This is a genomic window from Nonomuraea sp. NPDC004354 (genome assembly GCF_053602555.1).
Map to the genome: position 1 here is coordinate 50,817 of NZ_JBSGDV010000026.1, position 42,134 is coordinate 92,950.

Below are 42,134 nucleotides of genomic sequence, written 5' to 3' on the forward strand. Positions count from 1 at the left end.
ACCGTACCCGCCAACCACTCCAACACAGGCCCGCACTCGTACCCGCCAACCACTCCAACGCAGGCCGACCCCGCACCCGTACCCGCCAACCACTCCAACACAGGCCCGCACTCGTACCCGCCAACCACTCCAACGCAGGCCGACCCCGCACCCGTACCCGCCAACCACTCCGACGCGGCCCGCACGGGGCCGACGGACTCCCGGGGGGAGATCAGCCCGCATCTTGGACGAGCCTTCGGACCCTCGGGCACGCAACCCTGCGGCGGCACGGAACGTGTGCCGATGAGCCAGGACAGCAAGCACGCTGATCGACGACCGCTCGAGCGGCGAGACCACCGGTGGAGAGATGGGCCGTCCGGTCGTTCGCCCGGTCAGGCCCCGATCTCGCGCTCGTAGGCCAGGAGGGTGTCGATGAACATCCTGCGCTGCTCCGGTGTGAGCGGCTCCAGCGCCTTCCGCCACGCGCCCGCCCCTCGCCCCAGCCACTCCTCGATCGAGGTCTGGTGCGCCGCGGCGATGCTGACGATCGTCCGGCGCCGGTCGGCGTCGTCCTCGCGCCGCTCCAGCACGCCTTTGCGGCTCAGGTCCCCGACCATGAGGCTTACGGTCGCGGGCGCCACCTCCAGCCGGGCCGCCAGGTCGTTCACCGTGGTGGGACCGTCGAACAGCAGGTACGCCAGCAGCGACAGGTGACGCGGCGCCAGCGACAGCGACTGCAGCTCTTCCGGAATCTTGATCCGCTTCACGCGCCCGACCATGCGCGGCATCAGCAGCAGCAGCGTGCGGATCCCTTCATCGACGCTCAGGCCCTCCGTTGACATCGGCCCACTCCTCGAAATACCTTGCCTATGAAATTAGCTTTGCTTGCAAAGCAAATCATCTTGACCATCTAAGGATATCGAATGGCCGAGGACTTCAATCAGCAGGTCATCGAGGAGTTCAGGGCGAACGGGGGCACCGTCGGCGGCATGTTCGAGGGCGCCCCGCTCGTCCTGCTCACGACGGTGGGCGCCAGGAGCGGCGCGGTGAAGACCAACCCGGCCGTCTACCTGCGGGACGGCGAGCGGATCCTGGTGTTCGGCTCCAACGCGGGACAGGACAGGCACCCTGCCTGGTATCACAACCTGCTGGCCAACCCGGACGTCGTGGTGGAGCTGGGGTCGGAGCGGTTCGCCGCGAGAGCGGTGCCGTTGGCGGGCGAGGAGCGGGACCGGATGTACGAGCGGCAGGCCGCCATCGACCCGGCCTTCGCCGCCTACCAGGCGAACACGTCGCGGGTCATCCCGGTCGTCGCCCTCCACCGCCTCGACCGACCGGCGACCCGCGACGACACTGTCCCCCGCGAGTCCCCCGCCCCCGAGATGCCCATGACCAGCGCGAACACGCCCAAGACACAAGTGCCCGAGACAAGGGCCACCGCGACGGAGGTGACCGACACCGGGCCGACCGGGCCGACCGCGACACAGGAGACCGAGACGAGTGTGACGGGGACGAAGGTGGCTCAGACGGGGGTGACCGCCCAGGCGGGGGTGACCGCCCAGGCGGGGGTGACCGCTCAGACGGGGGTGACCGCCCAGGCGGGGGTGACCGCTCAGACGGGGGTGACCGCCCAGGCGGGGGTGACCGCTCAGACGGGGGTGACCGGGACACAGGTGACCGAGACAGGGGTGACCGGGGCAGGGGCGACCGGGGCAGGGGCGGCCGAGACAGGGGTGACCGGGGCAGGGGCGACCGGGGCAGGGGCAGCCGCGGAGGGCGGCGCCGGGACAGTGACGCGCGGGACCGGCGCGGCCCGGTCAGACGGAGGCGCGGGACAGGGAAGCCCGGGGGCGGAGTCGGCGGCGCGGGTGCGGGCGTTCGGGGACGAACTGGCGCGGGTGCACGGCTGGCTGCGTGACGAGCTGGCGAAGGTCAGGAAGGGGGCGGCGCAGGGGCAGGGCTTGAGTGCGGAACTGCGCGCCCACTGCCTGACCTTCTGCGACGCGCTGCACTTCCACCACGGTGCCGAGGACAACGTCGCCTTCCCGCATCTGGAGGAGACGCACCCCGAGCTCGCCGATGCGCTCGCTCGGCTGCGGCGGGAGCACACCGTCGTGGCCCGGCTGATCAGGAGGCTGCGCGAGCTGCTCGACGAGGGCGGGGACGCGGCCGGCGAGGTCGAGAGGCTGGCGGCCGAGCTGGAAGCGCACTTCGACTACGAGGAGGAACAGCTGGTCCCCGTGCTCAACGCGATGACGTCAGTCCCGTGGGGAGCGCCTGGAGGTGCCGCGTAACGGCGGCCGGCCACGCACGCCGGCCGGCCGTCTCCCTGGACGGACGCCAGCCCCGTGCCCGGGGTGGGCTCGAGCGGGCTTGCCGTAGAGGGAGCAGGGGAGAACGCGGAAGGCCGCCGAGAGGAACGGCGGCCTGCCGCGAGACCAGCACAAACACCAACCGAACCAACCCAGGCCGCCGAGAGGAACGGCGGCCTGCCGCGAGACCGGCACAAACACCAACCGAACCAACCCAGGCCGCCGAGAGGAACGGCGGCCTGCCGCGAGACCAGCACAAACACCAACCCAACGAACCCGGGCCACCGAGAGGAACGGCGGCCTGCCGCGAGTCCGGGACAAACACCAACCCCGGAGCCGGAGGAGGTCAGGCCGGGGCGCCGTAGGTGGCGCGGACGCGGACGACGTGTTCCACCAGGGAGATCAGCGTCGCCTTGACCGACTCGCGGTTGCGGGCGTCGGTCCGCACGATCGGGATGTGCGGGGCGAGCGCCAGCGCCTCCCGCACCTCGTCCTCCGAGTGCAGGAACTGCCCGTCCCATCCGTTGATGCCCACGACGAAGGGCAGCTTGGCCTCTTCGAAGTAGTCGATCGCGGGGAAGGAGTCGGCGAGCCTGCGGGTGTCGAGCAGGACGACGGCGCCGATGGCGCCGCGGACCAGGTCGTCCCACATGAACCAGAACCGGTGCTGGCCGGGCGTGCCGAACAGGTACAGGATGAGGTCCCTGTCGAGCGAGAGCCTGCCGAAGTCCATGGCCACGGTGGTGGTCTGCTTGTTCGGGGTCAGGCCGAGGTCGTCGATGCCGGCTGAGGCATCGGTCATGACCGCTTCCGTCGTCAGCGGGAGAATTTCGGACACCGCACCCACGAACGTCGTCTTGCCGACGCCGAACCCGCCCGCGACGACGATCTTCGTCGAGGTGAGTCCGCCGCTGCTAGAGCCTGCGAAGTCCACTGAGCACCCTTTCGAGCATGTTCATGTCTGGCTGTCCCTGGTCGAGACGCGGCTGGTGCAGGCGCACGAGGCCTTCGTCCGCCATGTCGGCGACGACGACCCTGGCCACGCCGAGCGGGACCCGCAGCAACGCGGAGATCTCGGCGACGGACCGGAACGACCTGCACAGCGTCATGATGGCCTCCTGCTCGGGGGTGAGCAGCGCCATCTCGTCATCCGGGATCGACATCGAGGAGATCAGCGTCTCCATCGCCAAGTGGTAGCGGGGTTCCGACCTGCCGCCGGTGACTGCGTACGGACGGAACAGAGGCTCTTCGTCCCCTGCCCCATCGCTCCCGTACACCATCACATCACCGGGTCCTGGCAGCCTGGAGTTCCGCACGGAGAGCCGGGGTCAGCGCCTGACCGGCGCGGTCCACCAGCAGGGTCATCTGGTAGGCCACCAGACCCATGTCGCAGTCGGGCGAGGCCAGGACGGTCAGGACCGAACCGTCGCTGATGGCCATCACCAGGAGCAGGCCACGCTGCATCTCCACGACCGTCTGGGTCACGGGGCCGCCCTCGAAGACGCGCGATGCGCCGACGGTGAGGCTGAGCAGGCCCGCGGACACGGCCGCCAACTGGTCGGCCCGGTCCGGCGGGAAGCCCTCGGAGCTGGCCAGGCACAGGCCGTCGGCCGACACGACGACGGCGTGGGCCACTCCGGGGGTGTTCCTGACGAAGTCAGTGATCAGCCAGTCGAACCTATGGGCCTCGTGGCTCAAGGTCGTCACGCCAAGTCCTCCTTATCCAACCCGTTCGGGGCGGACTCATCGTTCACTTCCGCGCGTCCCCGGCGGATGCCCTGCTGGAAGCTGGACATCCGGTTTCTGATCCGGTCCGCCGAGACCGGCGGCATCGGGGTCATCTGCTGGGGCGCCTGACCCGCCGTGCCGGGGACCAGGTTCGCCTTCGGGGTGCGCTTGGGGAGACCGGCGGCGGTGATGCCGCCGAGGCTCGGGTCACTGGCCGCGGCCGCCGCCCGCCACCCCGCGTCGGCGGGGGTCCGCCACTGGTCACCATCAGAGGGTACGGCCTGGGCGGGCCGCTGCGCCTCCGGCAGGTGGTACTTGGGCTCCCGCCCGGGCGCCGCCGCAGACCCTGCCGCAGCCCCCGCCGGAGTTCCGGCCGAAGACGCCGCCGGGTTCCCGGTGGCGGGGCTGGTGGAGGGGGCGCTGGTGGGGCCGCTGGAGGGGCCGGTGGCGGGACCCGCGGAGGCGGACGGTCGCGCGGCCTCCTCTGGCCGCCTGAACCACGCCGACTCCACCGCGGCGAAGATCGGCAGGAACTCCTCCTGCTCGGGCTCCAGGGGCGAGCTGCCGACCGCGGGCATGGCGGCGGTGTGCTCCTCCCACCCGTACGGCTCGGCCGGCGGGTAGGACGGCGACGCGGTCGCGGGCGGCGACGTGAAGGCGCCGGTGTTGCCGCTGTCGGCGCGGGGGCCGCGGCGCGGCAGCCCGCTGTCGACGCTCGGGAAGGACGGTGACCGCCCGTTCTTCTCCGTGCCGGGGAGCGACGGGTACTGACCGTTCTGCTCCCTGCTCGGGAAGGACGGTGACCGCCCGTTCTTCTCCGTGCCGGGGAGCGACGGGTACTGACCGTTCTGCTCCCTGCTCGGGAACGACGGGTGCCCGTTCTGCTCGGCGCCCGGGAGCGACGGGTACTGACCGTTCTGCTCCCTGCTCGGGAACGACGGGTGCCCGTTCTGCTCGGCGCCGGGGAAGGACGGGTGCTGGCCGGCCTGGTCGAGGCTGGGGAAGGACGGGTGCGAGTGGCCCGGGTGCGGCGCGGTCTGGTCGAGGTTCGGCATCGCGCTCAGGTCGATGCTCGGGAACGACGGGTTGCGCTCGCCCTGGGGCTGCTGGCGGAAGAAGCCGCTGTCGCCGCCCGTGTCGGCGGTGAAGGTGCCGAAGGCCTGCCGGGTGCCCTGTCCGTTCGCGGTGGAGTCGTAGGACTCGAACGCGGTGAAGGCGCCGTTCTGCGCGGGCGCGCCGAAGGCGGGCGCGGAGGACGCGCTGCCGCCGAAGGCGGGCCGCGGGGGCGGCGGCGGCTGGTTGCCGTCGGCCAGCAGGGGCGGCGGCAGCAGGACCATCGCGAGGAGCCCGGTGCCCTCGCCCTTGCGCAGCTGCACGCGGATGCCGTGGCGCAGCGCGAGGCGGCCGACCACGAACAGGCCCATGCGGCGCGAGACCGACACGTCCACGACGGGCGGCTCGGCCAGGCGGCGGTTGGCCTCGGCGAGCTCCTCCTCGGTCATGGAGATGCCCTGGTCGCTCACCGACAGCAGCGCTCCGCCACCTTCGATGATGCTGCTGGAGACGTGGACCTGGCTGTTCTTGGGCGAGAACTGGATGGCGTTCTCGACCAGCTCGGCCACCAGGTGGACCAGGTCGTTGGCGGCGCTGCCGACGACCGCGGTCGCGCGGTGCACCTTGACCTGGACGCGCTCGTAGTCCTCGACCTCCGACAGGGCGGCGCGGACGACGTCGACGAGCTTGGCGGGCTGGCTGCGCCTGCGGGTGGGCTCGTGGCCGGCGAGGACCAGGAGGTTCTCCGAGTTGCGGCGCATGCGCGTGGCCAGGTGGTCGAGGCGGAACAGGTCGGCGAGGCGGCCGCCGTCCTGCTCGCCCTTCTCCAGGCCGTCGATCAGCGAGATCTGCCGTTCCACCAGCGTCTGCGTGCGCCGGGAGAGGTTGACGAACATCGAGCTGATGTTGCTGCGCAGCTCGGACTCCTCGGCGGCCAGCCGTACGGCCTGGCGGTGGACCTCGTCGAAGGCCTGCGCCACTTCACCGATCTCGTCCTTGCCTTCGACGTCGATGGGCGCGACCTCCGGCGCGGTGGCGTTGCCCGAGACGCGCAGGTTGCGCACCACGTCGGGCAGCCGGGAGCCGGCGATCTCGAGCGCCTCGCTGCGCAGGCGGCGCAGCGGGGTGACCATCGAGCGGGCGATGAGGACGGTGAAGAGCAGCACCAGGAGCAGCAGAAGCAGGATGGCGCCACCGATGACGAGGGCGGTGCGCAGTTCGGCGCTCCGCAGCTCCTCGGCCCTGTTGGTCACGGCCTGGGCGAGACCCAGGTTCTTGGGGTCGGTGTTCGACTCGACCTTCTGCATGACCGTGATGGCCTTGGCGTTGTCCTCGAACCACTGGGTGGGGTCGACGAGCAGCGCCCTGGCCTGGAAGGCCGGGCCGTCGTTGGTCAGCCGGATGGCGCGGGCCTTGGACAGCTCGGCCCTGACCACGTCGCTGTCGTTCTTGAGTCCGGTGGCGAGGGCCGTGGCCCTGGTGGCGCCGGCGTCGGCGGCGAAGCTGTTGACCAGCTGCCACTGCTCGGCGCCCGCGGCGATGAAGTCGGTCACCCGCTGCGCGTCGACCTTGGAGGTGCCGTAGTAGGACTCCAGCAGCATGATCCGCTGCCTGGAGACGGCCTCCTTGGCCTTCATCAGCACGGTCAGCGCGCGGAAGTCACCGAGGATCTGCGGGTCGTTGTTGAGGAGGCTCAGCTCCTCGTGCACGCGGACGAGCTGCTCGACGAGGTAGCGGTAGGCGCCGGAGTCGGGCCTGGCGCGCTGCTGCGACCGGATGGCCGGCAGCGACTTCAGCTGGGAGGCGGCGACCTTGGCGGCCTGCTGGACGCGGGGGCCGTAGGCGGCGTCCATGGCGGCGAGGTCGGCCAGGACGGCCTTGACCTGCTTGTCGACGGCGTCCTTGCTGTCCTCGTAGGGCTCTTTGAGCTGCCTGCGCTGCTTGGTCGCGTAGAACCAGCCGCCAGTGTCACGCTCCATTCCGAGCGCCTGGACCAGATCGCGGATGTGGGTCGCCTGCCCGGCGATGACCACGGTGCGGTCGTAGACGCCGATGCTGTCGACGGAGGAGACGACCCTCGCTCCGCCGAGGACCACACCCGCGATGGTGGGTACCAGGATGAGCGCGGTGAGACGAGATCTCACGCGCCAGTTACGCAGTCCCATTCGTGGCATCGACCGCTTCCCGCGGTCCCGCCTGGCGGTACTTCCGCCGTCGGATGTCACCGTCGTCACAGCCGTCGTTACCCCTCAACCCTGTCCGCAACAGGAATCATAAAGACCGTAATTCGCCCCACAACGTATCCGCCACAACTCGCGTACCAGGCAAAACGGACACAATCGTTACAAAGGTGACCGCAGACCGTTGCCGTTGGTTACCGGAGCGCGGCGAGCACGTGATCGCGGACTTGGGTCCGCTGCGCGTCGTCGCTGAGGGGGCGCCCGGCGCGGTCCACTACGTAGAAGACGTCAACCGCCTCCGCGCCGAGAGTCTCCACGCGAGCGGCTTTCACGTCAAGCCCGCACTCACCGAAAGCTCTGCCGATGCGCCACAGAAGGCCCGGGCGGTCGTGGGCGCGGACCTCCACCACGGTGGCCGTGGCGGAGGCGTCCTCGATCAGGGTGACGCGGGGTGGGGCGACCGGCACCCTGGCGGGTCGCACCGACCGGGCGCGGCGAGCCAGCCGCTGCTCGATGTCCAGGCGTCCGGCCAGGACCAGGCGCAGGTCGGCCTCGAGGGTCGCCGGGTCGGGGGGCGTGCCGTACTCGGGCACGACGGAGAACTCGATCACGGCCGTGGCGCTCGCGGAGGCGGCCGAGGCGGAGCGGACGATCATCCGGTGGGCGGCCAGAACGCCGGCCGCGCGCCACAGCAGGCCGGGACGGTCGGGGGCGACGACTGTGACGTTTGTCCCATTCACTCGGATCGCGCCGCCGCCGTGCCTGGCGAGGGCGGCCTGGGCGGGCGAGAGGGTGGGCACGGGAGGCAGCGGCGAGCCCGACAGCGCGCTGCGCACCCTGCGGACGAGGTCGTCGACGAGCGCGGCCTTCCACGAGTTCCACGCGGCGGGCCCCGTCGCGTGGCCGTCGGCGACGGCGAGCGCGGCCAGCAGGTCGAGCACCTCGCGCGAGCCGACCGCGCCGGCGACCTTCTCGATCGTCACGGGGTCGTCGAGGTCGCGCCTGGTCGCGGTCTCCGGCAGCAGCAGGTGGTGGCGGACGACGCTGGCGAGGATCTCGACGTCCTGCGGCGGCAGCCCGACGCGGGCGCCGATGTCGCGCACGACCACCTCGCCGGTGGCCGAGTGGTCGCCCGGCCAGCCCTTGCCGACGTCGTGCAGGAGAGCGGCGATCAGCAGCAGGTCGGGGCGGGCGACCTCGCGGGTGTGGGCGGCGGCGTTGGCCGCGGCCTCGATGAGGTGCCGGTCGACGGTGAAGCGGTGGATGGGGTTGCGCTGCGGGCGGTGCCGTACGCGCTCCCAGTCGGGCAGCAGCTTCACCAGGATCCCGGCCTGGTCGAGCTCCTCCCACACCGGTACGGCGGCGCGCCCGGCGCCGAGCAGGGCCACCAGCGCGTCGCGCGCCTCGTCGGGCCACGGCACCGGCATGGGCGCCGACTGGGCGGCCAGCACGGAGACGGTGGCGGGGGCCAGCGGCAGCCCCGACTCGGCGGCAGCGGCGGCGGCGCGCAGCACGAGCACCGGGTCGGTGCGGGGCGTGGCGCCGCGGGCCAGCACGACCTCGCCGGCGTGCTCGACCACGCCGTCGGCCAGCGGCCTGCGGCCGCGGGGGATCGGGCCGGACAGCAGCCGGTCGACGGTACGCCAGGTGGCGTCGAAGGCGTGCGAGACGGTCCTGCCCGCCTCGGCGAGCCTGCGCATCAACGCCTCGGCGTCGAGCAGGCCGAGCGTTCCCGCCACCGCGTCCTGCTCCTGCAGCACCAGCCGGTCGGCGCCGCGGGCGGTGACGACGTGGAGCGCGTGCCTGACGTCGAGAACCAGCTCGTAGGCCTCGCGGACGCGCGGGCCGGGGGCGGAGGCCACCCAGGCGGCGGCGACCGCCTGCATGGCCTGGACGTCGCGCAGCCCGCCGCGGCCGTCCTTGAGGTCGGGCTCGAGGCGGAAGGCCAGCTCGCCGCTGCTCCGGGCGCGCCTGTCGGCCGCCTCGCGCAGCTCGGCGAGCCGGCGGCGGGAGTCGGCACGCCAGTCGGCGAGCACGGTCTCCCGCGCCTTCCTGGTCAGCTCGGGGTCGCCTGCCACGTGCCTGGCCTGGATGAGGCCGAGCACGACCTTCAGGTCCTCGCGGGCGACCTTCACGGCCTCCTCGACCGTGCGGACGGAGTGGTCGAGGCCGACGCCGGAGTCCCAGATCGGGTACCAGATCCGGTCGGCGATCCTGGCGACGTCCTCGCCGCCGTCGTGCAGCATGACCAGGTCGAGGTCGCTGCCGGGGGCCAGCTCTCCCCTGCCGAGGGAGCCGACGGCGACGAGCGCGACGCCCTCGCCGCCGGGATGGGCCGTGCGCAGGAGGTCCTTCAGCCAGCGGTCGGTGTCCGCGGCCCGCTCCTTGCGGGTCGCGGCGAACGAGCGGGCGTCTGCTCTCACCGTGTCCTCCGGCCGGGCTCCTCGCCGCGCCTCGGCTCCGTCATGGTCACCGCGCTTCCGTGGTCACAGGGCTTCGGGACCGCGCTCTCCGGTGCGCACCCGGATCACGGTGTCGACGGGTACGGACCACACCTTGCCGTCGCCGATCTTGCCGGTCTGGGCCGCCTTGACGATGACGTCGATGACGTCGTCGGCGTCGTCCTCCTCGGCCAGCACCTCCAGGCGGACCTTGGGGACCAGGTCGACCTGGTACTCGGCGCCGCGGTACACCTCGGTGTGCCCGCGCTGGCGGCCGTAGCCGCTGGCCTCGCTGACCGTCATGCCCTTGATGCCGAACTGCTCGAGGGCGGCCTTCACGTCGTCGAGCTTGAAGGGCTTGATGACCGCGGTGATGAGCCTCATGCGTCCACCTTCTTCGAGGTCGTCGTGGCGAGCGCCGTCGACGGGCTCACGCCTGAGGCGTACACGGTGCCCAGGTCGTAGCCGGTCTCGGCGTGCATGGTGATGTCGACGCCGGCGAGCTCCTGGTCGGCGTCGACCCTGAAGCCCATTGTCCTGTCGATCACCTTGGCGGCGACCCACGACACCACGAAGGAGTAGCCGCCGACCGCGACGGGACCGAGGATCTGCAGGCCGAGCTGGCTGATCGGGCCGCCGTAGAGCAGGCCCTCGTTCTGCTGCTCGAGGAAGGGGTAGGCGGCGAAGAAGCCCAGGGAGACCGCGCCGACGACGCCGCCGACCAGGTGCACGCCGACCACGTCGAGCGAGTCGTCGAAGCCCAGGCGGTACTTCAGGCCGACCGCGTAGGCGCAGGCCACGCCCGCCAGCAGGCCGATGACGAGGGCCGCCCACGGGTCGACGAAGCCGCACGCGGGCGTGATGGCGACCAGACCGGCGACGGCGCCCGAGGCGACGCCGAGCGTGGTGGCGTGGCCGTCGCGCAGCTTCTCGACGACGAGCCAGGCGCCGGCCGCGACGGCGGTGGCGATCTGCGTGTTCATGAAGGCCAGACCCGCGGTCTGGTCGGGGGCGAGCTCGGAGCCGGCGTTGAAGCCGAACCAGCCGAACCACAGCAGGCCGGTGCCGAGCAGGACCAGCGTCAGGTTGTGCGGGCGCATCGGCTCCTTGCGCCAGCCCTGGCGCCTGCCGAGCACGAGCGCGAGCGCGAGGGCCGCGGCTCCGGCGTTGATGTGGACCACGGTGCCGCCCGCGAAGTCCTCGATGCCGAGCTGCCCGAGCCAGCCGCCGCCCCACACCCAGTGGGCCACGGGGAAGTACACGACCGTCGCCCACACCAGGGAGAACAGCACCCAGGCGCCGAACTTGGCGCGGTCGGCGATGGCGCCGCTGATCAGAGCGACCGTAATGATCGCGAACGTGAGCTGGAAGGCGGAGAAGACCATCATCGGGAAGTTGTCGGCCGCCGCCGCCTCGGCCGTCACCTGACCGCCCTGGACGATCAGACCCTCGTACACCGCGTTGAAGACGCCGGCCAGGCCGAGATTGTCCAGGCCGCCGACGACGAAGTTCAGCGTGTCGCTGCCCGAGGCGTCGAACGCCAGCGAGTAGCCGTAAAGGACCCAGGCGATCGTCACCACGATGATGCTGACGAACGACATCATCATCATGTTGAGGACGCTCTTGGCCCTGGTCATGCCCCCATAGAAGAACGCGAGGCCCGGAGTCATCAGCAGCACCAGGGCGGTGCATACCAGCATCCAGGCGGTAGTGCCGCTATCGATCATCGACGCGACCCTCCTTCACTTTCGGCCTGTACGTGTCGCAGTGGATGCCCCCAGCAGCGCACTGACGTGTCGCCTCAGCGTCTTCTTCCGCCGTTTCGTGGTTTGACGCCGCATGTTTCGCATGCGTGAAACTCCGCACCCCGGTGTTTCGCGGGTGTTTCGGACAGACCGGTACTACACTTAGGGTTGCCTAACCTAAGCGATCAAGGAAACTGTGATGACGTTCCGTCTGGCCGGGCTCACGGCCGCCCTGCTGTCCGCCCTCGCGCTCACCGCGTGCGGCACCTCCACCCCCGAAGGGACGGCCACGGGGCCCACCCGGGCGATCAAGCACGCGATGGGGGAGACGAAGGTCCCCCAGACGCCCAAGCGGGTCGTCGTCCTCGACACCGACAAGCTGGACACCATGGTGTCGCTCGGCCTGACGCCCGTCGGCGCCGCGCAGGCGGCCGAGAACCAGAAGTGGCCCGCCTACCTGGGCTCCGCGCTGTCGGCCACCACGTCGGTCGGCACCCTCCAGCAGCCCAACCTGGAGGCGATCACCGCGCTGAAGCCCGACCTCATCCTCGGCACCAAGTTCCGCCAGGCCGCCTTCTACGACAAGCTCAGCAGGATCGCGCCCACCGTCTTCACCGAGAAGGTCGGCGTCACCTGGAAGGAGAACTTCCTCCTCGACGCCGACGCGCTCGGCAGGAAGGCCGAGGCCGAGAAGCTGCTGTCGGCCTACGAGGGTCGCGCCGAGCAGGTCGGCGCGAAGTTCGCGAAGCTGAAGGTGAGCATCGTGCGATTCATGCCGACCGAGATCAGGATGTACGGCCCCGAGTCCTTCAGCGGCATCGTGCTCGGCGACGCGGGCGTCCAGCGCCCGGAGGCGCAGCTGCTCGCCGACCAGGACGACAAGCGCTTCGGCAAGCTGAGCCAGGAGAACATCGCGAAGGCCGACGGCGACGCCCTGTTCTACAGCGCGTACGGCGACGCCGCCGCCAAGAGCCAGGCAGAGGTCACGGGCGGCCCGCTGTGGAAGAACCTCGGCGCGGTGACCTCCGGCCACGCCCACGACGTGGACGACGAGGTGTGGATGCTCGGCATCGGCGTCACGGCGGCCGGCAAGATCCTCGACGACCTGGACACCTACCTGACCCCGCTGGCCCGATAGCCACGGGCGGGCCCTCAGGGCCGCCGTGGCGGCGTACGCCGGCGGCCGCAACCGCCTCTGTGGCCCGCGCGCCGCAACCGTCATGGAGCGGCGGGGTGGCCGGGGCGGCCCGCGCGAGCGGGCCCCGGCCGCGCCCACCGGCCGGATCCCGCGGGGCGCGGCCACGCGCGGCGAAGGGGCCGGCGAAGCGCCCGGAGAATCGGCCGGAGAAGGGCTCGGTCAGGCGGCGGCCGAGGCCATCTTGCGGAGCCTGGCCAGGGCGTCGCGCTCGATGCGGCGGGCGCGGTCGCGGCCGATGCCGTAGCGCTCCCCCACCTCCGTCAGCGTGTGCTCGCGCCCGTCGAGCAGGCCGTAGCGCCAGCGCAGCATCTCGCTGGTCGGGCCCTCCAGCCCGGTCAGCCACTCGTCGAGACGCTCGCGCTCCAGGATGTCGATCGCCTGCTGCTCGGGATCGGCCCACGTCTCGTCGGCGATCATGTCGCCCAGTTCGGTCTCGTCCTCGTCACCCACGCCGAGCTGGAGCGAGACCGGGTCGGAGGCCCAGCGGCGCAGCTCGCGCACCCGCTCGATCGGCAGGTCGAGCACCCGGGCGAGGTCGTCGTCGGTCGGCTCGGCGTCGAACTCGGCCAGCATGTCGCGCCGGACCCGCATGAGCCTGGTCATCTGCTCGCCCGCGTGAGTGGGCAGCCGCACCGGCCTGGCCTGCTCGTGGATGGCGCGCCCCACCGACTGCCTGATCCACCAGGTGGCGTAGGTCGAGAACTTGTACCCCCGCCGGTAGTCGAACTTCTCCACCGCCCGTACCAGGCCCAGGTTGCCCTCCTGGACCAGGTCGATCAGCGGCATGCCCCGCCCCGAGTACTTCCGTCCGACAGCCACCACCAGGCGCAGGTTGGCCTGGATGAACTCGTCCTTGGCGCGCCGTCCCGAAACCGCCAGGCGCTCGAGCTCCTCGTCGGCCGCGTCCCCGATACGCGGCTCGGAGCCCCCGCTGTCGAGCAGCTGCTCGGCGAACAGCCCCGCCTCGATCCGCTTGGCGAGCTCGACCTCCTCCTCCGCGGTGAGCAGCGGAACCCTGCCGATCTCGGCCAGATAGGTCCCGAGCAGGTCGCGATCGGCGACCTCCTGCGTGCGATTCCCCGTAGGCCTTGCCATCCCCAGGCACCTCGTTCCCGCAGCTGCGTTCTATATCCCGGCAACGTCCGGCCCGAAGCAAAGATTCCCAAAAGAACTACGACCACAGGACGGTTCTGCACCTCCTTCTCAGGGATGAGAAATTCTTTTCCTGGCGCGCGAAACAAGGCGGGGGCGGCGCCGATACGCCGCCCCCGCCGCAGCTCGCCGCGCGTCGCGGCTACGACCAGAGGATGACCCGCGGGACTCAATGCCCGCGGGATTCCGAGAAATGCCCGCCGGATTCAGGCGACCCGCTCGCCCGCCCGCCACACCTGCCGCACGAGCGGCACCCCTGGCCGGTAGGCCAGGTGCACGAACGACGGCGCGTCCAGCACGACGAGGTCGGCCCGCGCGCCCACGCGCAGCTGCCCGACGTCGTCACGGCGCAGCGCCCTGGCCCCGCCGTAGGTCGCGGCCCTGACCGCCTCCATGGGCGTCATCCGCATCTCCCGTACGGCCAGCGCCACGCAGAACGGCATCGACGAGGTGAACGACGACCCGGGGTTGCAGTCGGTGGCGATCGCCACGGTGACGCCGGCGTCGATGAGCCGCCGCGCGTCGGGATAGGGCGAGCGGGTGGAGAACTCCGCTCCCGGCAGCAGCGTGGCCACCGTGTCGGAGGAGGCCAGCGCGTCGACGTCGGCGTCGCTCAGGTGCGTGCAGTGGTCGGCGGAGGCCGCGTCCAGCTCGACCGCGATGCGCACGCCGGGACCCTCGGTGAGCTGGTTGGCGTGCACCCGCGGCAGCAGGCCCGCCTTGATGCCCGCCTGGAGGATCTCGCGCGTCTGGTCGCCGTCGAAGGCCCCCCGCTCGCAGAAGACGTCCACCCACTTGGCGTATGGCGCGCACGCCCGCAGCATCTCGCCCGTGACGGTCCTGACGTAGTCGTCGGCGTCGGTCCCGGCGGGCACCACGTGCGCGCCGAGGAAGGTGGTCTCGTCGGTGAGCGAGGTGGCGATCTCCAGCGAGCGCCGCTCGTCCTCCACGGTCAGCCCGTAACCGCTCTTGATCTCCACGGTGGTCGTGCCCTGCGCGGTCATCTCGGCGACCAGCGCCGCCGCGCGCGTGGCCAGCTCGGCCTCGCCCGCCGCCCTGGTGGCGGTCACCGTGGTGCGGATGCCGCCCGCGGTGTAGCTCTGGCCCGACATGCGGGCGTTGAACTCGAAGGTGCGGTCTCCGGCGAAGACCAGGTGCGCGTGGCTGTCGACGAAGCCGGGGATGACGCACCTCCTGCCGGCGTCGTGACGCTCGTCGCACGCGGGCGCCTGGCTGGAGGGACCGACCCACGCGATCCGCTCGCCCTCGATCACCAGCGCGGCGTCCAGGTGCTCGACGTGGCCGTCGAACAGCATCCCGATCCCGTCGATGAGGGTACTCACCTGATCGCTCCCATCGCCTCGTTCAGCATCCGCCCGACGTCTCCCAGCTCGTGCCGGCCGTCGGTGACGATCCTGCGACCGCCCGACACCACACTGTGCACGTCCGCGGCCGTCGCCGCGAACACGATCGTCTCCAGGGCGCTCTCGCGTGTCGCGCCCGCCGTACGGACCGAGTCGAGGCGGACCGAGACCAGGTCGGCCCACGCGCCGGGAACCAGCCCTCCGGCGTCGGGGAAGCCCAGCGACGCGTGGCCGGCGACGGTGGCGGCGGCCATCAGCTCGGCGGCGGTCCAGTGGCCGCGCTTCTCGCTGGCCAGGCGCTCGTTCAGCTCGACCGCCCTGGCCTCCTCGAACAGGTCGACGACGGCGTGGCTGTCGGATCCGAGCGTGATCGGCGAGCCCCTGTCGAACAGCGCCCTGGCCGGGCCGATGCCGTCGGCGAGGTCGCGTTCGGTGGTCGGGCACATGCAGATGTGGGTGCGGGAGTGGCCGAGCAGTTCGAGGTCGACCTCGGCCAGGTGGGTGGCGTGGACGGCGGTGGACCGCGGGCCGAGCGCGCCGTGCTCGTGCAGCACCTGGACCGGGGTGGCGGCGTAGCGCTCGACGCAGGCGGCGTTCTCGGCCCGCTGCTCGGAGACATGCGCGTGCAGCGGGGCGGCGTGCTTGCGGGAGAACTCGGCGACCGTCGGCATCTGCTCGGGCGGCACGGCCCTGACGGAATGGATGGCCGCGCCGATCTCCACGTCGTGCCGGCCCTCGTAGGCGGCGGCCAGCTCCTGCGCCCTGACCGCCCACGCCTCGCTGGTGCCGTCGCCGAAGCGCAGCTGCGGGCCGGTCAGCGCGGTGCCGACCCCGCCGGTCAGGTAGCAGGTGTCGAGCAGCGCGATGCGCAGACCGGCCTCGCGCGCGGCCTGGATGAGCGCGTGCCCCATCTCGTTCGGATCGTCGTACGGCACGCCGTCCGGCCCGTGGTGCAGGTAGTGGAACTCGCCCACGCAGGTGACGCCCGCCAGGGCCATCTCGGCGTAGGCGGCCCTGGCCAGCCTGAGGTAGGAGTCGGGGTCGAGCGCGCCCGCCACCTCGTACATCTGCTCGCGCCAGGTCCAGAAGTCGCCCTTGCCCGTCTGGGTGGCGCCGCGCAGCGCCCGGTGGAAGGCGTGGGAGTGCGCGTTGGCCATGCCCGGGAGCGTCAGCCCCGCGAGGGTGATCCCCTGCCGGTCGCCCCTGTCGATCGAGACGATCCGCTGGTCCTCGACCTCGATCACCACGCTGTCGGTGACGCCCTCGGGCAGCAGGGCGAGCTCGCACCAGTAGACGGTCATCGGGCCAGCTCCTCGAGCACGCCGGCGAGGGCGGTGACCCCGTGCGCGCAGTCGCCGGGTTCGGCGTGCTCCCGCGGCGAGTGGGAGACGCCCGTGGGGTTGCGGACGAACAGCATCGCGGCCGGCACGCCCGCCGCCGCCAGGATGCCCGCGTCGTGGCCCGCGCCCGTCGGCAGCACGGGAGCCGGGCCCTGCCCTGCCGTCCTGACTTCGGCGAGCGCCGCACCGACGGCGCGGGCGAGGCGGTCGCGCAGCGGCACCTCGAAGTCGACGACGGGGGTCCAGGACTCCTCGCGCACGTCCCTGCCCTCGGACAGCTCCCGCACCAGCGCCCTGACCGCCCCCTCGGTGGCGCCCCTCGCGTCCAGCCACGCCGAGACCAGGCCGGGGATGGCGTTGGCGTTGTTCGGCGAGACCCGCACCTTGCCGAACGTCGCCACGATCCCGTGCTTCTCTGCCGCGTCGCGCGCCTGGAGCACCGCGCGGGCGTAGTCGAGCATCGGGTCGTGCCTGTCCTCCAGCCGCGTCGTGCCCGCGTGGTTGGCCTCGCCGGAGAAGTCGAAGCGCCACCTGCCGTGCGGCCAGATCGCGCCGGCCACCCCGACGGGCTCGTCCAGGTCGGCCAGGCCGCGTCCCTGCTCCACGTGCAGCTCGACGAACACGCCGATCCTGGCGCGCGTCTCGTCGTCCCTGCCCAGCTCCTCGGGACGGCGTCCGGCCCTGCGCAGCACCTCGTCCATCGAGGCGCCCTCGTCGTCGGTCAGCGACCTGGCCCTGGCCGGGTCGAGCACGCCGGTCAGCAGCCGCGAGCCCATGCACGGCACGCCGAACCTGGCGCCCTCCTCGTCGGTGAAGCAGGCGACACCGATCGGCCTGGCCGGGGTGAAGCCCCTGGCCTTCAGCAGGTCGAGCGCCTGGAAGGCGGACACGACGCCGAGGGGACCGTCGTAGGCGCCGCCCTGCCGTACGGAGTCGAGGTGGCTGCCCGTGACCACGCCGGGTGCGCGGTCGGGGTCGCCCCACCAGGCCCACAGGTTGCCGTTGCGGTCGTCGTGCAGGCCGAGGCCGCGGCGTTCGGCCTCCTGCCGGAACCACTCCCGCAGCTCCATGTCCGCGGGCGACCACGCGTCCCGCACATAGCCGTTGGTCGCGGGATCCCGTCCTATACGCGAGAGTTCATCCAGCATGCCCTCACTCTAGTGAATGAATCCATTCAGCCACACCCGGCACCCCGGACTTCCGCCGGGCAGTGGGCCCGGCGGCGCTCGCCCGGCGTCAGGAGACGGGCCCCTCGCTGGGCCGGAGGGTCAGCTCGGTCAGGTGGGCGTCGGGGCCGGCGTTGATCGCCGCCAGGACGGCCCTGGCCACGGTGTCCGGCTCCAGGTACTTCTCCGGCTCGAAGGCCCCGCCCTCCTGCGCCCGCACGCCACGCTGCATGTCGGTGGCGACGCGGCCGGGGTAGACGGTCGTGACCCGCAGCGCGGGCTCCTCCAGCCGCAGTCCGTCGGCGAGGGCGCGCAGGGCGAACTTGCTGGCCGCGTAGGAGCCCCAACCGGGGTTGGCGCGCAACCCGGCGCCCGAGTTGATCAGGACCACGTGCCCGCCCGCCGCCCGCAGGGCCGGGAGCAGCAGCCTGGTCAGCTCGGCGACGGCGACCACGTTGATCTCCATGGTCCGCCGCCAGACCTCGGCGGGGGTGTCGGCGATCCGGCCCAGCGTGACCACCCCGGCACTGTGCACGAGCACGTCGAGCCGGTCGACGTCCTCGACGTCCGCGGCGGTGACCTCGGCGAGCTCGACCGGCCACGCGCGGGCGTCGGGGAGCTCGGCGGCCAGCGCGTCGAGGGCGGCCCGGTCGCGGCCGCCGAGGATCAGCCGGTGGGTGGGCGCCAGCGCGCGGGCGACGGCCTCGCCCACGCCCCTCGACGCCCCTGTGATCAGTGCGGTTCTCATGGTCGCCAGCCTAAGGGCCGCAGCTCGCCGGTCCCCGGCGTGACCAGCTCGAGGGAGTGCTCGCGTCCCGGATAGCCCGGATCGGTCGGCCGGACGCGCACCCGCGCGAGGTCGGCCTCCTGCAGCACGCAGGTGTACCACTCGCCTTCCCAGTGGAACTCCCAGCGGCCTGCGAGCCGGTCGAGCCCCTCCCGCCTGACCACCTCCTCGGCCGTGTCCGCGTCCGCCGCGGGGCCCAGGGGGTAGCCGAAGACGGTCAGCGGCCGCCAGCCGCCCTCCACCTGCCCGACGTAGCCGAGCAGGGCGCCGTCGTCCTCTCTCACGATCTCTCTCACGGTTGACACCATACTCAAGTTTGTATTCAAATTTGAAGGGTGAATACGACGCGCGTTCTCATCCTCGGCACGCTGCTCGACGAGCCGATGAACGGCTACCAGGTGCGGCGCCGCCTGGAGACGATGGGCGCCGACCAGTGGGCCAACGTCGCCTTCGGCTCGATCTACCACGGCCTCGGCAAGATGGCCGACGAGGGGCTGCTCGACATCGTCGAGAGCGGCAAGGGCGGCAAGACCGTCTACGCGATCACGGAGGCGGGCCGGTTCGAGTTCCACCGGCTGCTCATGCTGCTCTGGTACGAGATCAGGCCGATCATCGACCCCTTCCAGGTGGCCATGACGTTCATGGACCGGCTGGACAGGCCGCTGCTCAAGGACGCGCTACGGGTCAGATCCGACGAGCTCAGCCGGGCGGTCGCGATGATGCAGCGGGCGCTGGGCAGCAAACAGGCCTTCGGCGCCCCCCGGCACGTCGACGAGAACCTGCGGCTGAACATCGGCATGGTCAACGCCCAGCTCGACTGGGTACGTGAAGCCATCCAGAAGGTCGAAGAAGGAGACCTCCCCTGATGATCATCGATGCGCAAGGCTTAAGGAAGACCTTCGTCACCAAGAGCAGGAAGGGCACCCAGACCGTCGAAGCGGTCAAGAGCGTCGACCTCGAGGTGAAGGACGGCGAGATCTACGGCGTGCTCGGGCCGAACGGCGCGGGCAAGACCACCACGATCAGGATGCTGGCCACCCTCATCCTCCCCGACGGGGGAACCGCCAGGATCGCCGGACACGACCTGGTCAAGGAGCCGGGCGCGATCCGGCGCAAGCTCGGCTACGTCAGCCAGGCCGGCGGGGTGGAGGAGCAGAACACCCCCCGCGCGCAGGTCGTGTTCGCCGCCAAGATCTACGGCGTGCCCGACCCGGCGGGGGCGGCCGACGAGATCCTGAGGAAGATGGACCTCGCCGAGATCGCCGACCGGCCCGGCCGTACCCTCTCCGGGGGCCAGAAGCGCCGCGTCGCCATCGCCCTCGGGCTGGTCCACAGCCCTCCGCTGCTGTTCCTCGACGAGCCGACCACCGGCCTCGACCCGCAGAACCGCGCCAACCTCTGGGACCGGATCAGGGAACTGCGCGAGCGGGGCACCAGCGTCCTGCTGAGCACGCACTACCTGGAGGAGGCCGACGCCCTGTGCGACCGCCTCGCGATCGTGGACCACGGCGTCGTGGTGGCCGAGGGCACCCCTGCCGAGCTGAAGCGGTCGGTGTCCGGCGACGTGGTCACCCTCAGGCTCGACGAACTGGACGAGGCCGCCCGGGTGCTGGGCCCGCTGGCCAAGCAGACCCGCGTCGACGAGGACATGCTGCGCGTCTACGTCGACGACGGCGAGCACGCGCTGCCGGCGCTGCTGCGCACGCTGGAGGCCGAGGGCCTCTCCCTGCGCTCGATCGCGCTCGAGCGGGCCACGCTCGACGACGTCTTCCTGGCCAAGACCGGCCGGTCCCTGCGCGACACCGGAGCCGCCGCATGATCCGCGACACGTCCCTGTTCTTCGGCCACGAGGTCAGGAACACCCTGCGCAACCCCGTCTGGCCGCTGTTCGGCATCATCCAGCCGGTGATGTACCTGCTGCTGTTCGCGCCGCTCTACGCGGGCATGGCCTTCCAGGGCGACATGGGCCGGGCGCTGACCTCCTTCGCGCCCGGCATGCTGGTGATCACCGCGCTGTTCGGCTCGATGGGCGTCGCCTACGGCACCATCTACGAGATCCGCAGCGGCGTGCTGGAGCGGATCGCGGTCAGCCCCGCGTGGCGGCCCGCGATCGTGCTCGGCCGGATGCTGCGCGACGTGGTCGCCCTCATGATCCAGTCGCTGGCGGTGATCCTCATCGCGCTGCTGATGGGGCTGCGCATCGGCCCGCTAGGGCTGGTCCTCATGCTGCTGCTGCTCGGCGTCACCGGCCTGTTCGCCTCCGGCGTCGCCTACGGCCTGGCGCTCGGCCTGCGCGACGAGAACGCGATGGGGCAGATCATGCAGTTCTTCGCCCTGCCGCTGATGCTGCTGTCGGGCGCGCTGCTGCCCATGGCGCTCGGCCCCGACTGGCTGGAGAAGATCGCCTGGTTCACGCCCTTCTACCACCCCGTCGAAGCGGGACGCGCGCTGTTCGCCGGCACGCTGACCGACCTGTCGATCCCCCTGGCGTTCGGCATCATGCTCGCCCTCGCCGCGGTGACCGTCACCTGGTCGGTCCGCTCCCTACGCAGACTCGCCGGCTGACAGGAACGTGCCCGTCTCCTCCGTCATCCGCTCGTACTCCTCGAGCCTGGCCTGCGTCCGCAGCGGCGCGGCGTCGGCCATCGCCTCCACCAGCGCCATGGCCAGGGCGAGCGGGGCCGCGTGGGAGTCGAACACCAGGCGCTCCCCGACCGGCGCGTCCAGCACGACGTCGGCGGGGAAGCCCGGCCGGTCGGTGATCACCGCCGTCCTGAGCCCGAGCTTGGTCGCGTACTCCAGCGCGTGCACGGTTTCGGCCGGATACCGCGGCAGGACCACCGCGAACACCCATTCGGCGCCCGCCCTGCGGGCCGCGTGCAGCCCGTCGACCAGCTCGGAGCCGCCGTGGACGAGCAGGCGGACGTCGGGGTGGACGCGCCTGGCGAAGTAGGCGAACGTGGTCGCGAGCCCGGAGGAGACGCGCAGCCCGAGCACCGGCAGCGGTTCGGCGGCGGCCAGCGACTCGCCCAGCTCCTTGAGCGGCAGGCCGTTCAGGCGGTCGCGGATCAGCGTGAGGTTGCGGATCTCGTCGTCGATCGCGCCCCTGAGCAGGCTGCCGCCCTCGGGCCTGCCGCCGAGCACGAGAGGCCGCAGGGCCTGCCGCAGCTCGGGGTAGCCGCCGAAGCCCAGCACCATCGCGAACCTGGTCACCGAGGGCTGGCTCACGCCCGCCCGCTCGGCCAGCTCCACGCTGGACAGGAAGATCGCCTCGTCCAGGTGGTCGGACAGGTAGTGCGCGATCCGCCGCTGCACGGGCGACAGGCGCCTGCCGTCCAGCAGCCCCTCAAGTCCGTCCCTCACGCCACCTCCAACACACCGACCTGCCCAACCCCTTCCCGTCACCCGGGTACGGGCACCCTGTCCCCGACGCCCCGGCTCGGCCCCGCAGGAAGTCCGCCGGGGCGTCCTACGGGGTGAGCGGCGGCGCTCTCCGGGAGGACGCGGGCCGGTGGCCGGCGGCGCCGTTCTCATGGACGACGTCCGCCCGTGACCACCGGCTCCCGCGCCGGCGGGCCGTCAGGACTCGCGCATCGGGATGCGGACGCCGCGCTCGTCGGCCACCGTCACCGCCTCGTCGTAGCCCGCGTCCACGTGCCGCATGACGCCCGTGCCCGGGTCGTTGGTGAGCACCCTGTTGAGCTTCTCCCCCGCCAGGGCCGACCCGTCGGCGACGGTCACCTGCCCCGCGTGGATCGAGCGCCCGATGCCCACCCCGCCGCCGTGGTGGATGGACACCCAGGCGGCGCCCGACGCCGTGTTCAGCATCGCGTTCAGCAGCGGCCAGTCCGCGATCGCGTCCGAGCCGTCCGCCATGGCCTCCGTCTCCCTGTACGGCGAGGCCACCGACCCGCAGTCGAGGTGGTCACGCCCGATGACGACCGGCGCCTGGAGCTCGCCCGAGGCCACCATGTCGTTGAAGCGCTCGCCGGCCAGGTGGCGCTCGCCGTACCCGAGCCAGCAGATCCGCGCGGGCAGGCCCTGGAAGTGGACCTTCTCCCCCGCCATCCTGATCCACCGGGACAGCCCCTCGTTCTCGGGGAAGAGCTCGAGGATCGCCCTGTCGGTCGCCGCGATGTCGGCGGGGTCGCCGGACAGGGCCGCCCAGCGGAACGGGCCCTTGCCCTCGCAGAACAGCGGCCTGATGTAGGCGGGCACGAAGCCGGGGAAGTCGAAGGCCCTGGCGTAGCCCGCCAGCTGCGCCTCGCCGCGGATGGAGTTGCCGTAGTCGAAGACCTCCGCGCCCGCGTCCTTGAACCCGACCATGGCCTCGACGTGCCTGGCCATCGACTCGCGCGCCCTGGTGGTGAACCCGGCGGGGTCCTTGTCGCGCTCGGCGGCCATGTCGTCGAAGGCGACGCCGATCGGCAGGTACATCAGCGGGTCGTGGGCCGAGGTCTGGTCGGTCACGATGTCGATCTCGGCGCCGCGGGCCAGCAGCTCGGGCACGGCCTCGGCGGCGTTGGCCACGACGCCGATGGACAGCGGCCTGCGCTGGTCGCGGGCCTCGTAGGCCAGGCGGAGCGCCTCGTCGAGGGTGGCGGCCTCGACGTCGAGGTAGCGGTGCTCGATGCGGCGGGTGACGCTGCGCGGGTCGCAGTCGATGCAGATGGCCACGCCGCCGTTCATGGTGACGGCCAGCGGCTGGGCGCCGCCCATGCCGCCGAGCCCGGCGGTCAGGGTGATCGTCCCGGCCAGCGAGCCGCCGAAGCGCTTGGCGGCCACCGCGGCGAAGGTCTCGTAGGTGCCCTGGAGGATGCCCTGCGTGCCGATGTAGATCCAGGAGCCCGCCGTCATCTGGCCGTACATGGTCAGGCCGGCGGCCTCGAGGCGGCGGAACTCCTCCCAGTTGGCCCAGTCGGGAACGAGGTTGGAGTTGGCGATGAGGACGCGTGGCGCCCATTCGTGGGTGCGGAAGACGCCCACGGGGCGACCCGACTGCACCAGCAGCGTCTCGTCACCTTCCAGGGTGGTGAGCGTGCGGGTCAGGGCCTCGAACGAGGGCCAGTCGCGCGCGGCCTTGCCCGAGCCTCCGTAGACGACGAGCTGCTCGGGGTGCTCGGCGACTTCCGGGTCCAGATTGTTCTGGAGCATCCGGAGCGCGGCCTCCTGCGGCCAGCCCTTGGCGGTGAGCGTGGTGCCTCGCGGCGCGCGCACGGTACGGCTCATGCCTCTTCCCTCCTGAATGAACATATTCATCTATGTCACTCGAAGGGTACAACGCCTGCTCCCGTCGACAACCCCGCGACCCCGTGTCAGGGCCGGTCCGGGTACTGCCACCGCTCCGTGCGCTCGTCCCAGCGGGAGCCGGGGGGCGGCACGTCGTCGCGGCGGTCCGCCGGATGGCTCTCCATCAGCCACTGCCACCAGATCCAGCCCGCCAGCGCCGGCAGGCCCACCAGGACCAGCGAGAACTTCCAGCCGCCCGGCACGAAGACGGCCACCACCAGCGCGACGAAGAGCACCACCACGGCCGCCACCAGCGCGATACCGATCTTCTTCCAGAACGACATGCGACCTCCTGGGTCAGGTCAGCGGGTGCCACGCAACAGCGCGTCGCCCGATTCGGTGATCTGGTGCAGCATCAGGTTGGCGTGCCGGGTACTGACGATCAAGCCCGCCTGCCGGAGCACTCTGGCGTGCTCGCTGGCGCTGGAGGTGGGCACCCCCGCCCGCCGGGCCAGCTCGGTCGTGCTGCATCCGGGGGCGAGCCCGACGCACCGCAGCACCGCCGCCCTGGTCTTGCCCAGCAGTTCGGCCAGCGCGTCCCCGCCCGTCTTCCGTCCGGCGACGCCGGTGCGCGCCACCGGGTAGACCAGCACGGGCGGCAGGCCGGGGTCGGCCAGCGTCACGGGCGCGGTCCTGCAGAAGTAGCTGGGGATGAACGTCAGCCCGCGCCCGCGCAGGCGCAGTTCCCTGTCTCCCGCTGGGTAGTCGACCTCCAGGACGGGGGCGCGCCACCGGACCTTGGGCGACAGCTGGGTGAACATGCCCTCGACGCCGCCGTCGGCCAGGTGCCTGACCCTGGTGCCGCGGTCCTGGCTGACGGCCCGCTCCACCTCGCCCCAGTGCTCGCCGAGCGCCGTCTGGAAGTACCCGGCCGCGACCGCGGCCAGCCTGCGCATGGCCGGGCCATCGTCGGGGAGCGACTCCAGGTGGGCCGGCAGCCCGTGCCGTGCGCGCAGCAGGTCGAGCTCGCGCCGCACCCTGGCGGGCGGCGTGTCGAGGATGGCCTGGATGCCCTCCTCGAGGCCCTGCTGCGCCTCGATCGGGGTGAGGAAGTCGGGGAAGTAGGCCGCGCGGGGCGCCAGCGGCACCAGCATCCTGCGCACGTCCTGCAGCAAGCCGGTCTCGGCGAGCTTGGCGCGCGCCCGCCGCCGCCATTCGGCCATGGCGGCGCCGCCGTCGCCGGCCTGGAAGCGGTGCAGGCTGGCCACCGTCTCCCACAGCGGATCGGCCCGTGAGGCGATCCGTACGCGTGCGAGGTCGTCGCCGGTGAAAATGATGCGCAATATGCCGCCCGCCATGCGTCGCAGTCTCGCGGGGGGCGCTTGCAAAAGCCTGAAAGTTAAATTGCTGACCCGAAATATACCGACATAGCTGGGTTATTCGGGTGAGCCTGAAACTGCATGACACTTCGCTGCGCGAAGTGCTGGACTTGATCTCGCCTGAGGGGGCATTCGGCTGGTCCACAACGACGGTTTCTGGAGGCGATACAGGGGAGTCTCCAGCAGCCGTACGGCCCGCGCGGGCGCGCGAGCCGTACGCGATCATCAGCAAGGGAAGCCTGGCATCACCCTGACGGCTTCGTCGCCACCGACCCGGATGACGGCCGCCCCTGCGAACAGCGGCCCTCGCCCTTCGTGGATCATGAAACGAGGAACTGAGTGGCGGCCAGCTCCCGGTAGAGCTCGTCGGAGCCCACCAGCTCGTCGTGGGTGCCGACCGCCCGCACACCGCCCGACTCCATCACCACGATGCGATCGGCGTTGGTGACGGTGGACAGCCGGTGCGCGATCACCAGCACCGTCGTCTCTCTCGCCACCTCGGCGATCACCTCACGCAGGCGGAGCTCGTTGACCGCGTCGAGCTGCGAGGTGGCCTCGTCCATCAGCAGCAGCCGCGGCCTGCGCAGCAGCGCCCGCGCGATGGCGACCCGCTGGCGTTCGCCGCCGGACAGCAGCACGCCGCGGTGGCCGACCGGCGTCTCGAGACCGTCGGGCAGCCTGGCGACCAGGTCGTCGAGCCTGGTGCGGGTCAGCGCCCTGCGCAGCTCGTCCTCGGTCGCGTCCGGCGCGGCGAACAGCAGGTTCTCCCTGAGCGTGCCGGCCAGCACAGGGGCGTCCTGCTCGACGTAGCCGAGCGCGGCGCGCAGCCGCTCCAGCGGCCAGTCACGGATGTCCACGCCGCCGACCTCGATCAGCCCGTCCTGGTGCTCGTAGAAGCGCTCGACCAGCGCGAACACCGTGGACTTGCCCGCGCCCGACGGTCCGACCAGCGCGGTCAGCCCTCCCGGCGGCACGTCGAAGGTCACGCCGTGGTGGACGGGCGCCCGGTCATCGCCGTAGCTGAACACCACGTCCTCGAAGCGCACCCCGACGGGCTCGTCGCCGCCGGGGGCCACGCGGGTGTCCTGGCCGGCCGGTTCGCCCGGCAGGTCCTCGATCTCACGGATGCGCTTGAGCGCGGCCAGGCCGTTCTGCAGCTGCACCGCGCCCTCGACCAGCTGGCCGATCGGGGCGACCAGGTAGAACAGGTACAGCAGGAAGGCGATCAGCGCCGAGACCTCCAGCGTGCCGGCGGCGACGCGGGCGCCGCCGACGGCCAGCACACACAGGAAGGCGACCTGCACCGCCATCCACGTCGAGACCCCGGCCAGCGAGGTCCAGCCGGCCACCTGCAGCCCCTTGGCCTTGGCGCGTTCGGCGGCCGCCCCGATCACGGCGACCTCGCGCTCCTCCGCGCCGCTCGCCTTGACCGTGCGGTAGGCCTGCAGTGCCCGGTCGAGCACCGCTCCCATCTCGCCGACGGCCTCCTGGGCCTGGTGCTGCGCCCGCTGGATGCGCGGCATGACCAGCGCGGTCATGCCGCCGATCAGCACCACGACCAGCAGCGTGACCAGCAGGAGCACGCCGTCCATCAGCGCCATCATGACGATCGCGCCGATCAGCATGAAGACCGCGGCGATCGAGTCCACGATGCCGTTGGTGAGCACCGAACGCAGCAGGGTGGTGTCGCCGGTGACCCTCGACAGCAGGTCGCCCGGCTTGAGCCGGTCGACGTCGGCGACCTTCAGCCGCAGCATCCTGTCGACGAGCCTGCGCCTGGCGCCCAGCACGATGCCCTCGCCGGTGCGTTCCATCAGGTAGTTGCCGCCGGCCGAGACCACCGCGCCGATGACGACGGCGACCGTCAGCGCGATCAGCGGGCCGGTCATCGACCGTTCCGCGCCGAAGGCGTCGACCACGTACTTGGCCAGCAGCGGCATCGCCAGTCCCGCGGCCGAGCCGACCAGGCCGAGCAGCCCGCCGGCGACTAAGATCTTCCGGTGCGGCCCGAGGTAGGCCAGCAGGAGCCTGAAGGGTGGCTTCTCCCCCTCGGCGGCCTGCGCTGTCTCGCGGTTGTCGCCGCTCACGTTTCTCCGTCCCCGTCACATACGTCCACAGACATTCTGGGTCGCGGCACGGCCGCGCGCGCTCAGGGAAATCACCCACCTTTCCCTGATTGCCGCGGTACGCGCATGCGTCAACTTAGATTGACGCATGGGCGGAAGTCAAGCGAAGTTGACGCGCCTTCAGTCGATCTCGGGGACGTCGGGGACGTCGTGGTCCGCGTCGCCGTCGTCGGCGCGGCGAAGCTTGATGTCCTCGGCCCACGCGTAGGCGAAGCGCCTGATCTCGTGCAGCCGCTCCTCGTCGACGCCGTAGGCCATGAACGCCTCGTCGGCCAGCAGGTCGACGCTTTCCAGGCGCTGGATCAGGTCGTCGAGCAGCCAGTCCTCCTCGAAGGCGGCGCCCAGGCGCTCGAGCTCGCGGAAGGAGTAGCGGGTGGCCGCCGCGGCGACGTCGACGAAGTCCTTGGGCAGGCCCCGCCCGTGCAGCGCCCGCACCTTGAGGCCCACCGCGTCGTCCTGGCCGACCACCCGGTAGCCCTCCAGTGCCAGCGGCCGGTCCCTGAGCGGCTCCCTGAGCAGGCTGACCGTGCACCGCTCGCCGCCGGCCTCGTCGCGCACGACCATCCGCGCCACCCGCTCGGTCGCGTCGGCCGGCGTCACCGCCAGGCCGTGCCGCCGCAGCTCGGCGGCCAGCTCCGCGGCGACCTCCGGCAGCGGGACACCCCGGTCGGTGGCCAGCACGAGGTCGTCGCCCGGCCGCTCGGTGAGCCCGTGGGCGGTCATCGCGTGACCGCCGGCCAGCAGCAGGCCGTGGCGCTCGCGGACGTCCAGAGCGGCCTCGATCAGCCGCGCGTGGAACGCGGGAACTCTCACGGTGACCACATGCCCTCACTCATGCGCGCGCCTCTTGCGGGTCGATGGAAGGTCGTGCCGTCCTGAGACGAACTCCTGAACCGCGATCTTGACCTTGATCACCGGCCGGCGCCAGCGCTCCTCGCGGCGCAGCGCCGTGGCCATCTTGCGGGGCGACCTGACCGCGAAGAACCAGTGCGCCCAGGGCGAGCCGGGCCTGGCCAGCCGCAGCGCGCCCACCACCAGCAGCGGAGGTAGGAACAAGCCCACCAGTCCCGTCCAGATCTTGCCCTTGAGCAGCGTGATCACGGCGAGCGCCAGGTTGGCGAGCAGCAGCCACCAGGGGGCGACGCGGCCGACCTCCCAGGTCAGCGGGCGCAGCCCGATCAGCAGCAGCCCGGTGACCGCGACCGCGACGAAGACGGCGTCGACGGAGGTGCGGCCCTCCTCCTCCCAGTACACGTCGTGCAGGTGGAGGATGAGCGCGAACTCGTCCAGCACCAGCGCCGCGCCGACGCCGAAGACCGCGGCCGCCACCGCCGACCCCGCGGCGACCAGCCCGCTGACGCCGCCGACCAGCATGAGGACCACGCCGAAGACGACGTGGTGGATGTGCATCTCGCCGACGCTGACGTTGCGGAACCAGCCGATCTTGGCGCGGATGAGCCTGACGTTGATCCGGGTGGCGACGAAGGCCACGATGAGCGCGACGAAGAAGCAGAACAGCGGCAGCCGTCCTGTGTCAACGATGCGTTCCCTGATCCAGTCCCCCATGTACCTGTAAGTCAGGCTACCCAGCGCGGGCCCGCAGCGCCTTGCGATATTCCTCGGCGACCAGGGCCTGGCGCACGTTGTCGCGGACCCTCTCGAACGGCGGGGCGTCCTGACCCGCCATCAGCCGGTACTGCTCGCGCAGCCGCCGCTCGGACAGCTCGAGCGTGGCGGCGTGGACCTTGCTGAGCGCCGAGTCGAGCTCGGCGGCGCGCACCCCGGCATAGGTGTGCTCGTCGTAGGACGGCACCCCGGGCAGCGGCCGTCCCTCGCGGGCGGCCCGCGCGCGGCGCGCGTTCTCCTCGGCCAGCTCGCGCTGGAACCCCTGCTCGCTGACATCGGCGAGCAGCCCCGCCTCCCGCGCCCACACCCGCCTGACCTTGTCGAGGACGGCCGCGCGCACCGCCCTGTCGCGCAGCGCCCTGCGCGGCGTGACCCCGGCGTGCGCCCGGTCCCAGAAGCCGGGACCGAGCGCGAGGCCGTACCGGGTGTACTCGGAGAGCACCTCGGCGCGGGCGGTCTCGGCCGCCCTCAACACCTCGGCCCCCACCACAGGCTCGCCCTCGACCAGGGTGACCCGGTCGCCGGGCCGCAGGCCGAGCACCTCGGAGACGGTCGCGGAGGCGGCCAGGCCCCGCGGTGGGGGCGCGCCGCCTCCGCCCCGGGTGAGCGCCACGACCAGGGCGACCAGGACGGCGACGCCCACGACCGACGCGGCGGCCGCCCTGCCGAGCGGGAGGGCACGGCGCCCGGTCCCCGGCGTGGCGCTCCTCATGACCTCAGCTCGCGATCTTCATGTCGAAGACGTGGAAGCCGGCGTCGGCCAGCGGGCTGCCCTGCGGGAACGTCACGGTGGCGACGGTCTTGGCGGGGTCGAGCGGCACCGCGTAGCCGAACACCGACACGCCCGACTCGGTGGTCTGCCCGGTGGCCGGGTTCCGGTAGCTGGTCTGGGTCCTGTTGTGGTAGGTCGCGCGGGCCACGACGACGCCGCCCTCGGGCGCTGTCGCGTCCCACTGGTCGCCGAAGCGCACGGTCTTCTCCTCGACGCTGCCGTCGGTGTAGGTCACCGTGAAGACGCCCTCGCGCACCTTGAACGCCCCGGCGCCGAGCAGCACCAGCCGGTCGCCGCGGCCCTCGAGCCTGACGGTCTGCCCGGCCGCCTTCACGTTGTCGGTCCAGCCGTAGGGGCGGGGGTGCCAGACGAAGTCCGCGCCCAGCACGCTGACGGTCGACCCGGGGACCAGGCCCGCCTTCTCCAGGCCCTGACCCGAGTAGCTGCGGCCGCTGGTGGAGAAGCCGCCGGTGTTGGGGTTGTGGTCGGAGCTGACGCCGACGTTGTTGTAGGCCTTCTCGACGGACTCGTGGACCACCGCCGGTACGGCGGCGCCGTTGTAGGCCCCGCGCGAGACGCTCCCCTCGACCGGGTTGCCGAAGTAGTCACGCCCGCCCACACCCTCGACGAGGGAGCCGGAACCGAGCGCCGGGGAGCCGGCGAGCAGCCTGTAGCCGTCCACGTCGCCGTAGCCGGTGGCGGTGCCGGGGGCGGCCAGCCCGGGGTCGGCGGTGATCGCCTTGGCGTCCGAGGCGGGCGCGGCCACGCCGCCGTAGTAGACGTTGGCGTCGTAGGTGATGCCGGGCGCCGCCGGCAGCGTGCCCGACGGGGCGTAGATGATGTTGTTGGCGATCCTGGAGTTCCCGGTGGGCACCGCCCAGTCCACCTTCTGCGAGGAGCAGAAGAAGGTGTTGTTGTGGATCCACAGCGGGCTGCGGTTGTCGCCCGCGGCGTTGCCGGCGATCCTGCAGTCGTCCTGGGCGATGTTGAAGCGCAGGATGGCGGTCGCCTGGTAGTTCGGGAACTCGGTGCAGCTCTGGCAGCCGAGGTAGAAGCCGCCCGCGTTGTCGTGGGAGTAGTTGTACTGGTAGACGCAGGAGCCCTTGATGCCGCCGTCGCAGTCCCACGCGGTGGAGTCGAAGATCGTGGGCCGCTGCCTGGTGACCTCGTTGTACTGGAAGACGGGGTCGATCGAGTTGATCGGCCACATGCCGGCGAAGTTGCCGTCGACGTACGGGTACTTGCCCGCGCCGCCCTCGTCGAACAGGTTGTGCTCGATCAGCGGCTTGTCGGAGGCGTGCACGACGATGCCGTCGCCGCCGACCGCGCGGATGGTGTTGCGGGCGAGGTAGACGTTCTTGTGGTAGTCCGTGCCCTTGCGGCTGATCTTGATGCCACCGCCGCCGGTGTCGTGGATGTAGTTGCCCGTGATCGTGATGCCGTCGAGGTAGCCGACCTTGCCCTCGGGCAGCGCCTGGATGCTGATGCCCGCCGAGTAGGCGAACCAGGAGGAGTTGGCGCCCGTCTTGTCGCCCCAGCCGGCGACGTCGGAGATCTCCAGGTCACGCAGGACCAGCCCGGCCTTCGGCTCGGGGGTCGTCGAGTTGTACTGGATGCCGGTCCGCTTGGCGGTGGTGGGGGCCGGGTTGGTGATGTGCAGCTTCTCGATGGTGACGTGGCTGTTGTCGACCAGGTGGACGGCCCACTCACCGCCGTCGCCCTGGATGATCGGCTTGGGGCCCTCGCCGTAGGAGGTGAACACGATCGGGTGGTCGGCGCTGCCCGAGCCCTTCGGCTCCAGGCGGCCGGCACACACGGTCCCGGCCCGGAACTTGACCTTCGTCTTGGGGCCGAGCTCCAGCGCGTTGACGGCGGCCAGGTCGTTGATCGGGGAGGCGGCGTCGCTGCCGGAGCCGCCGTCGGGGGCCTGACAGTCGACGAAGACGTTGCGGGCCGGCGCGGCCGCCGCCGGGGTGGCGGCCAGGCCGGTCGCGGCGACGGCGAGCGCCGTCGCCGCGGCCCATCTGAGGGACAGGCGCATGCGGGTCCTTTCTCGGGGGGTCTCGAGGGTCTCGAGGGGTTCTCTCGGGGATCTCGAGGGGTTCTCGGGGGGGTTCTCGGGGGGTTCTCGGGGGGTTCTCGAAGGGTCGGTCTTGGGGGGTTCTCGCGGGGTCAGTACAGCTGGAGGAAGGGGGCGGCGCCGGGGGTCTCCCTGTCGCCGATCCCGACCGCGAGGGTCCTGTCCGGGGCGGACAGCGCGTAGCCGCCGCCGAGGTGGCCCGTGACGTCGACGGAGTACCAGGCGGGGGTCTTGCCCGTGACGGTCACGGTGCCGATCGGCCGGCCGAGGGCGGGCCTGTCGTTCCAGGTCAGCGTCGCCTCGTCCCAGCCCGAAGCGGGAGCCTCGTAGAGGGTGAGCGTGGTGGAGTCGCCGTCGGCGTCCTGGACGGCGGCGCGGATCCAGAGGGTGGCCGGCCCCGTCGTGGCGGGCGGCGGGTCGAAGCGCAGGTAGCTGATCCTGGTGTAGCCCGGGTCCGCCGACACGGTCTTGACCACGAGGCCCTTGCCGTTGAAGGAGGTGCCCGCGTGGACGCCGCCGCGCACGTAGGTGTCGGCGGCGGCGACCTGCCTGGCCTGCTCGCAGGAGGGCCCGGTCAGCGCCGGTCTGGCGGTCGGCCTGACCTTGACCTTCAGCTTGACGCCGGCGCCGAGCGCATCGGCCGCATCGACGGTGAACCTGATCGTCGGCGAAGTGGTCAGCACGGTGACGCGCGGGTCGGCGGCGAGCACCTCGCGGCCTTCGCGGGCCACCTCGAACAGCATCCGGCCCTGCTTCCACGTCGGATCGGCGACCGCCAGGTCGAGCGTGGCGCCCTCCTGGTGCAGGGTGACGGCGGCCGGGCCGTACGCGCGGACGGTGTCCTGGGTGGTGGCGCAGCTCCAGAAGGTGGCCGCCAGCCGCGTGTTGACGCCGTCGGCCGTGACCACCGACTGCACCGCGGCGGTGTTGTCGCCGATGCGGACGTTCATCCGCCTGGCCGCCTCGGCGGTCTCGGCCGCGCTCCTGCCCGGCAGCAGGTAGTAGGCGTAGGAGGCCGCGCGCGGGTCGCTCCCGTGGTCGAACCAGAGGGTGGTGTAGTCGCGGGTGAGCGGTTCGCGCCCACCGGTGCCGATGTCGGACCACGCGCCCGTCCTGCTCTCGCGCAGCGTCTTCGGCAGGCCGTCCGGGAACAGGTAGCCGCCGACGCCCTCCAGGTGCATCCAGTTCTCGCCCTGGGTGAGCCGCCCCGCGCCCATCCGGTTCTCGACCGTCGTCTGCGCGGCGACGCCCGCCGCGGTGATGTCGGAGCCGAGCGCCACGATGGTGTCGCCGACGGTGAACCACGACTTGCGGGCCTTCAGGTCGATGGGCTGCTTGCTGTGGTAGTCGCGCTCGGCGATGAGGCGCATCCCGAAGGCCGACAGGTCGCCCATGGCCACGCCGCCGGTGTGCGGGTCGCTCTGGCGGAAGCCGTACCAGTTGGTGTCCCTGGCGGTGCGCGGGTAGGTCTCGGCGGTGGCGTTGGTGACGCCCGGCAGGCGGTAGGGGTCGACGGTCGGCCAGAAGCCGTCGCTGTACTGCGGGCGGTCGTTGTAGATCGACGTCATGCCGTCGCCGGTGTACCAGCCCTTGAGGTTCTCCCCGTTGCCCGCCTCGTAGGCGCCGACCCTGCTGCCGCGCGCCGAGACGGAGAAGGCGTGACCCGGCCGGTGGTGGACGAGGCGGTCCATGCCGGCGAACACCTTGGTGAGCGTCAGGTCGCCCCGCGGGGCGACGCCCTCGACCAGGCCGCGGACGAGGGAGACCTGCGCGACGGTCGCGTGGTCGTAGAAGGGGGCGGCGCTCACGTGCTCGGCGACGACGCCGGCGATGCGCTGCCGCACCTCCGCCGGGGCGCCGTGGGCGAGCATCGCCATCGCGGCCACGACCGCCCGGCCCTCGGCGAAGTCGTCGCTCGCCGGGCGGGAGATGCCGCGCCCCCGCACGTTGGCGAACATCTGGCCGCGGAACAGCACCGGCTCGAAGCCGTCGAACACCCAGGTGGTGACGTTGGTGTCGGGGTCGGTGACCTGCCACGGCGTGCCGGCCAGCAGGGTGAGGACCCTGGCGACGCCGTCGAGCAGGACGGTGCCGTAGCCGCCGGTGTAGGCGAAGTAGAAGTGCTGGATGAGCGAGCCGTCGGGATACCAGCCGTCGCCGCTCGCCGTCAGGTCGAAGACCGGGCTGAGCTTGTCGCGGGCCATCGACAGGACGGCCGGGTCGCGGGCCAGCAGGCCGCGCCGTACCGTGATCGAGACCTTGTCCACCAGGTTGGCGCCGACCTCGGGCACGCCCGAGATCTTGCGCCTGGCCGGGTCGGGCACGAAGTGCGCGACCGTCGCCAGCACCCCCGCCCGCAGGTCCTCCGGTACGGCGTCGCCGAGCAGCATGAGCGAGTCGAGCAGGTGGTTGGGGCCGCCGATCTCCCAGAACCACCAGTTGCCCAGCTCCTGCGCGCCGGGCCGGTAGCGGTTGTCGTGCAGCCAGCGCAGGGCCGCGACGGCCGCGTCCGCGGCGGCCGGGTCGCCGTGGTACCGCGATCCCGCGGTGGCGTAGGCGAGCGCGATGTCCTTGATCCTGGCGGCGGCCGTGCCGACGGTGGCGCCGTCGGCGCTGGTGGCGTCGGGCCAGCGGCCGTCGGCGAGGGTGGCCAGGTTGGCCGCGGCCTTGTCGTCCATGGCGGCCAGCGGTTTGGCGTAGACGGGGTCGGCGGGGGTGACGGCCGCTCCGCCGGTGACCAGGTCGCGCCACCGCTGGACGGGCGCCCCGAAGTCGTCCGCGGCGGGCGCCGCCGCGGGGTCGGCGCTCCCGGTGTCCGCCGGTGCGGGCAGTGGGGCGGCGCTTCCGGTGGGGGCCGGGGTGGGTAACGGGTCGGCGAGGGAGGGGGCGGCGGACAGCGTGAGGGAGGAGGTGACGGTGGCGACCAGCAGGGTCGCCGGCAGGGCACGTCGGAGCATGGGGGGTGCCTCCCGGGAAGGGGTTCAGGCGGAGCGGGACAGGCTCGCAGGCTCCACCGCGTACTCGAAGGGCAGGCCGCGGGCGTATCGGGCCAGCTCGTCGAGCGCGAGGTCGGCCATGCGGGCCAGCTCCCCGCCGAGCGAACCGGCGATGTGCGGGGTGACGAGAACGTTGTCCAGGTCGTAGAGGGGCGAGGACTCGGGCAGGAACTCCGGTTCGGTGTGGTCGAGGACGGCGTGGAGCCGCCCGGACAGCAGCTCGGCGGTCAGCGCGTCCTGGTCGACGAGCGCCGCCCTGGCGGTGTTGATCAGGGTCGCGCCGTCGCGCATCCGCGCCAGCCGGGCCTTGTCGATCATGTGGCGGGTCTCCGGCAGGTCGGGCGCGTGCACGCTGACCACGTCGCTGCGGCTGACCAGCTCGTCCAGGCCGACGTGCGCGACGCCCAGGTCCTCGGTCAGGTAGGGGTCGCTGACCAGCACCTCCAGGTCGAAGGGACGCAGCAGCTCGATCACCCTGCGGCCGATCCTGGAGGCGCCGATGACGCCGACGGTCCTGCGGTAGTTGCCGAAGCCGGGGTAGCGGGTGTCCCAGTCGTCGTGGCTCCGGTCCCTGCGGTAACGGCGGGCGATGTCGATGACCCGCTTGTTGGCGAACAGGATCGCGGCGAGCGTGAACTCCGCGACCGGCTCGGCGTTGGCCGCCGCGGCCGAGGAGACGGCGATGCCGCGCTGCCAGACCGCGTCGGTGACGTGGTGCTTGACCGATCCGGCGGCGTGCACGACGGCGCCCAGCCTGGGGGCGCGCGCCAGCACCTCGGCGGTGAGCGGCGGACAGCCCCAGGAGGTGTACAGGACCTCCACCTGCGACAGGTCGGCCCGCGCGAAGTCCTGGACGACCAGGTCCACGTCGACGTCTGCGAGCATCGCCAGGCGGCTCCTGACCGGGCCCCTGACGAGGCGTTCGGCGACGTGGGCGCTCATGGCGACGAGAGTCTTCGGCCTTTTCACGTTCTCCCCCGAGAAGTCGTTCACTTGACGCTGCCCGCCGTCATCCCGGCCTTCCAGAAGCGCTGCAGCGACATGAACACCAGCAGCAGCGGGACCACCGACAGCAGCGATCCGGTGATCACCAGGCTGTGGAACTCGGGGAAGGCGTTGCCCTGCTTCTCCCAGCTGAACAGGCCCAGGCTGAGCGGGTAGAGGTTCTGGTCGTTGAGCATCACCAGCGGCAGGAAGAAGTTGTTCCAGATGGCGGTGAACTGGAACAGGAAGATCGTCACGTAGGCCGGCATCAGCATCGGCAGCGCCACCCTGGTGAAGGTCCTGATCTCACCGGCGCCGTCCGACCTGGCCGCCTCGAGCACCTCGCCCGGCACGTAGCCCGACGACAGCACGCGCGCCAGGTAGACGCCGAACGGGTGCACCAGCACCGGGATGAACACCGCCCAGAAGGTGTTGACCAGGCCCACCTGGGAGGCCAGCAGGTACAGCGGCAGCGCCGTCGCCGTGGTGGGCACCAGCACGCCGAGCAGCACCAGGCCGAACAGCTTCTCCTTGCCGAACCACGAGTACTTGTCGAAGGCGTAGCCGCACATGACGGTGATGAAGGAGCTCACCGCCGCGCCGACGCCCGCGTACAGGACGCTGTTGAGGTACCAGCGGAAGAAGATGCCGCCGTTCTCCTCGCTGACCGCCCGGATGTTGGCGATGAGGTTGAAGTCGCCGAAGGCGAAGCCCGGCGTCGAGTACAGGTCCGACAGCGACTTGGTCGAGGCGAACAGCAGCCAGGTCAGCGGCAGCAGCGTGTAGAGCGTGGCGACGATCAGCAGGACGTTGACCGTCGCGCGGGACATCCACTTCATCGACGGTTACCCCACCTGGTGACGACGTAGGAGAGCACGGCGGCCAGCAGCGCGAGGATGATCGAGGCGGCGCCCGCCTGGCCGTAGTCGTTGTTGCCGAAGGCCTCGTTGTAGGCGTACATGTTCGGGGTCCAGGTGCTGACGATGCCGTCGCTGACGTTGTCGAGCACCATGGGCTCGGTGAACAGCTGCAGCGAGCCGATGATCGTGAACAGCACCGTGGTGATGACGGCGCCGCGGATCAGCGGCACCTTCACCGACAGGGCGGTCCTGACCGCGCCCGCGCCGTCCATCCTGGCCGCCTCGAGCACCTCGGCGGGGATGGCCTGGAGCGCGGCGAAATAGATGATCATGTTGTAGCCGATCCACTCCCACAGCGCGATGTTGACCACCGAGCCGAGCACCTGGTCGCCGCCGAGGAAGTTGACCCCGCCGAGCAGGTCCACGATGGGGCTGATGCCGGGCAGGTAGAGGTAGAGCCAGATGAGGCCCGCGATCACCCCCGGCACGATGTGCGGCATGAACAGGGCGAGCTGGAAGAACTTCTTCGCCCTGGCCAGGCCGGAGTCGAGCAGCAGCGCGAGGGCGAGCGCGCCGCCGATCATCAGCGGGATGTACAGGACGCAGTAGCCGAGGATCACCAGGAAGCCGTCGGTGAAGGCCTGGTCCCTGAGCGTGTCGAGGTAGTTGCCGAGCCCGACGAAGACCGTCTCGGCGCCGCCGAAGCCGAGGCCGGACGACTTCTCGCTGAACAGGCTCAGGTAGACCGCGTACGCCAGCGGGGCCACGATGACCGCGGCGAACAGCGCGAAGAACGGGCCGACGAAGAGCAGGATCGCCCCCCGCCTGCGCCACGCCTCACCCGGGCCGCGCGCCGGTGTCTCTGGTGTGCCGGTCGTCATCTCCACCTCTTCTTCGCTGTCTGGTACGGCACGGCCGTCCGCCGCTCCCACGCCGCCTGGACCGACCGCCGTCTCATGGCCCCTCGCCGCCCGCGCGCGAGGGTTCCTTGAAGGGGGGCGGGTTCCGCCGGGTGGGTGCCGGGGGGCGGCCACCCGGCGGACAGGAGCCAGGCAGGCGTGCCGTACGGGTTACTGCTGGGCGGCGACGTTGAGGCCGCGGCCCTTGATCTCCGTGACGGTCGCGGTCTGGACGCTCTCCAGCACGTCGGGGATCGTCGTCTCGCCGGTGCTCACCTTGCCGAGCGCGTCCTTGAAGGAGGTCAGCGTCTGCACCATGCTCGGCCCCCACGCCCAGCCGGGCTGGATGGTGCTGTAGGCCTCGGTGAACAGCGCGTAGATGTCCTGCCCGCCGTAGAAGGAGGCGTCGAAGCTCTTGGCCGCCACCGGCACCAGGTCGGCGATCGCGGGGAAGCCGCTGGAGGTGCCGGAGGACAGGCGGGCCGTCCACGCCTCGGGGGAGCCGGTCAGCCACTTGATGACCTCGACGGCGGCCTTGGTGTTCGCGCTGTTCTTGGCGACGGCGAAGGTGGTGCCGCCGAGCATGCCGCTGGCGGGCGTGCCCCAGTGCGGGACGGGCGCGATGGCCCACTTGCCGGACTGCCCGGCGTGGTTGCCCTTCATGACGCCGGCGCCCCAGTTGGCGCCGACGTAGCCCCACAGGCTGTCGTCCTCGAAGGCGGCGTTCCACTCCTGGCTGAAGGACGGCTGCACCTTGACGAGCTCGTCCTTGACCAGGCCCTGCCAGTAGCCGGCGACCTTCTTGGTGGCCTCGTCGTTGATGGAGACCTTCCACGCGTCGCCCTCGGTGCCGAACCACTTGGCGCCCGCCTGCCACGACAGGGCGGCCAGGACGCTCGGGTCGTCGGGGAAGAAGGTGGCGATGCGTGCCTTGCCGTCGGCCTTCTTGACCTTCTCGGCGGCGGCCCTGAAGTCGTCCCAGGTCTTCGGGACCTCGATCTTGTTCTTCTCGAACAGGTCCTTGCGGTAGAAGAACACCTGCGGGGCCGCGTCCATGGGCACCGACCAGGTCTTGCCGCCGAGCTCGACGAGGCTGAAGACGCTGGGCGGGTACTTGCCCTTGAGGTCGGCGACGTCGGCGGTGATGTCCTGGAGCGCGCCCTGGTTGACGAAGTCGGGAAGCTGCGGGTACTCGACGGACATCACGTCGGGGGCGTTGCCCGCCTTCACCGCGTTGGAGAACTTGGCGTAGCCGCCCGCGTTGCCCGAGGGGATCTCCTCGAACGTGATCTGGATGTCCTTGTGCGACTTGTTGAAGGCGTCGACGACCTGCTGCGTGCCCTTGGCCCAGCCCCAGAAGGTGACCTGGGTGGGCTTGCCCGCCTCGCCGGACGCGGGCGCGGATCCGCCGCTGCCGCCACCGCAGGCCGCGAGAAGGGTCATACCGGCCAGCATTCCGGCGATGCCGGCGGCGGCGCGCTTGCGTTCCATGATTGCTCCTAATCGCTTCCGATCGCTAGAGCATCATTCGCTCACAAACGAAGACTTGTCTAGATATCGATCAGTAACGAAATGAACGCGAAACATCAACCGCGCGGAGCGGTCGATTCGCGCACCCGGAGTTCCGGCAGCAGCGCCACGTGCTGGCCCGGCAGGTCCGCGCCGTGCTCGATGCGACGAACCAGCAGGTCGACGGCATTACGGCCGACCGCGGACTTGGGCGGGGCGACGGCGGTCAGCGGCGGGTCGCTGAGCGCGGCCACCTCGTCGTCGTAGGCCACGATCGACACGTCGTGCGGGATCCGCACGCCCGCGACCCTGAGGTGCTGCACCAGCAGCAGCGCGTCCTCGTCGTTGTGCACGAGCAGCCCCGTCACCCCTGCCTCGCGGACCGCCGCCACCACCTGGGCGACCTGCTCCTCCGACGGCCCTTCCTGCTCGACCCCGAACTCGCCGGGCGTCTCCAGGCCCAGGTCGCGCACCGCGGCCAGGAACCCCTGGCGCACCCTCGGCGCGGTGGGGCTGCTGCGGCTGACCATGGCCACCCGGCGATGTCCCAGCTCGGCCAGGTGCCGAACGCCCACGAAGGCGCCGTGAGCGTGGTGGGAGGCCGCCGCGTCGAGGAAGGAGGCCGGGCCGCCCAGCTCCGCCACCCTCTCCACCAGGACGGCGGGCACGCCCAGCCCGGCGAGCCACTCGACGTGCGAGGCGTCCGGCTGCCTGCTCAGCGTGAGCAGCAAGCCCTCCGCGCCGCCGCCGATCAACTGGCCGACCTGCTTGCGGTCCTCCTCGTCGTCGTAGCGGGAGACGCCGAGCACCAGCCGCGCGCCCAGGTCCTGGGCCCGGTCGCGGGCGGCCTTGATCACGCTCGGGTAGTAGTACGTGGCCGACGGCACCAGCATCCCGATCGTGAGCGCCCGGTCGTTCACCGGCCGGAAGGCCGGCGCTCCCGCGAGCGTCCCCTCGGCGACCGGCCTGGCCGGCTCCTGGGGCAGCGTGATGCCGCCGTGCACCCTGGTGACCAGCCCCCGGCCCGCCAGGTGCTCGACGTCCCTGCGCAGGGTGACCATGGACACCTGCAGCCGCTCGACCAGGTCGGCCAGCCGGACCGAGCCGCGCTCGCGCACCTCGCGAAGGATGAACTCATGGCGTTGCTCGACGAACAAGGGGGGCTCCTAACACTCGACGGGTCCGATCCTAGCGAGGTAGCTTTCGTTCGTGAACGTATTGTTTCGTTCGATCAGTTCCCGGAGGCCGCGTGCTCACCCTTCCTGATGCCGACCGATCGCTCAGCCCCATCACGGGATGGACGCGCGCCCACTGGGAGGCGGCGGCCGACGGCCTGCTCGCGGCCGTCGAACCGTACCGCTCCCATGATCGCGCGTTGGTCGACCTGCCGGGCCGGGCCAGCTGGTCGCGGTGCGACGGGCTCGAGGGATACGCCAGGACGTTCCTGCTGGCCGCCTTCCGCGTCGCCGGCGGCGGCGACGCGGCGGTGCTGGAGCCGTACGCGGAAGGGCTGGCCGCGGGCCCCGGCGGCGCGTGGCAGCCGATCGCCGACCACAGCCAGCCGATGGTCGAGGCCGCCTCGATCGCCATCGGGCTGCGGCTGACCCGCGCCCACCTGTGGGACCGCCTGCCCGCCGCCGTCCAGGAGCGCGCCCTCGACTGGCTGGGCGACGCGCTGATCCGCGAACACGTCGACAACAACTGGCACCTGTTCCCCGTCGCCGTCGCCGGACTCTTCGGCGACCTCGGCCTCGACGACCGCGGCGCCACCGAGCGCGGGCTGGCCAGGATCGAGGCCTGGTACGAGGGCGACGGCTGGTACCGCGACGGCGACGGGCGCAACTTCGACCACTACAACGGCTGGGCGATGCACCTGTACCCGGTGATCCACGCCTACCTCGGCGGGCCCGCCGAGCCGTACGCCTCGCGGCTGCGCGCCTTCCTGACCAACTACGGCGCCGCCTTCGACACCAACGGCTCGCCCGTCTACCACGGCCGATCCGTCATCTACCGCTTCGCCGCCGCGGCGCCGGTGTGGGCGGGCGAGCTGCTCGGCGTCTCGCCCTACTCCCCCGGCACCGCCCGGCGCCTGGCCAGCGGCGCGGCCGCCCACTTCCTCACCGGCGGCCGGGCGCTGTCGCGCGAAGGACTCCTCACGCTCGGCTGGTACGGCCCGCACGAGCCGTCCCTGCAGGCGTACTCGGGGCCGGCCTCGCCGTACTGGGCGGCGAAGGGGTTCCTCGGGCTCCTGCTGCCGCCCGACCACCCCGTCTGGACCGCGGTGGAGGAGCCAGGACCCGTCGAACGCGCCGACCAGGCGATCGGCCTGCCGGGGCCGGGGCTGCTGATCCACTCGACGGCCGCCGACGGGCTGGTCAGGCTGGTCAACCACGGCAGCGACAAGCAGCCGCCCGGCGGCGCCCCCGACGACCCGCTCTACCAGCGCATGGCCTACTCGACCCGCACCGGCCCCACCACGCCCGCGCCCGCCGTACCCGCCGCCGCACAGGACGCGCCCGCATCCCCCCAGGACACGCCCGCATCCTGCGAGGACGCGCCCGCCGACAACCACGTCGGCCTGGTGCTCGGCGGGGAGGTCACCCCGCGCGGCCCGATCACCCCGCGCGGCGCCGGACCGGGATGGGCCGCCTCCTCCTGCCGCCCGACACCCTCGACGCTGATCGAGTCCGTGAGCGTGGTCCACGGCCCGCACGAGGTCCGCGTCCACCGGGTGACCGCCCCGGCCGGCACCCTCGTCCGCCAGACGGGCTGGGCCCTGCCCGCCGCCGGCGCGCGGACCGTGACCGGCGCGGACGAGCCGACCGGCGCGGACGAGCTGAACGGCGCGGGCGAGCTGACCAGTGCCCTCCTGCCCCTGCACGGGTTCACGGCGGCCACCGAGCTGAAGGCCCCCGGCGGCACGGTCTTCGGCCCCGACGCGGTCGTCCCCGCCCTGGACGGCACCGTCCCCGAGCCGGGAGCCGTCTTCGCGTGCGTCGTCACCCTCTCGGCGGCCCCCGTCACCTCGGCGCCACCGGCGTTCCGGCTGGCGGGCGGCAGGATCACCCTCACCTGGCCGGACGGCACCACCCACGAGCTCGGCACCGAGGAGGGGCTTACCCTCGTCTAGCCCACTAGGAGCTGTTTCTTAGATCTCCTGACGGTGAGCGCTGGTCTTGTCACTCTTGGCATATGGGTCGTGGTGATCTGACGAACGCCGAGTGGGAAC

35 protein-coding genes are annotated in these 42,134 nt (G+C 71.7%); 6 read left to right on the forward strand and 29 right to left on the reverse strand.

The features are described 5' to 3' along the window. Positions 1-371 precede the first annotated feature (371 nt). Positions 372-821, reverse strand: coding sequence for a MarR family transcriptional regulator (locus ACWENQ_RS41530; protein ID WP_452419230.1), 450 nt, complete (start codon positions 819-821; stop codon positions 372-374). A gap of 81 nt (positions 822-902) precedes the next feature. On the opposite strand from ACWENQ_RS41530, the gene ACWENQ_RS41535 reads away from it, so the two are divergent. Further along, complete coding sequence (locus ACWENQ_RS41535; protein WP_452419232.1) at positions 903-2,273, forward strand: nitroreductase/quinone reductase family protein; 1,371 nt, start codon at positions 903-905, stop codon at positions 2,271-2,273. Between the two features lie 364 nt (positions 2,274-2,637). Here the strand turns inward: ACWENQ_RS41535 and ACWENQ_RS41540 are convergent, their stop codons facing one another. From ACWENQ_RS41540 to ACWENQ_RS41570, 7 genes are all read right to left on the reverse strand, one after another. Further along, positions 2,638-3,225 (reverse strand): GTP-binding protein, encoded by a 588-nt coding sequence (locus tag ACWENQ_RS41540; protein ID WP_354922453.1) that lies wholly within the window; start codon positions 3,223-3,225, stop codon positions 2,638-2,640. Next, complete coding sequence (locus ACWENQ_RS41545) at positions 3,206-3,568, reverse strand: DUF742 domain-containing protein (RefSeq protein WP_449931183.1); 363 nt, start codon at positions 3,566-3,568, stop codon at positions 3,206-3,208. The genes ACWENQ_RS41540 and ACWENQ_RS41545 overlap by 20 nt, the downstream gene beginning before the upstream one ends. A 7-nt stretch (positions 3,569-3,575) precedes the next feature. Further along, positions 3,576-3,998, reverse strand: coding sequence for a roadblock/LC7 domain-containing protein (locus ACWENQ_RS41550; protein ID WP_183648813.1), 423 nt, complete (start codon positions 3,996-3,998; stop codon positions 3,576-3,578). Then, entirely contained in the window at positions 3,995-7,216 is a 3,222-nt protein-coding gene (locus tag ACWENQ_RS41555; RefSeq protein ID WP_452419234.1) for a nitrate- and nitrite sensing domain-containing protein, read from the reverse strand. The genes ACWENQ_RS41550 and ACWENQ_RS41555 overlap by 4 nt, the downstream gene beginning before the upstream one ends. A 230-nt stretch (positions 7,217-7,446) precedes the next feature. Beyond that, positions 7,447-9,675 carry a [protein-PII] uridylyltransferase gene (locus ACWENQ_RS41560; RefSeq protein ID WP_452419236.1) on the reverse strand — a complete coding sequence of 743 codons (2,229 nt, stop codon included), beginning with the start codon at positions 9,673-9,675 and terminating at the stop codon, positions 7,447-7,449. Positions 9,676-9,738: 63 nt separating this feature from the next. Continuing rightward, on the reverse strand, positions 9,739-10,077 hold the full coding sequence (locus ACWENQ_RS41565) for a P-II family nitrogen regulator (RefSeq protein WP_354922440.1): 339 nt from the start codon (positions 10,075-10,077) through the stop codon (positions 9,739-9,741). Next, entirely contained in the window at positions 10,074-11,420 is a 1,347-nt protein-coding gene (locus ACWENQ_RS41570; protein WP_449931113.1) for an ammonium transporter, read from the reverse strand. Before ACWENQ_RS41570 ends, ACWENQ_RS41565 begins: the two co-directional genes overlap by 4 nt. Positions 11,421-11,637: 217 nt before the next feature. On the opposite strand from ACWENQ_RS41570, the gene ACWENQ_RS41575 reads away from it, so the two are divergent. Next, positions 11,638-12,576, forward strand: coding sequence for an ABC transporter substrate-binding protein (locus ACWENQ_RS41575; protein WP_449931115.1), 939 nt, complete (start codon positions 11,638-11,640; stop codon positions 12,574-12,576). A 219-nt stretch (positions 12,577-12,795) separates the two neighbouring features. Here the strand turns inward: ACWENQ_RS41575 and ACWENQ_RS41580 are convergent, their stop codons facing one another. The 6 genes from ACWENQ_RS41580 to ACWENQ_RS41605 form a co-directional block, all read right to left on the reverse strand. Beyond that, the gene (locus ACWENQ_RS41580) at positions 12,796-13,731 is read right to left on the reverse strand and encodes a sigma-70 family RNA polymerase sigma factor (RefSeq protein WP_452419238.1); all 936 of its coding nucleotides are present in this window, start codon (positions 13,729-13,731) and stop codon (positions 12,796-12,798) included. 263 nt (positions 13,732-13,994) lie between these two features. Then, positions 13,995-15,104 carry an imidazolonepropionase gene (gene hutI / locus ACWENQ_RS41585; RefSeq protein ID WP_354922488.1) on the reverse strand — a complete coding sequence of 370 codons (1,110 nt, stop codon included), beginning with the start codon at positions 15,102-15,104 and terminating at the stop codon, positions 13,995-13,997. A gap of 23 nt (positions 15,105-15,127) precedes the next feature. Next, positions 15,128-16,453: a formimidoylglutamate deiminase gene (locus ACWENQ_RS41590; RefSeq protein ID WP_449931117.1), complete on the reverse strand. Its 1,326-nt coding sequence runs from the start codon at positions 16,451-16,453 to the stop codon at positions 15,128-15,130. Continuing rightward, positions 16,450-17,640 (reverse strand): allantoate amidohydrolase, encoded by a 1,191-nt coding sequence (locus tag ACWENQ_RS41595; protein ID WP_452419240.1) that lies wholly within the window; start codon positions 17,638-17,640, stop codon positions 16,450-16,452. The genes ACWENQ_RS41590 and ACWENQ_RS41595 overlap by 4 nt, the downstream gene beginning before the upstream one ends. Positions 17,641-17,728: 88 nt before the next feature. Next, on the reverse strand, positions 17,729-18,406 hold the full coding sequence (locus tag ACWENQ_RS41600) for an SDR family oxidoreductase (RefSeq protein WP_452419242.1): 678 nt from the start codon (positions 18,404-18,406) through the stop codon (positions 17,729-17,731). Beyond that, the gene (locus ACWENQ_RS41605; RefSeq protein ID WP_452419243.1) at positions 18,403-18,741 is read right to left on the reverse strand and encodes a hypothetical protein; all 339 of its coding nucleotides are present in this window, start codon (positions 18,739-18,741) and stop codon (positions 18,403-18,405) included. The genes ACWENQ_RS41600 and ACWENQ_RS41605 overlap by 4 nt, the downstream gene beginning before the upstream one ends. A gap of 39 nt (positions 18,742-18,780) precedes the next feature. On the opposite strand from ACWENQ_RS41605, the gene ACWENQ_RS41610 reads away from it, so the two are divergent. The 3 genes from ACWENQ_RS41610 to ACWENQ_RS41620 are packed head-to-tail and all read left to right on the forward strand — an operon-like array spanning position 18,781 to position 21,010. Further along, on the forward strand, positions 18,781-19,311 hold the full coding sequence (locus ACWENQ_RS41610; RefSeq protein WP_452419245.1) for a PadR family transcriptional regulator: 531 nt from the start codon (positions 18,781-18,783) through the stop codon (positions 19,309-19,311). After that, the gene (locus tag ACWENQ_RS41615) at positions 19,311-20,264 is read left to right on the forward strand and encodes an ATP-binding cassette domain-containing protein (RefSeq protein ID WP_449931127.1); all 954 of its coding nucleotides are present in this window, start codon (positions 19,311-19,313) and stop codon (positions 20,262-20,264) included. The genes ACWENQ_RS41610 and ACWENQ_RS41615 overlap by 1 nt, the downstream gene beginning before the upstream one ends. Next, complete coding sequence (locus ACWENQ_RS41620) at positions 20,261-21,010, forward strand: ABC transporter permease (RefSeq protein ID WP_449931129.1); 750 nt, start codon at positions 20,261-20,263, stop codon at positions 21,008-21,010. The genes ACWENQ_RS41615 and ACWENQ_RS41620 overlap by 4 nt, the downstream gene beginning before the upstream one ends. On the opposite strand, the gene ACWENQ_RS41625 is transcribed toward ACWENQ_RS41620, so the two are convergent. From ACWENQ_RS41625 to ACWENQ_RS41695, 15 genes are all read right to left on the reverse strand, one after another. After that, positions 20,990-21,808: a MurR/RpiR family transcriptional regulator gene (locus tag ACWENQ_RS41625; RefSeq protein WP_449931131.1), complete on the reverse strand. Its 819-nt coding sequence runs from the start codon at positions 21,806-21,808 to the stop codon at positions 20,990-20,992. The genes ACWENQ_RS41620 and ACWENQ_RS41625 overlap by 21 nt on opposite strands. Before the next feature lie 216 nt (positions 21,809-22,024). Next, complete coding sequence (gene hutU / locus ACWENQ_RS41630; protein WP_452419247.1) at positions 22,025-23,674, reverse strand: urocanate hydratase; 1,650 nt, start codon at positions 23,672-23,674, stop codon at positions 22,025-22,027. Between the two features lie 86 nt (positions 23,675-23,760). After that, complete coding sequence (locus tag ACWENQ_RS41635) at positions 23,761-24,018, reverse strand: hypothetical protein (RefSeq protein ID WP_449931134.1); 258 nt, start codon at positions 24,016-24,018, stop codon at positions 23,761-23,763. Between the two features lie 18 nt (positions 24,019-24,036). Beyond that, positions 24,037-25,032, reverse strand: a complete 996-nt coding sequence (locus tag ACWENQ_RS41640) for a helix-turn-helix domain-containing protein (RefSeq protein ID WP_449931136.1) — start codon at positions 25,030-25,032, stop codon at positions 24,037-24,039. A 341-nt stretch (positions 25,033-25,373) separates the two neighbouring features. Beyond that, positions 25,374-27,140, reverse strand: coding sequence for an ABC transporter ATP-binding protein (locus tag ACWENQ_RS41645; RefSeq protein ID WP_452419249.1), 1,767 nt, complete (start codon positions 27,138-27,140; stop codon positions 25,374-25,376). Between the two features lie 159 nt (positions 27,141-27,299). After that, positions 27,300-27,992, reverse strand: coding sequence for a nucleotidyl transferase AbiEii/AbiGii toxin family protein (locus tag ACWENQ_RS41650; RefSeq protein WP_449931140.1), 693 nt, complete (start codon positions 27,990-27,992; stop codon positions 27,300-27,302). Positions 27,993-28,007: 15 nt separating this feature from the next. Continuing rightward, positions 28,008-28,745 (reverse strand): hypothetical protein, encoded by a 738-nt coding sequence (locus ACWENQ_RS41655; RefSeq protein ID WP_449931142.1) that lies wholly within the window; start codon positions 28,743-28,745, stop codon positions 28,008-28,010. A gap of 16 nt (positions 28,746-28,761) precedes the next feature. Next, a complete protein-coding gene (locus ACWENQ_RS41660) occupies positions 28,762-29,517 on the reverse strand; it encodes a hypothetical protein (protein ID WP_449931144.1) in 756 nt (251 codons plus the stop codon). A gap of 4 nt (positions 29,518-29,521) precedes the next feature. Further along, positions 29,522-31,618 (reverse strand): right-handed parallel beta-helix repeat-containing protein, encoded by a 2,097-nt coding sequence (locus ACWENQ_RS41665; RefSeq protein ID WP_452419250.1) that lies wholly within the window; start codon positions 31,616-31,618, stop codon positions 29,522-29,524. Between the two features lie 131 nt (positions 31,619-31,749). Then, positions 31,750-34,614: a polysaccharide lyase family 8 super-sandwich domain-containing protein gene (locus ACWENQ_RS41670; RefSeq protein WP_452419251.1), complete on the reverse strand. Its 2,865-nt coding sequence runs from the start codon at positions 34,612-34,614 to the stop codon at positions 31,750-31,752. Positions 34,615-34,638: 24 nt separating this feature from the next. Then, positions 34,639-35,595: a hydroxyacid dehydrogenase gene (locus ACWENQ_RS41675; protein WP_452419252.1), complete on the reverse strand. Its 957-nt coding sequence runs from the start codon at positions 35,593-35,595 to the stop codon at positions 34,639-34,641. Positions 35,596-35,642: 47 nt separating this feature from the next. Continuing rightward, positions 35,643-36,476, reverse strand: coding sequence for a carbohydrate ABC transporter permease (locus ACWENQ_RS41680; protein ID WP_354922719.1), 834 nt, complete (start codon positions 36,474-36,476; stop codon positions 35,643-35,645). Next, positions 36,473-37,378, reverse strand: a complete 906-nt coding sequence (locus tag ACWENQ_RS41685; protein WP_452419253.1) for a carbohydrate ABC transporter permease — start codon at positions 37,376-37,378, stop codon at positions 36,473-36,475. The genes ACWENQ_RS41680 and ACWENQ_RS41685 overlap by 4 nt, the downstream gene beginning before the upstream one ends. 189 nt (positions 37,379-37,567) lie before the next feature. After that, positions 37,568-38,887, reverse strand: coding sequence for an ABC transporter substrate-binding protein (locus ACWENQ_RS41690; protein ID WP_452419254.1), 1,320 nt, complete (start codon positions 38,885-38,887; stop codon positions 37,568-37,570). 95 nt (positions 38,888-38,982) lie between these two features. Further along, positions 38,983-40,062, reverse strand: a complete 1,080-nt coding sequence (locus tag ACWENQ_RS41695; RefSeq protein ID WP_452419255.1) for a substrate-binding domain-containing protein — start codon at positions 40,060-40,062, stop codon at positions 38,983-38,985. A gap of 92 nt (positions 40,063-40,154) precedes the next feature. Between ACWENQ_RS41695 and ACWENQ_RS41700 the strand changes: the two genes are divergently transcribed. Further along, positions 40,155-42,035, forward strand: coding sequence for a DUF2264 domain-containing protein (locus ACWENQ_RS41700; protein WP_452419256.1), 1,881 nt, complete (start codon positions 40,155-40,157; stop codon positions 42,033-42,035). Positions 42,036-42,134 lie beyond the last annotated feature (99 nt).

Excerpts from the sequence above, each read along its gene's own strand:
- ACWENQ_RS41530 (WP_452419230.1), bottom strand. The coding sequence starts at position 821 with ATGTCAACGGAGGGCCTGAGCGTCGATGAAGGGATCCGCACGCTGCTG.
- ACWENQ_RS41535 (WP_452419232.1), top strand. The coding sequence starts at position 903 with ATGGCCGAGGACTTCAATCAGCAGGTCATCGAGGAGTTCAGGGCGAAC.
- ACWENQ_RS41565 (WP_354922440.1), bottom strand. The coding sequence starts at position 10,077 with ATGAGGCTCATCACCGCGGTCATCAAGCCCTTCAAGCTCGACGACGTG.
- ACWENQ_RS41570 (WP_449931113.1), bottom strand. The coding sequence starts at position 11,420 with ATGATCGATAGCGGCACTACCGCCTGGATGCTGGTATGCACCGCCCTG.
- ACWENQ_RS41575 (WP_449931115.1), top strand. The coding sequence starts at position 11,638 with ATGACGTTCCGTCTGGCCGGGCTCACGGCCGCCCTGCTGTCCGCCCTC.
- ACWENQ_RS41580 (WP_452419238.1), bottom strand. The coding sequence starts at position 13,731 with ATGGCAAGGCCTACGGGGAATCGCACGCAGGAGGTCGCCGATCGCGAC.
- hutI (WP_354922488.1), bottom strand. The coding sequence starts at position 15,104 with ATGCTGTTCGACGGCCACGTCGAGCACCTGGACGCCGCGCTGGTGATC.
- ACWENQ_RS41590 (WP_449931117.1), bottom strand. The coding sequence starts at position 16,453 with ATGACCGTCTACTGGTGCGAGCTCGCCCTGCTGCCCGAGGGCGTCACC.
- ACWENQ_RS41595 (WP_452419240.1), bottom strand. The coding sequence starts at position 17,640 with ATGCTGGATGAACTCTCGCGTATAGGACGGGATCCCGCGACCAACGGC.
- ACWENQ_RS41600 (WP_452419242.1), bottom strand. The coding sequence starts at position 18,406 with ATGAGAACCGCACTGATCACAGGGGCGTCGAGGGGCGTGGGCGAGGCC.
- ACWENQ_RS41615 (WP_449931127.1), top strand. The coding sequence starts at position 19,311 with ATGATCATCGATGCGCAAGGCTTAAGGAAGACCTTCGTCACCAAGAGC.
- ACWENQ_RS41620 (WP_449931129.1), top strand. The coding sequence starts at position 20,261 with ATGATCCGCGACACGTCCCTGTTCTTCGGCCACGAGGTCAGGAACACC.
- hutU (WP_452419247.1), bottom strand. The coding sequence starts at position 23,674 with ATGAGCCGTACCGTGCGCGCGCCGCGAGGCACCACGCTCACCGCCAAG.
- ACWENQ_RS41635 (WP_449931134.1), bottom strand. The coding sequence starts at position 24,018 with ATGTCGTTCTGGAAGAAGATCGGTATCGCGCTGGTGGCGGCCGTGGTG.
- ACWENQ_RS41640 (WP_449931136.1), bottom strand. The coding sequence starts at position 25,032 with ATGGCGGGCGGCATATTGCGCATCATTTTCACCGGCGACGACCTCGCA.
- ACWENQ_RS41655 (WP_449931142.1), bottom strand. The coding sequence starts at position 28,745 with ATGGGGGACTGGATCAGGGAACGCATCGTTGACACAGGACGGCTGCCG.
- ACWENQ_RS41660 (WP_449931144.1), bottom strand. The coding sequence starts at position 29,517 with ATGAGGAGCGCCACGCCGGGGACCGGGCGCCGTGCCCTCCCGCTCGGC.
- ACWENQ_RS41665 (WP_452419250.1), bottom strand. The coding sequence starts at position 31,618 with ATGCGCCTGTCCCTCAGATGGGCCGCGGCGACGGCGCTCGCCGTCGCC.
- ACWENQ_RS41670 (WP_452419251.1), bottom strand. The coding sequence starts at position 34,614 with ATGCTCCGACGTGCCCTGCCGGCGACCCTGCTGGTCGCCACCGTCACC.
- ACWENQ_RS41675 (WP_452419252.1), bottom strand. The coding sequence starts at position 35,595 with ATGAGCGCCCACGTCGCCGAACGCCTCGTCAGGGGCCCGGTCAGGAGC.
- ACWENQ_RS41680 (WP_354922719.1), bottom strand. The coding sequence starts at position 36,476 with ATGAAGTGGATGTCCCGCGCGACGGTCAACGTCCTGCTGATCGTCGCC.
- ACWENQ_RS41685 (WP_452419253.1), bottom strand. The coding sequence starts at position 37,378 with ATGACGACCGGCACACCAGAGACACCGGCGCGCGGCCCGGGTGAGGCG.
- ACWENQ_RS41690 (WP_452419254.1), bottom strand. The coding sequence starts at position 38,887 with ATGGAACGCAAGCGCGCCGCCGCCGGCATCGCCGGAATGCTGGCCGGT.